This window comes from Massilia sp. IC2-477 (assembly GCF_020707265.1).
Lineage (GTDB): Bacteria > Pseudomonadota > Gammaproteobacteria > Burkholderiales > Burkholderiaceae_D > Telluria.
In genome coordinates this window covers 511,816-567,878 of the sequence record NZ_JAJFEQ010000003.1, presented here as the reverse complement: position 1 = coordinate 567,878, position 56,063 = coordinate 511,816, and the positions used below count along the sequence as shown (strand labels likewise).

At 67.0% G+C, this 56,063-nt stretch carries 53 protein-coding genes (2 of these 53 only partly in view); 31 read left to right on the top strand and 22 right to left on the bottom strand.

Annotated features, from left to right (window positions below; all coding sequences use genetic code 11):
• From LK542_RS08730 to hmgA, 5 genes are all read right to left on the bottom strand, one after another.
• Positions 1–1,914, bottom strand: partial view of a bifunctional diguanylate cyclase/phosphodiesterase gene (locus tag LK542_RS08730; protein WP_227803519.1) — the 5' portion only. It extends 390 nt beyond the left edge of the window; the window shows 1,914 of its 2,304 coding nt (coding positions 1–1,914); it begins with the start codon at positions 1,912–1,914; its stop codon lies beyond the left edge, outside the window.
• A gap of 111 nt (positions 1,915–2,025) precedes the next feature.
• Positions 2,026–2,727 (bottom strand): MBL fold metallo-hydrolase, encoded by a 702-nt coding sequence (locus tag LK542_RS08725; protein WP_227811593.1) that lies wholly within the window; start codon positions 2,725–2,727, stop codon positions 2,026–2,028.
• A gap of 74 nt (positions 2,728–2,801) precedes the next feature.
• Positions 2,802–3,608: a TlpA disulfide reductase family protein gene (locus LK542_RS08720; RefSeq protein WP_227811592.1), complete on the bottom strand. Its 807-nt coding sequence runs from the start codon at positions 3,606–3,608 to the stop codon at positions 2,802–2,804.
• A 13-nt stretch (positions 3,609–3,621) separates the two neighbouring features.
• Entirely contained in the window at positions 3,622–4,950 is a 1,329-nt protein-coding gene (locus LK542_RS08715; protein ID WP_374040129.1) for a hemolysin family protein, read from the bottom strand.
• A 129-nt stretch (positions 4,951–5,079) separates the two neighbouring features.
• Positions 5,080–6,387: a homogentisate 1,2-dioxygenase gene (gene hmgA, locus LK542_RS08710; protein ID WP_227811591.1), complete on the bottom strand. Its 1,308-nt coding sequence runs from the start codon at positions 6,385–6,387 to the stop codon at positions 5,080–5,082.
• A gap of 154 nt (positions 6,388–6,541) precedes the next feature.
• On the opposite strand from hmgA, the gene LK542_RS08705 reads away from it, so the two are divergent.
• The 5 genes from LK542_RS08705 to LK542_RS08685 all read left to right on the top strand — a co-directional run bounded on the left by LK542_RS08705 (position 6,542) and on the right by LK542_RS08685 (position 11,003).
• Positions 6,542–7,447: a LysR family transcriptional regulator gene (locus tag LK542_RS08705; protein ID WP_227811590.1), complete on the top strand. Its 906-nt coding sequence runs from the start codon at positions 6,542–6,544 to the stop codon at positions 7,445–7,447.
• Between the two features lie 69 nt (positions 7,448–7,516).
• Positions 7,517–8,599 (top strand): 4-hydroxyphenylpyruvate dioxygenase, encoded by a 1,083-nt coding sequence (hppD, locus tag LK542_RS08700; RefSeq protein ID WP_227811589.1) that lies wholly within the window; start codon positions 7,517–7,519, stop codon positions 8,597–8,599.
• A 220-nt stretch (positions 8,600–8,819) separates the two neighbouring features.
• Positions 8,820–9,167 (top strand): CidA/LrgA family protein, encoded by a 348-nt coding sequence (locus tag LK542_RS08695; RefSeq protein WP_227811588.1) that lies wholly within the window; start codon positions 8,820–8,822, stop codon positions 9,165–9,167.
• On the top strand, positions 9,160–9,897 hold the full coding sequence (locus LK542_RS08690) for an LrgB family protein (protein ID WP_227811587.1): 738 nt from the start codon (positions 9,160–9,162) through the stop codon (positions 9,895–9,897). The genes LK542_RS08695 and LK542_RS08690 overlap by 8 nt, the downstream gene beginning before the upstream one ends.
• 77 nt (positions 9,898–9,974) lie before the next feature.
• Complete coding sequence (locus LK542_RS08685; RefSeq protein ID WP_227811586.1) at positions 9,975–11,003, top strand: patatin-like phospholipase family protein; 1,029 nt, start codon at positions 9,975–9,977, stop codon at positions 11,001–11,003.
• A gap of 50 nt (positions 11,004–11,053) precedes the next feature.
• Here LK542_RS08685 and LK542_RS08680 read toward each other — a convergent pair whose 3' ends face one another.
• Positions 11,054–11,650 carry a hemerythrin domain-containing protein gene (locus LK542_RS08680; protein ID WP_227803528.1) on the bottom strand — a complete coding sequence of 199 codons (597 nt, stop codon included), beginning with the start codon at positions 11,648–11,650 and terminating at the stop codon, positions 11,054–11,056.
• Between the two features lie 352 nt (positions 11,651–12,002).
• Between LK542_RS08680 and LK542_RS08675 the strand changes: the two genes are divergently transcribed.
• From LK542_RS08675 to LK542_RS08660, 4 genes are all read left to right on the top strand, one after another.
• Positions 12,003–13,034 carry a manganese catalase family protein gene (locus tag LK542_RS08675; protein ID WP_227803529.1) on the top strand — a complete coding sequence of 344 codons (1,032 nt, stop codon included), beginning with the start codon at positions 12,003–12,005 and terminating at the stop codon, positions 13,032–13,034.
• 54 nt (positions 13,035–13,088) lie between these two features.
• Positions 13,089–14,012, top strand: a complete 924-nt coding sequence (locus LK542_RS08670) for a ZIP family metal transporter (protein WP_227803530.1) — start codon at positions 13,089–13,091, stop codon at positions 14,010–14,012.
• 71 nt (positions 14,013–14,083) lie between these two features.
• Positions 14,084–14,674 (top strand): TetR/AcrR family transcriptional regulator, encoded by a 591-nt coding sequence (locus LK542_RS08665; protein WP_227811585.1) that lies wholly within the window; start codon positions 14,084–14,086, stop codon positions 14,672–14,674.
• Between the two features lie 101 nt (positions 14,675–14,775).
• Positions 14,776–15,477 (top strand): SDR family oxidoreductase, encoded by a 702-nt coding sequence (locus tag LK542_RS08660; RefSeq protein WP_227811584.1) that lies wholly within the window; start codon positions 14,776–14,778, stop codon positions 15,475–15,477.
• A 61-nt stretch (positions 15,478–15,538) separates the two neighbouring features.
• Here the strand turns inward: LK542_RS08660 and LK542_RS08655 are convergent, their stop codons facing one another.
• The gene (locus tag LK542_RS08655) at positions 15,539–16,882 is read right to left on the bottom strand and encodes an MFS transporter (RefSeq protein ID WP_227803533.1); all 1,344 of its coding nucleotides are present in this window, start codon (positions 16,880–16,882) and stop codon (positions 15,539–15,541) included.
• 180 nt (positions 16,883–17,062) lie between these two features.
• On the opposite strand from LK542_RS08655, the gene cyoA reads away from it, so the two are divergent.
• The 9 genes from cyoA to LK542_RS08610 are packed head-to-tail and all read left to right on the top strand — an operon-like array spanning position 17,063 to position 24,890.
• Positions 17,063–18,103 (top strand): ubiquinol oxidase subunit II, encoded by a 1,041-nt coding sequence (gene cyoA, locus LK542_RS08650; protein WP_227803534.1) that lies wholly within the window; start codon positions 17,063–17,065, stop codon positions 18,101–18,103.
• Positions 18,104–18,105: 2 nt separating this feature from the next.
• Positions 18,106–20,109 carry a cytochrome o ubiquinol oxidase subunit I gene (gene cyoB / locus LK542_RS08645; RefSeq protein WP_227803535.1) on the top strand — a complete coding sequence of 668 codons (2,004 nt, stop codon included), beginning with the start codon at positions 18,106–18,108 and terminating at the stop codon, positions 20,107–20,109.
• Positions 20,102–20,740 carry a cytochrome o ubiquinol oxidase subunit III gene (cyoC, locus tag LK542_RS08640; protein WP_227803536.1) on the top strand — a complete coding sequence of 213 codons (639 nt, stop codon included), beginning with the start codon at positions 20,102–20,104 and terminating at the stop codon, positions 20,738–20,740. The genes cyoB and cyoC overlap by 8 nt, the downstream gene beginning before the upstream one ends.
• The gene (gene cyoD, locus LK542_RS08635; RefSeq protein WP_227811583.1) at positions 20,737–21,138 is read left to right on the top strand and encodes a cytochrome o ubiquinol oxidase subunit IV; all 402 of its coding nucleotides are present in this window, start codon (positions 20,737–20,739) and stop codon (positions 21,136–21,138) included. Before cyoC ends, cyoD begins: the two co-directional genes overlap by 4 nt.
• Positions 21,139–21,939: an SURF1 family protein gene (locus LK542_RS08630; protein WP_227803538.1), complete on the top strand. Its 801-nt coding sequence runs from the start codon at positions 21,139–21,141 to the stop codon at positions 21,937–21,939.
• Positions 21,940–21,953: 14 nt separating this feature from the next.
• Positions 21,954–23,306, top strand: coding sequence for an ATP-binding protein (locus LK542_RS08625; protein ID WP_229520951.1), 1,353 nt, complete (start codon positions 21,954–21,956; stop codon positions 23,304–23,306).
• Positions 23,290–23,832 carry a response regulator transcription factor gene (locus LK542_RS08620; protein ID WP_227803539.1) on the top strand — a complete coding sequence of 181 codons (543 nt, stop codon included), beginning with the start codon at positions 23,290–23,292 and terminating at the stop codon, positions 23,830–23,832. The genes LK542_RS08625 and LK542_RS08620 overlap by 17 nt, the downstream gene beginning before the upstream one ends.
• Before the next feature lie 6 nt (positions 23,833–23,838).
• Positions 23,839–24,228: a cytochrome c family protein gene (locus tag LK542_RS08615; protein ID WP_227811582.1), complete on the top strand. Its 390-nt coding sequence runs from the start codon at positions 23,839–23,841 to the stop codon at positions 24,226–24,228.
• Positions 24,229–24,236: 8 nt separating this feature from the next.
• Entirely contained in the window at positions 24,237–24,890 is a 654-nt protein-coding gene (locus LK542_RS08610; RefSeq protein WP_227811581.1) for an MOSC domain-containing protein, read from the top strand.
• A 1-nt stretch (position 24,891) separates the two neighbouring features.
• Here LK542_RS08610 and LK542_RS08605 read toward each other — a convergent pair whose 3' ends face one another.
• Positions 24,892–25,653, bottom strand: coding sequence for a ZIP family metal transporter (locus LK542_RS08605; protein ID WP_227811580.1), 762 nt, complete (start codon positions 25,651–25,653; stop codon positions 24,892–24,894).
• 88 nt (positions 25,654–25,741) lie between these two features.
• Here LK542_RS08605 and LK542_RS08600 point away from each other — a divergent pair, with 88 nt between their 5' ends.
• The 4 genes from LK542_RS08600 (at position 25,742) to LK542_RS08585 (ending at position 29,828) form a co-directional block, all read left to right on the top strand.
• Complete coding sequence (locus LK542_RS08600) at positions 25,742–26,179, top strand: acetyltransferase (protein ID WP_227811579.1); 438 nt, start codon at positions 25,742–25,744, stop codon at positions 26,177–26,179.
• Positions 26,180–26,375: 196 nt separating this feature from the next.
• Positions 26,376–27,437 carry a hypothetical protein gene (locus tag LK542_RS08595; RefSeq protein ID WP_227811578.1) on the top strand — a complete coding sequence of 354 codons (1,062 nt, stop codon included), beginning with the start codon at positions 26,376–26,378 and terminating at the stop codon, positions 27,435–27,437.
• Complete coding sequence (locus LK542_RS08590; protein ID WP_227811577.1) at positions 27,430–28,653, top strand: cation:proton antiporter; 1,224 nt, start codon at positions 27,430–27,432, stop codon at positions 28,651–28,653. The genes LK542_RS08595 and LK542_RS08590 overlap by 8 nt, the downstream gene beginning before the upstream one ends.
• A complete protein-coding gene (locus tag LK542_RS08585) occupies positions 28,650–29,828 on the top strand; it encodes a YbdK family carboxylate-amine ligase (protein ID WP_227811576.1) in 1,179 nt (392 codons plus the stop codon). Before LK542_RS08590 ends, LK542_RS08585 begins: the two co-directional genes overlap by 4 nt.
• Before the next feature lie 3 nt (positions 29,829–29,831).
• Here the strand turns inward: LK542_RS08585 and LK542_RS08580 are convergent, their stop codons facing one another.
• Entirely contained in the window at positions 29,832–30,341 is a 510-nt protein-coding gene (locus tag LK542_RS08580; RefSeq protein WP_227811575.1) for a MarR family winged helix-turn-helix transcriptional regulator, read from the bottom strand.
• A gap of 112 nt (positions 30,342–30,453) precedes the next feature.
• On the opposite strand from LK542_RS08580, the gene LK542_RS08575 reads away from it, so the two are divergent.
• Together LK542_RS08575 and LK542_RS08570 are read left to right on the top strand one after the other, a co-directional pair.
• Positions 30,454–33,267 (top strand): EAL domain-containing protein, encoded by a 2,814-nt coding sequence (locus LK542_RS08575; RefSeq protein ID WP_227811574.1) that lies wholly within the window; start codon positions 30,454–30,456, stop codon positions 33,265–33,267.
• A 112-nt stretch (positions 33,268–33,379) separates the two neighbouring features.
• On the top strand, positions 33,380–35,869 hold the full coding sequence (locus LK542_RS08570; protein ID WP_227811573.1) for a PBP1A family penicillin-binding protein: 2,490 nt from the start codon (positions 33,380–33,382) through the stop codon (positions 35,867–35,869).
• On the opposite strand, the gene LK542_RS08565 is transcribed toward LK542_RS08570, so the two are convergent.
• From LK542_RS08565 to LK542_RS08545, 5 genes are all read right to left on the bottom strand, one after another.
• Positions 35,866–36,387 (bottom strand): M23 family metallopeptidase, encoded by a 522-nt coding sequence (locus LK542_RS08565; RefSeq protein ID WP_227811572.1) that lies wholly within the window; start codon positions 36,385–36,387, stop codon positions 35,866–35,868. The genes LK542_RS08570 and LK542_RS08565 overlap by 4 nt on opposite strands.
• 83 nt (positions 36,388–36,470) lie before the next feature.
• Complete coding sequence (locus LK542_RS08560; protein ID WP_227811571.1) at positions 36,471–38,318, bottom strand: sensor histidine kinase; 1,848 nt, start codon at positions 38,316–38,318, stop codon at positions 36,471–36,473.
• 111 nt (positions 38,319–38,429) lie between these two features.
• The gene (locus LK542_RS08555; protein ID WP_227811570.1) at positions 38,430–39,269 is read right to left on the bottom strand and encodes an SDR family oxidoreductase; all 840 of its coding nucleotides are present in this window, start codon (positions 39,267–39,269) and stop codon (positions 38,430–38,432) included.
• A gap of 16 nt (positions 39,270–39,285) precedes the next feature.
• Positions 39,286–40,452: a mechanosensitive ion channel family protein gene (locus LK542_RS08550; RefSeq protein WP_227811569.1), complete on the bottom strand. Its 1,167-nt coding sequence runs from the start codon at positions 40,450–40,452 to the stop codon at positions 39,286–39,288.
• Positions 40,453–40,663: 211 nt separating this feature from the next.
• A complete protein-coding gene (locus tag LK542_RS08545) occupies positions 40,664–40,843 on the bottom strand; it encodes a DUF3606 domain-containing protein (protein ID WP_227803554.1) in 180 nt (59 codons plus the stop codon).
• Positions 40,844–41,029: 186 nt separating this feature from the next.
• Between LK542_RS08545 and LK542_RS08540 the strand changes: the two genes are divergently transcribed.
• The 3 genes from LK542_RS08540 (at position 41,030) to LK542_RS08530 (ending at position 44,006) form a co-directional block, all read left to right on the top strand.
• Entirely contained in the window at positions 41,030–41,353 is a 324-nt protein-coding gene (locus LK542_RS08540) for a thioredoxin family protein (protein WP_227803555.1), read from the top strand.
• Positions 41,350–42,639, top strand: a complete 1,290-nt coding sequence (locus tag LK542_RS08535; RefSeq protein WP_227811568.1) for an MFS transporter — start codon at positions 41,350–41,352, stop codon at positions 42,637–42,639. Before LK542_RS08540 ends, LK542_RS08535 begins: the two co-directional genes overlap by 4 nt.
• Before the next feature lie 65 nt (positions 42,640–42,704).
• On the top strand, positions 42,705–44,006 hold the full coding sequence (locus LK542_RS08530; protein WP_227811567.1) for an aspartyl/asparaginyl beta-hydroxylase domain-containing protein: 1,302 nt from the start codon (positions 42,705–42,707) through the stop codon (positions 44,004–44,006).
• A gap of 13 nt (positions 44,007–44,019) precedes the next feature.
• Here the strand turns inward: LK542_RS08530 and LK542_RS08525 are convergent, their stop codons facing one another.
• Together LK542_RS08525 and LK542_RS08520 are read right to left on the bottom strand one after the other, a co-directional pair.
• On the bottom strand, positions 44,020–44,826 hold the full coding sequence (locus tag LK542_RS08525) for a YdiY family protein (protein ID WP_227803558.1): 807 nt from the start codon (positions 44,824–44,826) through the stop codon (positions 44,020–44,022).
• Positions 44,827–44,977: 151 nt separating this feature from the next.
• Positions 44,978–46,270 carry an NCS2 family permease gene (locus LK542_RS08520; RefSeq protein ID WP_227811566.1) on the bottom strand — a complete coding sequence of 431 codons (1,293 nt, stop codon included), beginning with the start codon at positions 46,268–46,270 and terminating at the stop codon, positions 44,978–44,980.
• A 108-nt stretch (positions 46,271–46,378) separates the two neighbouring features.
• On the opposite strand from LK542_RS08520, the gene LK542_RS08515 reads away from it, so the two are divergent.
• The gene (locus LK542_RS08515; protein ID WP_227811565.1) at positions 46,379–47,587 is read left to right on the top strand and encodes a hypothetical protein; all 1,209 of its coding nucleotides are present in this window, start codon (positions 46,379–46,381) and stop codon (positions 47,585–47,587) included.
• A 451-nt stretch (positions 47,588–48,038) separates the two neighbouring features.
• A complete protein-coding gene (locus LK542_RS08510) occupies positions 48,039–49,226 on the top strand; it encodes a glycosyltransferase (protein WP_227811564.1) in 1,188 nt (395 codons plus the stop codon).
• A gap of 296 nt (positions 49,227–49,522) precedes the next feature.
• Here the strand turns inward: LK542_RS08510 and LK542_RS08505 are convergent, their stop codons facing one another.
• Both LK542_RS08505 and LK542_RS08500 read right to left on the bottom strand, forming a co-directional pair.
• Positions 49,523–49,900, bottom strand: coding sequence for a KGG domain-containing protein (locus tag LK542_RS08505; protein ID WP_267877538.1), 378 nt, complete (start codon positions 49,898–49,900; stop codon positions 49,523–49,525).
• Between the two features lie 174 nt (positions 49,901–50,074).
• Complete coding sequence (locus LK542_RS08500; RefSeq protein ID WP_227811563.1) at positions 50,075–51,154, bottom strand: mechanosensitive ion channel family protein; 1,080 nt, start codon at positions 51,152–51,154, stop codon at positions 50,075–50,077.
• A gap of 152 nt (positions 51,155–51,306) precedes the next feature.
• Between LK542_RS08500 and LK542_RS08495 the strand changes: the two genes are divergently transcribed.
• Positions 51,307–51,732, top strand: a complete 426-nt coding sequence (locus LK542_RS08495) for an NUDIX hydrolase (protein WP_227811562.1) — start codon at positions 51,307–51,309, stop codon at positions 51,730–51,732.
• 125 nt (positions 51,733–51,857) lie between these two features.
• On the opposite strand, the gene LK542_RS08490 is transcribed toward LK542_RS08495, so the two are convergent.
• A complete protein-coding gene (locus LK542_RS08490) occupies positions 51,858–54,179 on the bottom strand; it encodes an ATP-binding protein (protein WP_227811561.1) in 2,322 nt (773 codons plus the stop codon).
• 210 nt (positions 54,180–54,389) lie between these two features.
• On the opposite strand from LK542_RS08490, the gene LK542_RS08485 reads away from it, so the two are divergent.
• Positions 54,390–55,223: a phytanoyl-CoA dioxygenase family protein gene (locus LK542_RS08485; protein ID WP_227811560.1), complete on the top strand. Its 834-nt coding sequence runs from the start codon at positions 54,390–54,392 to the stop codon at positions 55,221–55,223.
• A gap of 34 nt (positions 55,224–55,257) precedes the next feature.
• Here LK542_RS08485 and LK542_RS08480 read toward each other — a convergent pair whose 3' ends face one another.
• From LK542_RS08480 to LK542_RS08470, 3 genes are all read right to left on the bottom strand, one after another.
• Complete coding sequence (locus LK542_RS08480) at positions 55,258–55,530, bottom strand: hypothetical protein (RefSeq protein WP_227811559.1); 273 nt, start codon at positions 55,528–55,530, stop codon at positions 55,258–55,260.
• A 65-nt stretch (positions 55,531–55,595) separates the two neighbouring features.
• Complete coding sequence (locus LK542_RS08475) at positions 55,596–55,865, bottom strand: DUF5985 family protein (RefSeq protein WP_227811558.1); 270 nt, start codon at positions 55,863–55,865, stop codon at positions 55,596–55,598.
• 4 nt (positions 55,866–55,869) lie between these two features.
• Positions 55,870–56,063, bottom strand: the 3' portion of a protein-coding gene (locus LK542_RS08470; protein WP_027864053.1) for a DUF5985 family protein. It continues 64 nt past the right edge of the window; only the last 194 of its 258 coding nucleotides appear in the window; its start codon lies off the right edge, out of view; it ends in the stop codon at positions 55,870–55,872.

Here is a 56,063-nt window from a genome sequence, read left to right as displayed (position 1 = left end):
GCCCTCGGTTACCTCGAAGATCAACTCGCTGGCCGGCGCGCCGGTGTCCAGAAGGACGGCGCGCACCTGATCGACGAAGTCCGGCTGGCGGAACTGCGCCGGGCTGACGTTGATCGACAACGGCAGCGGGTGGCCGCTTGCGGCCAGGCTCAGCCAGGCCTCGCATGCCTGGCGCAGCACCCAGTTCCCCAGCGGGACGATCAGGCCGGTCGATTCGGCGATCGGGATGAACACGTCGGGCGGCACCAGCATGCCGTCCGCACGGCGCCAGCGCATCAGCAGCTCGGCGCCCACCGGCCGCTGCTCGTGGTCGACCTGCAGCTGCAGGTGCATGGCCAGCTCGCCGTTCTCGAGCGCCATCCCGAGGTCGCGTTCCAGCGTCAGCTTGTGCTCGGCGTCGGCCAGCATGGTGGTCTCGAACAGCGCTACGCCGTTGCGTCCGGCTCCCTTGGCCTCGTACATGGCGGTGTCGGCTTCGCGCAGCAGGTCGTGGCTGCTGTGGCTCGGCCGCAGCGGCAGGGCCACGCCGATGCTGCCCGAGGAGCGGTAGACGTGTTCGCCGATCGTGACTTCCTCGCTGACCGCGGCCAGCACCTTGTGCGCGACCTTCATCGCGCTGGCGGTGGCAGTCTCGGTGTCGAATCCGAGGTCCTGCAGCAGGATGACGAATTCGTCGCCGCCCAGGCGCGCCACGGTGTCGCGCGAGCGCACCACCGACACCAGGCGTTCGGCCACGTGGCGCAGCAGGGCGTCGCCCGTGGCATGGCCGCGCGCGTCGTTGACGTATTTGAAGTTGTCGAGGTCGATGAACAGCAGGGCGCCCAGGCTGCCGCCGACGTTGCGGCTGGCGACCATGGCGTCGAGGCGCTCGGTGAGCAGGCGGCGGTTGGGCAGGCCGGTCAGCACGTCGTAGAAGGCCAGGTGGTGGATCGCCTTGGCCGAGTTGCGGCGCTCGGTGATGTCGCGTCCCACCACCACCCAGTGCGTATTGCGCCCGCCCTCGCTGGCGAAAGGCACCATCTCCATCTCGACCCAGAACGGGTCGCCGGCCTTGGTGTAGTTCACAAGCTCGGCCGACACCGGCTCGTTGCGGGCCACCGCGCGCAGGATGCGCGCCACTTCGTCGGGGTCGGTGTCGGGGCCGTGCAGCAGGCGCATGCTGTTGCCGATGATTTCCTCGCGCGCGTAGCCGGTGCGGCGCTCGAAGGCGTCGTTGGCGAAGATGATCGGCTGCTGGGCGCCGGGAGCGTCGACCGCGCGCGCGATCAGGACCATGTCGTTCAGGCGCGATACCGCGGCCGAGGTCAGGCGCAGCTCGGCGTTGAGCTCGTGCAGCTTGTCCTGCTTGGCTTCCAGCGACTCGGCAAAGCCCTGGACTTCGCCGAGCGTGCGGGTGAGGCCCTTGAGCAGGGTGCCGCAGGTGATGGTGATGACGGCGCCCACGCACAGGTAGTTGATGGTGACGGCGATCGAGGCGATGACCTCGCGGTTGTCGAGGCCGATCACGACCAGCCTGGCGTAGCCGCTCAGGCCCAGGCCGAGAATGGTCAGCGCGGTCAGGAACAGGATCGCCAGCGCCTGGCGGGTGCCGAGCAGGATCACCGCCATCACGGGCGGGCCGATCAGGTAGATCTGGCTTACCGAGCCGACCGTGAGCATCAGGCCGACGCCGACGACGAAGATCACACCGAGGAAGTTCAGCACCCTTGCGGTGTAGGAAATTTGTTCGAAGCGCCAGATCGCAAAGATCCAGGCCAGCGCCACCACGTCGAGGACGGCGACCGCCCAGAGGCCGTCGGCCATCGCGAACAACGCGCTGGGAATGGCCGTGAGCGTGCCGAGGACGAGCGAGGTCGTCGTCAGGGTCGAGAAGATCCGGCGTCGCCAGTCGGCGATATCATAGAACTGTTTCATGCAGCTGCCCGGGTACGCAGCCAGTGTTGCATGTGCGCACTATTTATTGTCTGAATGAAACATGATACCGGAACTTGGCCGCGCTGTCACCGAGCGCGCTAGAGGTGTTGCTCAAACGCTGTGCATGAGCCCCAGCTGGCGGTTGGCCGGCACCGCCACATCCATCAGTTTCGGGCGCGGCAGGTTCAGCGCGCCCATCAGGGCCACGAAGTCTGCACGCGAACGGTTCGCCAGGCGCGCGTTGTGGCGCTTTTCCCAGCCGATGGTCGACACCGACTGGCCCTTGTAGTCGTGGCCGGGCCAGACGCGGGTGGCGTCATCCAGCGTGAACAGCTTGCGGGCGACGCTGTCGTAGAGGGCATCCGCGCTGCCGCCCTGGAAGTCGGTGCGTCCGCAGCCGTCGACCAGCAGGGTGTCGCCAGTGAACAGGTTGCCGCGCCACAGGTAGCACATGCTGCCGGCGGTGTGGCCGGGCGTATGGATGACGGCGATGTGCTCGCGCAGGCCGAAGCCGATCACGTCGCCGTCCTGCAGCTGCACTTCCGCCGGCGGAATGCCGCAGCCGCTCGGCACGCAGGCCTTGGCCCCGGTCAGCGCGCGCAGCTTGCCGGCCGAGGTGACATGGTCGGCGTGGGCGTGGGTTTCCAGCACGTGGGTGAGCGTCAATCCGAGGCGCTCGACGTGGGCCAGGTCGCGCTGCCAGTGGCGGTCGACCGGGTCGATGATCACCGCGTCGCGGCTATCCGGGGCCGACAGGATATAGGTGTAGGTCGAAGATTCGGCGTCGAACAGCTGGATCGGGTTGACTTGCATGGGGCCTCCTGGGTGCGGTGCGTGTTGTACCACAGGATCGCCTGCGGGGGAAGCAGGCGGAGGGAAGACCGGCTTTAGCGGGCGATGGCTTGCAGCTTGTCGGCCAGCGTGGCCTCCGACAGCTCGCCCACGTGGCGGGAGCGCAGCACGCCTCGCGCATCGTAGAACAGGGTGGTGGGATAGCCCACCGACCCGGTGCGCGCAGCCAGCTGGCCGGCCGGATCGACCAGCACGTTCTGCAGCCGCAGTCCCTGCGCTGCCAGGAAGCCCTGGACCTTGGCCGCCGATTCGCCCTGGTTCACGAACACGACATCAACGTCGCTTCGGCTGGCCTGCATCGCCCCCAGCGCCGGCATCTCGCGTCGGCACGGCGGGCACCAGGTAGCCCACAGGTTCACCACCAGCGGCTTGCCCTGGTAGGACCGCAGCGCCAGCTCGCTGCCGTCCAGCCGGCGCACGCTCAGTTCGGGTAGGGGCGCCTGTGGCGGCGCGAAGGCTTGCAGCAGCAGGGTGCCGCCCAGCCAGAGCGCGACGCCGGCCAGGCTGGATGCCAGCAGCGGGCGGCGCAGGGGCGGGTGGCGGCGCGTGAGTTCGGCGCCCACCACGCAGGCCACCAGCAAGCCGGCCATGGCGTCCAGGCCGCCGTCGCGGATATCGAGCGCGCTCCAGGGACGGGCGGCGAACAGCTCATGGTGGCGCAGCACGAAGACCGCACGCGCGGCAAGGAAGCCGGCCAGCAGCATCTTCCACAGCAGCGGGCCGGCGTCCAGGCCGCGGCGGCGCTTGAACCAGTCGGCAAGCAGGGTGGCCAGCAGGATCGCGCCCAGCGCCACTAGGGTGGCGGTGGGCAGCACGACAGGGCCCAGCTTCAGGACGTCCATCGGATGGACGGGATCAGTCGCGGTCCGGCTCGGACTCCACCGGCACGTAGCGCGTCACCAGCACGCGGTCGATGCGGTTGCCGTCCATGTCCATGACTTCGAAGCGGAAGCCTTCCCAGTCAACCAGCTCGGCAGGTTTCGGGATGTAGCCCAGCTGGTAGAGCATGAAGCCGGCCAGCGTGTGGTAGGCGCCTTCGTCCTCGCCGGGGAAGGTGAGCTTGGTGTCGAGCAGGTCGCGGAAGCGGTCGAGCGAGACGCCGCCGTCCAGCAGCCAGCTGCCGTCCGGGCGCTGGATGGCGTCGACGTCATGCTCTTCGCCGGCCACCGTGACGTCGCCTACCAGGGCGCTCATCACGTCGCTCAGCGTGACCATGCCCTGGATGTCGCCGTACTCGTCGACGATCAGGGCCAGCTCGGCGCGGTTCTTCTTGAACATCTCGAGCAGGGCCATGGCACTTACGGTTTCCGGCACGTACAGCAGTTCCTGCACCGCCCCGTCGATATCGATGTTGTGGGCGGCGCCGCTGCGCACGGCCTGGGCGAACAGGTCGCGCGCCATCACGTAGCCGAGGATGTGCGAGCGGTCGCCGCGGCAGACCGGGAAGCGGCTGTAGGGATTGGCGGCGATGGTTTCCAGGTTGTGCTGGCGGTCTTCTTCCAGGTCGAGGATCACCAGGTCGACGCGCGGCGTCATCAGGGACTTCAGGTGCTGGTCGTCCAGGCGCAGGGCGCGCTGCACGATGTCGTATTCGGTCTTTTCGAAGACGCCGGTATCGGCGCCTTCCTTGATCATGCCGGCGATGTCTTCCTCGGTCGGCGCTTCTTCCTTGGCTTCGCGGATGCCGATCAGGCGCACGATGGCGTTGGTGGACACCGACAGGAACTTGACGAACGGCGCCATCAGCTTCGAGAGCAGGCGCAGCGGCTGGGAGATCAGCGTCGCCATCGTCTCCGGGAAGGCCATGGCGATGCGCTTGGGGACCAGCTCTCCGAAGATGATCGAAGCAATCGTGATGAAGACGACGACCAGGCCGAGCGCAGTTTCGCGCGCGTACGGACCGATCACCGCAACATCCTGCAGGTGAGGCGTCAGGTGGCTGACCAGGGAGGCTTCGCCGAACGCACCGTTGAAAATGCTGATCAGGGTGATCCCGACCTGCACGGTCGAGAGGAAGTTGCTGGGGTCGTCCGCCAGCTTGAGGGCGGCGGTGGCGCCGCGGCTGCCTTCTTCGGCGCGCCGTTCCAGGCGCATGCGCTTGGCCGAGACCAGTGCCAACTCGCTCATGGCGAACACTCCGTTCATCAGGATGAGGAAGGAGATGATCAATATGTCGGTCAGCACTGGCGCGGGGCCTTTCGTCGGACGATCCGGGCCGCGACCGGACGCGCCAAAGGCGGCGCGCCCCTCCATCATCGCATGCCGCGCCCCTAGCGCGCCACACGAATTGTCAGCCTGGCATCCTTGACGAGTTTACGGCGTCGTCCGGAAGTGCTTCCCGATGCCGGCCCAGCACTGCTGGTAATCGGCCTGCAGCTGGGGCGAAGACAGTGCGTACGGGGTCGGCACGATCACATGGCGGGTCTCGAACATGAAGGCCATGGTGTCCAGCACCTTGTGGGGTTTGCCGGTGTCGGCGCTGCTGGCCTTGTCGAAGGTGGCGGCGTCCGGACCGTGCCCGCTCATGCAGTTGTGCAGGCTGGCGCCGCCGGGCACGAAGCCCTCGGCCTTGGCGTCGTAGGCGCCGTGGATCAGGCCCATGAACTCGCTGGCGACGTTGCGGTGGAACCAGGGCGGGCGGAAGGTGTCCTCGCCGACCAGCCAGCGCGGCGGGAAGATCACGAAGTCGAGCGTGTCCACGCCCGGGGTATCGCTGGGCGCCTGCAGCACCAGGAAGATCGACGGGTCCGGGTGGTCGTAGCTGATCGAGCCGATGGTATTGAAGTGACGCAGGTCGTATTTATACGGCGCGTAGTTGCCGTGCCAGGCCACCACGTCGAGCGGGGAATGGCCGATCGAGGCCCGCCACAGGCCGCCGCAGAACTTGGCCACCAGCTCGAAGTCGCCTTCCACATCCTCGTAGCGCGCCACGGGGGTGAGAAAGTCGCGCGGGTTGGCCAGGCCGTTCGAGCCGATCGGGCCCATGTCGGGCAGCTGCAGCAGGGCGCCGAAGTTCTCGCAGATATAGCCGCGCGCCTGACCGTCCGGCAGGGCGACGGAAAAGCGCACGCCGCGCGGGATCACCGCGATCTCCTGCGGTTCCACCTCCACCAGGCCCAGTTCGGTGTGGATGGCCAGGCGGCCCTGCTGCGGCACCACCAGCAGCTCGCCGTCGGCGCTGTAGAAGTAGCGGCCCGACATGTCGCGGTTGGCCGCGTACAGGTGGATCGCGCAACCGGTCATCGACTCGGGCGAGCCGTTGCCCGCCATGGTCACCCAGCCGTCGATGAAGTCGGTCGGCGCGTCCGGCATGGGCAGGGGGCTCCAGCGCAGCTGGTTGGGGGGCGCCGGGGTGTCGAAGCGGCTGACGATGCGCCCTGCATCGAGCGGCGTAAACGTCCCGTGCACGGCGGCCGGTCGGATCCGGTACAGCCAGGAGCGGCGGTTGTGGCTGCGCGGCGCCGTGAAGGCGGTGCCGGAAATCTGCTCGGCGTACAGGCCATAGGCCACGCGCTGCGGCGAGTTGCGGTGCAGCGGCAGGGCGCCCGGCAGGACTTCGGTGGCGAACTCGTTGCCGAATCCGCTCATATAGCCGGATCTGGTGTCAACGTTGGGACTCATGCGTCTTCTCCTGGTGTGTATACACGGATGGGGATCGCCGCCACTGTAGAAGAATTCAGCATGTTTTACGAGATGAATAGAAAAATGTAGACTATTCATCATCTAAATACTGCTGTTCCTGTGCCCGAGCCGGGCCGACAATGCAGCCCACGCCATGATCGAACCGCACACCATCGACCTGAACCTGCTGTCGGTGTTCCAGGAAGTCTACCGGGAGCGCCAGATTTCCTCGGCCGCGCGCAAGCTTGGGCTGAGCCAGTCGGCGGTGAGCAATGCGCTGGCGCGGCTGCGCCGTGCGTTCGGCGACGAGCTGTTCGTGCGCACTGCCAGCGGCATGCAGCCGACGCCGTTGGCCAGCCAGATGGCCGAGCCGATCGGGGTGGCGATGGCCCAGGTGGCGCTGGCGCTGAACCAGCGCAGCCGTTTCGATCCGGCCACCAGTCATCGCCGCTTCGTGCTGGCGATGACGGACGTGGGCGAGATCTACTTCATGCCGGCGCTGATCGAGCGCTGCAGGGTGGTCGCGCCGCAGGTCGAGATCAGTTCGGTGCGCGCCGGCGCGCTCGAACTGAAGGAAGAGATGGAAGGCGGGCGGGTGGACCTTGCGGTGGGGCCTTTCGAGGATATCTCGGAAGCGCTGTACCAACGGCAGCTGTTCCGCCAGCCCTACGTGACGATGTTTCGCAAGGGCCATCCGCTGGGCAGGGGCGAGGTGACGCTGGCGCGCTTCGTGCAGGCCGAGCACATGCTGGTCGACTCGCACGAGAGTCCGTACGAGCGCATCAACGTGCTGCTGGCGCGCGCGGGGATCGGGCCGCAGGTGCGTTTCCGGGTGCCGCATTTCACCGCGGTGCCTTATATGGTGAGTAGCAGCGACCTGGTGGTCACGGTACCGCAGAAACTGGCCGAACGGGCCGCGCTGCCCTTCGGCCTGGAATGGATCGCGCCACCGCTGGACCTGCCGCCGCTGCAGACGAATGTGTTCTGGCACCGGCGCTACAACCAGGACCCGGGCAACCAATGGCTGCGCGGCCTGCTGGCGGAAGTATTCGCGGAGTAGTGCAAGATTTAGAGCGCCGCGCAGAGGAGACCTGCGCGGCCGATTGACCCACGACATAGAGGAAGAAAAATGGCAGACCTGTTTGACAATCCCATGGGCTTGAATGGCTTCGAGTTCGTCGAGTTCGCGTCGCCGACTCCGGGCTTGCTGGAAGACGTGTTTGGCAAGCTGGGCTTCACCAAGGTGGCGGTGCACCGCTCGAAGCAGGTTGCCCTGTACCGCCAGGGCGGCATCAACTTCATCATCAACGACGAGCCGAAGAGCTACGCCGCCTATTTCGCCGCCGAGCACGGCCCGTCCGCCTGCGGCATGGCCTTCCGCGTCAAGGATGCGCACAAGGCCTACGCCCGCGCGCTGGAACTGGGCGCCCAGGCGATCGAGATCCCGACCGGCCCGATGGAGTTGCGCCTGCCGGCCATCAAGGGCATCGGCGGCGCGCCGCTGTACCTGATCGACCGCTTCGAAGAAGGCAAGTCGATCTATGACATCGACTTCGAATGGATCGAGGGCGTGGACCGCAACCCGCCGGGCCACGGCCTGCAGATCATCGACCACCTGACCCACAACGTCTACCGCGGCCGCATGGCCTTCTGGGCCGGCTTCTACGAGAAGCTGTTCAACTTCCGCGAGATCCGCTATTTCGACATCAAGGGCGAGTACACCGGCCTGACTTCGAAAGCCATGACCGCGCCGGACGGCAAGATCCGCATCCCGCTGAACGAAGAGGGCAAGGCCGGCGGCGGCCAGATCGAGGAATTCCTCATGCAGTTCAACGGCGAGGGCATCCAGCACATCGCGCTGCTTACCGATGACCTGATCAAGACCGTCGACGGCCTGCGCGCCGCCGGCGTGCCGCTCATGACCGCTCCGCCGGAAACCTATTACGAGATGCTGGATGAACGCATCCCGGGCCACGGCGAAAACGCCGAGGAATTGAAGAAGCGCGGCCTGCTGCTCGACGGTAGCGTGACCGACGGCCGTCCACGCCTGCTGGTGCAGATCTTCGGCGTGGCGCAACTGGGACCGGTGTTCTTCGAGTTCATCCAGCGCAAGGGCGATGACGGCTTCGGTGAGGGCAACTTCAAGGCGCTGTTCGAGTCGATCGAGCGGGATCAGTTGAAGCGTGGGGCGATTGCGGGAGTCGAGGCGTAAGTCTCGGCTGTTCAGGCAAAAGTCAAATTGGGCCCCGGCCTGCGCCGGGGCGACGGTTTTCAGGCTGTCTTAGAAATCGAGCCTTAGCGGTCTTGCGAAGATCAACCAACGTCGTCCCGGCGCAGGCCGGGACCCAAGTTCCCCAGCGCACCACGAACGCCACGCCGCGCACACCGCCATGACCAATTTGCTATCCTGAGCGCTTTGCCCCCAAAGCCTCATGCTCGCCGCCTTCACCATCCTCCTGCTGTTCCAATGCCTCGGCGAAGGCATCGTTTTCCTCCTGAAGTTTCCGATCCCCGGCCCGGTCGCCGGCATGCTGCTCCTGATGGCGGCGCTGATTGCCTGGCCGCGCCTGGAAAAGCTGGTCGAAGAGGCCGCCAATACCCTGCTGTCGCACCTGTCATTGCTGTTCGTGCCGGCCGGCGTTGGCATCGTGGCCACCGCCGCCAGCGGCAGCGGCCACTGGCTCGCCATCCTCGCTTCGCTCGCCGGCAGCACCCTGCTGGCACTGGCCGTGACCGGCCTGCTGCTCAAGGGCATGGGGAGAAAGGACGGCGATGCTTGAGCTGCACGAATTGACCCGATTCTGGGTCTACCTGTCCGCTTCGCCCCTGCTGGGCCTGACCATGACCCTGTGCGCCTACCTGGCGGCGCACCGCATCACGCGCTTCTTCAAGGGGGCGCCGCTGGCCAACCCGGTCGCCATCTCGATCGCGCTGGTGGCGCTGGTGCTGTGGGTCTCCGGCATGTCCTACCAGCGTTATTTCGCCGGCGCCCAGTTCGTCCACTTCCTGCTCGGCCCGGCCACGGTAGCCCTCGCGTTGCCCCTGGTACGCCAGCTTCCGCGGCTGCGGCGCGCGTTCGTGCCGCTGGCGGCGGCCCTGCTGCTGGGCTGCGTCACGGCCATCGTCTCCAGCGTGGCGGTGGCGCTGCTGCTGGGCGCCACGCCCGAGCTGGCGGCCACCCTCGGGCCGAAGTCGGCCACCTCGCCGATCGCGATGGCGGTGTCGGAGCGCCTCGGCGGCATTCCGGCGCTCACCGCCGCGCTGGTGATCGGCACCGGCATCTTCGGCGCGATCGTCGGTCCCTGGCTGTTCGACCGCCTGCGCATCGCCTCACCGGCGGCGCGCGGCTTTGCGCTGGGCCTGGCCTCGCACGGGATCGGCACGGCGCGCGCCTTCCAGGGCGGCGCCGAGATGGGCGCCTTCGCCGGCCTGGCCATGGGCCTGAACGGCGCCATGACCGCGCTGCTCGCGCCGTGGCTCGTGCCGGTCGTCATGCGCTGGTTTGCCTAAGGGCACCGTCGCGCCCTCCATTTCTTGTGGTTGCTAGACTCGTAGAATTTGATTCACATACGGAGTCGAGCTTGACCATGACGAACAAGAAACTCAGCCTCGGCCTGCAGGGCGGGGGCACCTACGGCGCCTTCACCTGGGGCGTGCTGGACCGGCTGCTGCAGGAAGAACGCCTCGACATCAACGCGCTCAGCGGCACCAGCGCCGGCGCCATCAACGCGGCCGTGGTGGCCGACGGCTGGGCCCACGGCGGTGGGCGGGAAGGGGCGCGCGCCGCGCTCGCCCGCTTCTGGCGTGCCCTCGGACTCACCGCGTCCTTCAGTCCGCTGCAGCGCACCCCGATGGACCACCTGGCCGGCGGCTACACGATGAGCTTTTCGCCCTTCTACCAGTTGCTGGAAATGGCAGGTGCGCTGGCCGGACCGGTGCACGAGTTCCCGCTGACGGTGAACCCGCTGCGCAATTTTCTCACCGCCAACATCGATTTCGAGCGGGTTCGCGCCTGCGAGGAGCTGGCGATCTTCATCAATGCCACCAACCTGAACACCGGCACCGGCAAGGTCTGGGAGCGCGCCGAACTGGACGTGCAGAAAGTGATGGCGTCGGCCTGCCTGCCGACCGTGTTCGCATCGGTCGAGGTCGACGGCGAGCTGTACTGGGACGGCAGCTACACCGCCAACCCGCCGCTGGCGCCGCTGGTGGAATCGAACAACGCCCAGGACCTGCTGGTGGTGCAGATCAACCCGCCGGCACGCACCGAAACGCCGCGCAGCATGGCCGACATCAGCAACCGCGCCAACGAAGTGGCCTTCAATATCAGCTTCGTACGCGAGGTGAACACCTTGCTGCACAACCACGCCATCCAGAACGAAGAGGATGGCGAGGCCGTGACCTTCGCGCCGGTGCGCCTGCACCTGATCAGTGCAGTGGACATGCTGCGCGACCTGAGCGTTTCGAGCAAGTTCAACGCGGAGCCGGTGTTCCTGCAGATGCTGCACGACCGTGGCGTGGCGGCGGCCGATGCCTGGCTGGCCGCGCACCTGGATGAGATCGGCCAGCGCACGACCATGGATCCGACGCCGGTGTTCCGGGCCATGGCGGCGTAAACGAGAACCGGCCGCGATCGCGGCCGGCTCGATCCAGCTGTCGCAGGAACTCAGACCGGGTTCGACTTCCAGGTCTTCTTCGGACCGAAGGCCTTGACGGCGAACAGCGCGCTGGCCAGGCCCACCACCAGGGCGGCGCCGCTGCCGCCGAAGCCGACGGCGTGTTCCTTGGCCAGCTTGCCGGCCTTCGGGCCCACCAGCTGCATGCGGCGCTTGGTCATCTGCGCGCCCAGTTCGGACAGGGCATCGCGGCTCAGCTTGGCCTCGGCATGCGGGAGCAGGGTGGTTTCCTCGTCGGCCACGTGGTGCATCACGTCGCGCATCAGTTCCATCACCAGCTTGTCGTGGCGCGGGTCGGAACCGCTGGTGCGGCGCAGCTCGGCGATCAGGCGGCGCATCTCCATGTGCTCAGGCTCGGCCTTGTGCATGAAGGGCTCGCCGGAGTCGCGCTGGCGCATCACCGGGTAGAAGATTTCCTCTTCGAGGGTCGCGTGGATTTCCAGCGCGTCGCAGATGGTGTCGGCCAGCGCCTTCTTGACGCGCGGCGGCTTGTCCTTTTCGTACTGGTGGAAGGTCACCATCACGTGCGAGTGGTCGAAGCGGATCATGTTGGTGATCGTCGGGCTCAGCTTATTCAGGTTAAACATTGTGTACCCCCTTTGTGGTCATATAGCTAACATGGTAGTTCGGCGCGACTCGTCTTTACTGTAGGAGTGCGCGCCGCGCCCGTGTCGGCACGGATCGCATGGGGAGGCGGGCGCAGGCCCTCGGCCTGTCCGTACTGCGCTTAAATGCCCGATAAATACGCTTATTTATCAATTCCAACATTTCCATCAAGTTCATTAATTGTCGCCCTAGTCCTACAACTCGACGCGCGAACACCCGATCCCCACTGCCGTGTCATCCTGCCAAGATGAGATATACGGGCTGGCGGTCACGGCCACAGCTCCCGACGGTGTCGCTCCGGCGCACCAATACTCATCAACGGAGGGATTGTTCATGTTTGCACATAACAAACGCCTGCAATACACGGTCCGCGTCAGCGAGCCAAATCCGGCCTTGGCCAACCTCATGCTGGAGCAGTTCGGCGGCCCGCAGGGCGAGCTGGCCGCGGCCATGCGTTACTTCACCCAGGCCGTCGCCGAAGACGATCCGGGCCGCAAGGACATGCTCTACGACATCGCAACGGAAGAGCTGAGCCACCTGGAAATCATTGGCCACATCATCGCGATGCTGAACAAGGGCGCCAAGGGCCGCCTGGCCGAAGCCGTTGACAGCGAAGCCGACATGTACCGGGCCATTACCGGTCCCGGTAACGACAGCCACATCACCCAGGTGCTGTACGGCGCCGGCACCCCGCTGATCAACTCGGCCGGCGTGCCCTGGACCGCGGCCTACATCGATTCGATCACCGAACCGACTGCCGACCTGCGCTCGAACATCGCGGCCGAGGCGCGCGCCAAGATCGTCTACGAGCGCCTGATCGCACTGACCGACGACCCGGGCGTGAAGGAAGCGCTGGGCTTCCTCATGACGCGCGAAGTGGCACACCAGAAGTCCTTCGAAAAGGCGCTGTACGCCATCGAGCCGAACTTCCCGCCGGGCAAAATGCCGGCCGATCCGCGCTTTGCGAGCGTGTACTACAACATGTCGCAAGGTCCGGGCGAGATGCGCGGTCCTTGGAACCAGGGCGCCGACTGGGACTTCGTCACCGACCGCGAGAAGCAGCAGGCGGTGGACGGCGGCTCGGGCGAAGCCGAAGTGGCGCTGCCGAGCGGCGACATCGACATCCTCAAGCAGATGGCGATGCGCACCATGTCCGACCCGATGTCGACCCCGCGCACGGGTGCCGAACTCGGGATGAGCATGCAGTCCGATAGTGGTGCTACGATGGCTGGGTCCTCGGGCAATTCGATGGGCCAGGCCGTTACCGGCAACAAGGGCGGCCCGCTGGACGACACCGGCCTGACCCACCCGGTCGACAAGGGCGTGGCCAAGTCGATGAAGGCAATGAAGCCGACCAAGAAGTAAGCACGCGCCGCGCGGCCCACTCCCGGCGCCGCGCGGCATTTCTCCGGGTATTGCATGAATTTTCATATCGACAAAGCGCATGACAACCGGCTGCTCGCACTACGCACGCTGCTGCGGGCATTGACCATCCGCCGCGTGGTCGGCCTGCTCATCTGCAGCGTCGGCTGCATCCTCTTGCTGGGCAGCCTGGCCGAGCAGGTGATGAACGCCAACCCCCGGATGCATCGCGCGCTGCTGGGCGGCGCCACCGCCGCGGCCGCGACCGCGCTGGGCACCTTGCCGGTCTTGCTGGCACAGAATTTCTCGAAGCGTACCTACGACTGCTTCCTCGGTTTCGGCGCCGGCGTAATGCTGGGAGCGACCGCATTTTCCCTCGTGATTCCCGCCATTGCCGCCGCCAAGTCGGCCGGCTCGGGCAACTGGGAAGCCAGCCTGATGGCGGGCGCGGGCATCATGGCCGGCGCGGGCGCCATCCTGCTGCTCAGCCGCGCCGTGCACGTGGATGGCATTCTCGCCGGTGGCGACGCCGGCGTCTCGCTGCGCCGCGCCTGGCTGTTCGTCTGGGCCGTGGCCCTGCACAACCTGCCCGAAGGGCTGGCGATCGGGGTGGGCTACGCCGGCATCGACGTCGAGAAGGCGAATGCCCTGGCCACCGGCATCTCGATCCAGGACGTGCCTGAAGGCCTGGTGGTGGCGCTGGCCCTGCGCACCGTCGGCTACAGCCGCCTCACCGCGGTGGGCCTGGGCATTGCGTCCGGCCTGATCGAGCCGGTGGCGGCGGCCTTTGGTGTGGCCCTGATTGGCATCGCGGCGGGCATGCTGCCTTTCGCCCTGGCAGCGGCCGGCGGCGCCATGCTGTTCGTGATCGTCAACGATGTCATTCCCGAAATGCGTCAGAACGGGCACGGCACTTTCGCCAGCATCGTGATGGTGTTCGGCTTCATCCTGATGACGGTGCTCGACACGGCGCTGTCCTAACCGGCGGGCCTTGACAAATAATATGATGGGTATAATATGACACCCATCATATTTATTTGCGGACCTTTATCATGTCGGCCAAGTCGAGCAAGCGCGAACAGTCCCACCATCGCATCGTCGAAGCAGCCAGCCGTGCCGTGCGGCGCCATGGCTACGCCGGCGTCGGCGTCGCGGAGGTCATGAAAGAGGCTGGGCTGACCCATGGCGGCTTCTATGCGCACTTCGATTCGCGCGATGCGCTGCTGGTCGAGGCAATCGAGCATGCGGGCGCCATCAGCAGCGCGGTGCTGGACGAGCGCGTTGCCGAGCGCACCCGCGAAACCGGCAATCCGCTGCAGGCCCTGATCGAACTCTACCTGTCCGACGAGCACCTGGCGTATCCGGAACACGGCTGCGTGGTCGGGGCGCTGGCTGGCGAAATGCCGCGCCAGGAAGAGGCGGTGCGGCTGGCGTCGACCCAGCGCGTCGACCGGCTGGTGCGGCGCGTCGCCGCCGCCCTTCCCGAAAGCGCGGATCCCGCGCTGCCTGGCGTGATCGCGGGCGCCCTTGTCGGCAATCTGCAGCTGGCGCGCGTACACGGTGACAATGCCGAGGGCAGGGCGGCGCTGGCGAGCGCGCGCCAGTTGCTCGTTTCCCTGTTTGCCGCACCCCGCAAGGCCTGACCTACCCGCCGCCGGCACTGCCGGCTTTTTTTGATGCGTGAATATGACGACCATCATATGAGGTACATCATATTTTTCGCATGACTCCTGAAAGGAAAGCCATGAATATCCAGAATGCCACCGTACTCGTGACCGGCGCCAACCGCGGCCTGGGCGCAGAATTCGCCCGCCAGGCGCTCGCTCGCGGCGCCAGGAAGGTCTATGCCGCGGCCCGCGATCCGTCCACCGTCGGCCTTGCCGGCGTTGTCCCCGTCAAACTCGACGTGACCGACGCCGCTGCGGTCGCTGCGCTGGCGTCCGACCTCGGTGATGTCGATCTCGTCATCAACAATGCGGGCATTGCCGACATGAAGGGCGTCCTCGATCAGGATGCGGATGCCAGCCTGCGGCGCATGCTCGACACCAACGTGTTCGGCATCCTGAATGTATCGCGCGCCTTCGCTCCCGTGCTGGCGCGCAACGGCGGCGGCGCGTTCCTAAATGTGCTGTCGGTGGCCAGCTGGATCAGCACCCCGGTCCTGGCGGCGTACGCGGTCAGCAAGTCGGCCGCCTGGGGCCTGACCAATGGCTTGCGCAACGAACTGGCGGGCCAGGGAACCCAGGTGCTGGCCCTGCATGTCGGCTTCATCGATACCGACCTGACCAAGGGCCTCGAGGTACCCAAGCTCGGCGTTTCCACCGTGGTCGACAGCGGCTTTGCCGCGCTGGAGGAGGGGCGGGCCGAGGTCGCCGTCGACGAGTTGACCCAGGCCGTCAAGCGCGGCCTGTCTGCCGAGCCCGGCATCTACACGCTGCCGCGCTGAGTGCGCCGGCAATGAAAAACGGCCCCGGATGGGGCCGCTTTACCATGAGAACGCGTTTCGCTCAGTCGCGGATTTCCAGCGCCCGGTTCAGGCTCAGCGCCGCCAGCGAGCCGACTGCGCCCGACAGCAGGTAGAGGCTGACATAGCCGAGGCCGAAATTCGCCGACAGGCCGAGCGCGACCAGCGGGGCAAAGGCCGCGCCGACCAGCCAGGCCAGGTCCGAGGTCAGGGCCGCGCCGGTATAGCGGTACTGCTGCTTGAAGTTCGCGGTCACGGCGCCGGCGGCCTGGCCGTACGACAGGCCGAGCAGGACGAAGCCGACCAGGATGAAGATGTTCTGGCCGGTTTCGCCGCCATCCATCAGGGTCGGCACGAAGCCCGAGAACAGGGCGATCAGGGCGGCCAGGGTGCCGAGGGTGGTGCGGCGGCCGACCTTGTCGGCGATCAGGCCCGAAGCCAGCACCGCCAGCACCGCCAGCGCGGCGCCCCACATCTGGACGTGCAGGAACTCGTCCATCGGGCGGGTATCGTAGAGCTGGATCCAGGACAGCGGGAACACCGTCACCAGGTGGAACAGGGCGTAGCTGGCCAGCGCGGCCAGGGCACCGATCGCGATATTGCTGCCCTGCGACTTCACCAGCTCGCCGACCGGGGCCGGGTCGAGTTCGTGGGCGTCCAGCAGGCGCGAATATTCGCTGGTCGAGACCAGGCGCAGGCGCGCGAACAGGGCCACGATGTTGATGGCGAAGGCGCAGAAGAACGGGAAGCGCCAGCCCCAGACCAGGAAATCGTCCTGCGACAGGTTGCTCAGCAGGTAGGCGAACAGGCCGGCGGCGATCAGGAAGCCGATCGGCGCTGCCAGCTGGCCCAGCATCGCGTAAAAGCCGCGCTTGTGTTCCGGCGCCGACAGAGCCAGCAGCGAGGGCAGGCCGTCCCAGGAGCCGCCCTGGGCGATGCCCTGGCCGATGCGCATCAGCGACAGGATCACGATGGCCGCCATGCCGATCCGGTCATAGGACGGCAGGAAGGAAATCACGACGGTGCTGGTGCCCATCAGGAGCAGGGCGATGGTCAGCTTGATTTCGCGGCTGAAACGGGTTTGCAGCCACATGAAGATCACCGTGCCGATGGGGCGCACGATGAATGCGAACGAAAAAATGATAAACGAGTAGAGTGTCGCTTCCAGCCGGTCAGCCCACGGGAAAAAGATCGCCGGGAACACGAGCACGGAAGCAATGGCATAGACGAAGAATTCGAAATATTCCGAGGCGCGGCCAATGACCACGCCGACGGCTATTTCACCCGGGTGGATTTCGCCATCCCTGGCGTTGATGTTGCGGGCCCCGCTGGTCGGGTGGGTGATGGGAGCGCTACCTGCAGCGCCGTACGTCGTCGTGCTTTGCATATCTTCGTCTCCTGAGGTCAGCTGGCCTCGACAGCCTGAAATCGCGCCTCTGCTTGTTGTGATTGCGGCGATGCCGTAATTGCAATATAGCAAGGGTGGGACAAAGTGTCCAATGGTTGCCGTAGGCCGTTGGCGTTACAGTAGCATGTTCTTATTCCCATGTAACGTTAGATACCTAGCATGATTCCTAAAATTGTCCGCCGCGGACTCCCATTACTCCTGCTTGCACTGCTGTCCGGCTGCAACACGGTGGTGATGAATCCCACCGGCGATATTGCAAAGCAGCAGGCAGACCTGATCACGATCTCGGTCCTGCTCATGTTGATCATCATCGTCCCGGTGATGATCCTGACTGTCCTGTTCGCCTGGCGCTACCGCAAGAGCAACACCAGCGCCAAATACGAACCCGACTGGGACCACTCGACCAAGCTCGAACTCGTGATCTGGGGCGCGCCGCTCCTGATCATCATCGTGCTGGGCCTGATCACCTGGGTCTCGACCCACAAGCTGGACCCGTACCGTCCGCTCGACCGCATCGACGAGCACCGTCCGATCCCGGCATCGACCAAGCCGCTCGAGGTGCAGGTCGTGGCGCTCGACTGGAAGTGGCTGTTCATCTATCCGGAGCAGGGCATCGCTTCGGTCAACGAACTGGTCACCCCGGTGGACGTGCCGATCCGCTTCAAGATCACCTCGTCGACCGTGATGAACACCTTCTACATCCCGACGCTGGCCGGCATGATCTACGCGATGCCGGGCATGGAGACGACCCTGAACGCCGTGCTGAACAAGCCGGGCGACTACAAGGGCCTGTCCGCCAACTTCAGCGGCGAAGGCTTCTCGCACATGCACTTCGCCTACAAGGGCGTGAGCACGGGCGAGTTCGACGCCTGGGTGCAGCAGATGAAGAGCAATCCTGAACAGCTGAACCGTGCCGGTTACCTGACCCTGGAAAAGCCGTCCGTGCGTGAGCCGGTGCGCCATTACGGCCAGGTGGAAACCGCGCTGTTCAACCGTGTCCTGAACCGCTGCGTGGCCGAAGGCAGCGTCTGCATGAACCAGCAGATGGCGGACGACCACAAGCGCAACCAGATCGCCGCGGCGGCCAAGCGCCTGCCGAAGCAGGGCAGCGATGCCCAACTGGCGGAACTGGAAATGTGTGTGACGCCTGCAGCCGGTGGTCCGGTTCCGGGCACCAATAACAATCCTGTGAAGAAGTAACCATGCAAGACTCTCTCGACTTGACGAAGCTTATCTTCGGTCGGCTCAGCTGGGACGCGATTCCGTTCCACGAGCCGATCCTGATCGCAACCTTCGCCGGCGTGATCGTCGGTGGCCTGGGCCTGGCGGCCCTGATCACCTACTTCCGCCAGTGGGGCAACTTGTGGAACAACTGGTTCACCAGTATCGACCACAAGAAAATCGGCATCATGTACATGATCCTCGGCCTCATCATGTTCCTGCGCGGCTTCGCCGACGCCCTCATGATGCGTGCGCAGCAGGCGTTCGCCTTCGGCTCCAACCACGGCTTCCTGCCGCCGGACCACTACGACCAGATCTTCACCGCCCACGGCGTGATCATGATCTTCTTCGTGGCGATGCCGTTCGTGACGGGCCTGATGAACTATGTCGTGCCGCTGCAGATCGGCGCGCGCGACGTGGCATTCCCGTTCCTGAACAACTTCTCGTTCTGGATGACCACCATGGGCGCCGTGCTGGTCATGGCCTCGCTGTTCGTGGGTGAATTCGCACGCACCGGCTGGCTGGCCTATCCGCCGCTGTCGGGCATCCTGGCAAGTCCTGGGGTGGGCGTCGACTACTACATCTGGTCATTGCAGATCGCGGGCGTCGGTACGCTGCTCTCGGGCGTCAACCTGATCGTCACCATCGTCAAGATGCGCGCACCGGGCATGGGCCTGATGAAGATGCCTGTCTTCGTCTGGACCTCGCTGTGCACCAACATCCTGATCGTGATCACCTTCCCGATCCTGACCGCCGTGCTGGCCATGCTGGGCATGGACCGCCTGTTCGACACCGCGTTCTTCACGAACGACCGTGGCGGCAACGCGATGATGTACGTGAACCTGATCTGGATCTGGGGCCACCCTGAGGTCTACATCCTGATCCTGCCGGCCTTCGGCATCTTCTCGGAAGTCGTCTCGACCTTCTGCGGCAAGCGCCTGTTCGGCTATACCTCCATGGTCTACGCGACCTGCGTGATCATGGTGCTGTCCTACCTGGTGTGGCTGCACCACTTCTTCACCATGGGCAGCGGCGCGAGCGTCAACTCGTTCTTCGGCATCACCACGATGATCATCTCGATCCCGACGGGCGCGAAGATCTTCAACTGGCTGTTCACGATGTACCGCGGCCGTATCCGCTTTGAACTGCCGATGATGTGGACCGTGTCCTTCATGCTGACCTTCGTCATCGGCGGCATGACCGGCGTGATGCTGGCGATCCCGGCGGCCGACTTCGTGCTGCACAACTCGCTGTTCCTGATCGCCCACTTCCATAACGTGATCATCGGCGGCGTCGTGTTCGGCATTTTCGCCGGCTTCAACTACTGGGCGCCGAAGATGACCGGCGTGAAGCTGAACCAGTTCTGGGGCAAGGTCTCCTTCTGGCTGTGGTCGATCGGCTTCTGGTTCGCCTTCCTGCCGCCCTACATCCTGGGCTTCATGGGCGTGACCCGTCGTACCAGCCACTTCGAAGACCCGGAACTTCAGCCGCTGTTCCAGATCTCGCTGTTCGGTACCCTGATGATCGCTGGCGGCATCGCTGCGCTGATCCTGCAGATCTTCTTCACCTGGAAAGACCGCGCCAAGCTGCGCGATGTCACCGGTGACCCGTGGGATGGCCGTACCCTGGAGTGGGCGACCTCGTCGCCACCGCCGGACTACAACTTCGCCTTCACCCCGGTGGTGCACGACAACGACACCTTCGCCGACATGAAGAAGAACGGCTACCAGCGTCCGCTGAAAGACTATGTGGCGATCCACATGCCCAAGAATACCTGGGCTGGTTTCGGCATCTCGGCACTGTCGGCCGTGGTCGGCTTCGGCATCATCTGGCACATGTGGCTGCTCGTCGCCGTGTCCTTTGTTGCCATGATGGCCGCGATCATCATCCACACGTTCAACTACAAGCGCGATTACTACATTCCGGCGGAAGAAGTTGCCCGCACTGAAGAAGCGCACACTATGCTGCTGAAGAGCCATGTCTGAAATTAAAGCTACTATTCCCGGCGGCCTGACCGCCGACGAGGTGACCGCGCGCTACCTGGTGCGCGAGCACCATCCGGAACAGGGCACCCTGCTCGGTTTCTGGATTTACCTGATGAGCGACTGCCTCATCTTCGCGTCCCTGTTCGCCACCTATGCGGTGCTGGGCCGTAACTACGCCGGCGGTCCGACCGGCGCCGAGCTGTTCGACCTGACGCTGATCGCCATTAACACCGGCTTCCTGCTGCTGTCGTCGATCACCTTCGGCTTCGCGATGGTGTCGGCCCAGGCCAAGAAGCTGGGCGCGACCCTGCTGTGGATGGGCGTCACCGGCCTGCTGGGCGCGGCCTTCCTGTCGCTCGAGATCTACGAGTTCCTGCACCTGATCCATGAAGGCGCGGGTCCGAGCCGCAGCGGCTTCCTGACCGCGTTCTTCTCGCTGGTCGGTACCCACGGCCTGCACGTGCTGTTCGGCGCAATCTGGCTGATCACCCTGATGGTGCAGCTGTCGAAACACGGCCTGACCACCGAGAACTTCCGTCGCCTGCAGTGCCTGTCGCTGTTCTGGCACTTCCTGGACGTCGTCTGGATCGGCGTGTTCACCTTTGTCTACCTGATGGGAGTGCTGCCATGAGCGATCACATCCACCACCACGAGCACGACCACGACGGTCACACCAGCTTCGTCACGCATTACAGCATCAAGGATTACGCCATCGGCTTCGTGCTGTCGCTGATCCTGACCGCGATCCCGTTCTGGCTCGTCATGGGCAACGTGCTGCCACCGGAAACGACGAAGTACGTGATCATGGGCTTCGCCGCCGTGCAGTTCGTCGTGCAGATGATCTACTTCCTGCACATGAACTCGAAGTCGGAAGGCGGCTGGAACATGATGGCGCTGATCCTGACCGTCGTCCTGCTGGTCATCGTGCTGGCCGGCTCGATCTGGGTCATGCACCACATGAACGCCAACATGATGCCGGCCATGGGTGGCGCAAGCGACACCACCCACGGCATGCACGACATGCAGTAAATGCAGGACCGCGGCCAGCAGGCAGGACCCGCCGCCCATCCCCCGCGCAGCCTGCTTGCGCGGCGGGTGCTGGCGGTGGTGGCCCTGCTGCTGGTCGTATTGTTCCTGGGTCTGGGAACCTGGCAGGTCGTTCGCCTGCAATGGAAGCTGGACCTGATCGCACGCGTCGACGCACGCGTGCATGCGAACCCGGTCGCGCCGCCTCCCGCTGCGCGCTGGGCGCAAGTCTCCAGAGAATCCGACGAATACCGGCGCGTACGTCTTGCCGGGCACTACCTCTACGAATTCACCACCCCCGTGCAGGCCGTCTCCGAGCTTGGCGCGGGCTTCTGGCTGCTCACGCCGCTGTGTACGGCGGAGGGCCACATCGTCTTCATCAATCGCGGTTTCATTCCGGCGACCGGGAACAAGCCGGGGCGTTACCCCGGCAAGCAGGCCGGCGCCGACCCCTGCGCCGGCGCGGGCGAGCGCGTCGACGTCACCGGCCTGCTGCGCATCAGCGAGCCGAAGGGCGGCTTCCTGCGCGATAACGACCCGGTAACGAACCGCTGGTTTTCACGCGACGTCGCCGCACTGGCGGCAGCGCGCCGGCTGACCAACGTTGCTCCGTACTTCATCGACGCCGGCAAGAACCAGGACCCGGCCGACGCACCCGAGCGCGCCGTTGGTGGCCTGACCGTCATCTCCTTCCAGAACAATCATCTGGTCTATGCCCTGACCTGGTACGCGCTGGCCCTGATGGTCGGCGCCGCCTGGTGGTGGGTCAGCCGTCATGGCGGTAAAATCCGCGACGACGACTGACAACATCGACCCGCATGATCCAGAACCCCCTCGATTTCTTCGCCAAGGCCGGGCGCAGCTCGCCGCAGGCGGCCGCCGCCAACGTCGAATTCGCCGCGGGCCACAAGAACATGCTGCAGCTGATCGAGCTGCGCTGGATCGCCGTGATCGGACAGATCACGACCATCGCCTCGGCCATCCTGATCTTTAACATCCAGCTGCCGCTGGTGCACATGCTGCAGGTGCTGGCCTGCCTGATCGCCTTCAACGTCGCCAGCCACCTGCGTTGGCACGAGCGGCGGCCGGTCTCCAACAGCGAAATGTTCATGGCCCTGCTGGTGGACGTCGCCAGCCTGACCGTGCTGCTCTACCTCTCGGGCGGTATCAACAATCCCTTCTCGTTCCTCTACCTGCTGCAAGTGATCCTGTCGGCCGTGCTGTTGGAGGCGCTGTGGACCTGGACCATCGTCCTGATCACGATCGCCTGCCTGGCCGGCCTGGCGATGTACGCCCAGCCGCTCGCGCTGCCTTTCGACCATGCGCGCGGGATCTCGAGCCTGTACATCCAGGGGCTGCTGGTCTGCTTCGCGCTCAATGCGGCGCTGCTGGTCATGTTCATCTCGCGCATCTCGGATACGCTGCGCCAGAAAGCGGCGCAGCTGGCCTCACTGCGCCAGCATGCGGTGGAAGAGGAGCACATCGTGCGCATGGGCCTGCTGGCCTCGGGCGCCGCCCACGAGCTGGGCACGCCGCTGGCCACGGTCTCCGTGATCCTCGGCGACTGGAAGCGCATGCCGCAGTTCCGCGACGACCCTAGCCTGCTGGAAGAGATCACCGAGATGCAGACCCAGCTCCAGCGCTGCAAGACCATCGTCAGCGGCATCCTGCTGTCGGCCGGCGAAGCGCGCGGCGAATCGGCGGTGCGCACCACCGTGCGCGCCTTCTTGGACGGCGTAGTCAAAGGCTGGCGTGCGAGCCGGCAAGTGGCCGCCTTCCAGTACAATAACCGTATCGCGCACGACTTGCCGGTGGCCTCCGATTCGGCGCTCAAGCAGACCATCGACAACCTGCTCGACAATGCGCTCGAGGCCTCGCCCGACTGGGTTGGCCTGGATGCCTGGATCGAGGACGGCACCCTGTACGTCGCCGTGGTCGACCGCGGCCCCGGCTTTGCGCCAGGCATGCTGGGCCAGATCGGCAAGCCCTACCAGTCCACCAAGATCAAGCCGGGACGGGGCCTGGGGCTGTTCCTGGCGGTGAACGTGGTGCGCAAGCTGGGCGGCTCGGTAAACGCGGTCAACCGGGAGGAGGGCGGCGCACAGGTGACATTGAGCCTGCCGCTGTCGAGCATCGAACTGGAAGAGGAACGCATTGACGGAAAACATTGAGCGCCTGCTGCTGATCATCGAAGACGACGAGGCGTTCGCGCGCACCCTGAGCCGTTCCTTCGAACGGCGCGGCTACCGGGTCCTGGTCGCACACGGACAGGACGAAGCGGCTGCGCTGCTGGCCGATCATCACCCCGGCTACGCCGTGGTCGACCTGAAACTCAAGGGGAATTCCTCGGGCCTGGCCTGCGTGCAGCTGCTGCACGAGCACGATCCGGACATGCTGATCGTCGTGCTGACCGGCTTCGCCAGTATTGCCACCGCGGTGGAAGCGATCAAGCTGGGCGCGGTCCAGTACCTGGCCAAGCCCTCGAATACCGACGACATCGAGGCCGCCTTCGGCCACGTGGCCGGCAACACCGAGGTAGACATCACCAACCGCTCGACCTCGATCAAGACCCTGGAGTGGGAACGCATCCACGCGGTGCTGGCCGAGACCGACTTCAACATCTCGGAAGCGGCGCGCCGCCTCGGGCTGCACCGGCGCACGCTGGCACGCAAGCTGGAAAAGCAGCGGGTCAAGTAGGGCGGCATGCGCAGCCTTGTCCTCGCCATCCTCCTGCTGGGCACGGCAAGCACCGCCCACGCAGCCGATCCGCTCGCAGCCGGCCGCAGCGCCTTCAAACGCTGCGCCAATTGCCACCAGGTGGGCCCGAACGCACAGAGCAATTTCGGGCCTCAGCTCAACGGCATCCTCGGCCGCCGCGCCGGCAGCCTGCCCGACTATGCCTATTCGCCGGCAATGAAGAAGGCCGGCTTCGCCTGGGACGAGCGGCGCCTGGCGGCCTTCATCCGCGATCCGGACGCCGTCGTTCCCGGCACCCGCATGCGCTTCTGGGGCTTCCTGAGCGAGCGCCAGGTGGGCGACATCGTCGTCTACCTGCGCTCCTTCCCGCCGGCCGTGGCGCCGGCAAAGCGCTGACCCAAGCGATGACGAAGGTCGTCGCGCTGTCGCTGCGCCCGCCGGGTTCTCCCGCGCCGATCCCGCAGGATGCCCTGCAGGCCCTGGCGGGAGAAGGTTTGGCGGGCGACCGCCACGCCGACCCGCGCTCGCCGCGCCAGGTGCTGATTGCCGGCGCCACCGCCTACGAAGAGCTGGGATTGCCCCCGTTCGCGCTGCGCGAAAACCTGCTGCTCGGGCTCGACACGCAGGAACTCCAATCCGGCATGCTGCTGCGCGTCGGCGCCGATGCCATCCTGCGCCTGAGTTTCCAGTGCGAGGCCTGCGGCGCACTCGATGTCCAACGACCGGGCCTGGCGCGCACGATCCGTGGACGGCGTGGCGTGCTGGCGCGCGTAGTGCAGGGCGGCCCGATCCGGGTCGGCGACCCGGTCACGCTGCTGGACCAGCGCTTGCCGGCGCTGCCGGAGGACTGGCGCGAGCGGGTCGTGCAGGTGCTGGCCAGCCTGCCGCCCGGCATGGTGGTCGAGTATGCCGACCTGGCGCGCTTCGCCGGCATCCAGTCGAGTTACTGCCGCGCCTTTCCGCGCCTGCTCGCCAGCCGCGGCCTGCCGGGCAGGGCGGTGCCGGCGCGCTCGAACCCGGCCGCGCCGCGCTGGGACGGCGCCGGGCTGTTCGACTAGTTCAGCCGCCCAGCTTGCTCAAGGCAAAAGCGGCCAGGAAGCCGGCCACCGTGATCAGGCCGGCAAAATCATGGGTTTGCTCGAAGGCTTCGGGAATCATGGTATCGACCAGCATCGCCAGCACGGCGCCGGCTGCCACCGCCGTGGTGGCGGCCACGATCTGCGGCGAAAAATCGCGAAACACGGCATAGCCGACCAGGGCCGCGACACCGGAAGCGAGCGCGATGCCGCCCCAGATACCGAAAATGTAGCCGCGCGAACGGCCGGCCTGCTTCATGCCGGCGGCACTCGACAGGCCTTCCGGAATGTTCGACAGGAAGATGGCCGCCACCGCCACCACGCTGACGCCGCGCCCGCCCAGCATCGACAGGCCGATCACGATCGACTCCGGGATGCCGTCGAGCAGGGCGCCGACCGCGATCGCCATGCCGCTGCCGCCATTGTCGGCGGCCGTCGGCTGCTTCGCGGAGCGCTTGCGGTGGCGCGCCCCGCGGTGCGACAGCCACCAGTTCGCGGCCGTGTAGACGGCGGCGCCGCCCAGGAAGCCTGCCGCGGTGGAGGCGAAGCCACCGGTATGGAAGGCGTGCTCCATCAGTTCGAAGGACAGGGCGGAAATCAGGACGCCGCTGCCGAATGCCATGATGGCCGCAATCAGTCTTTGCGGCACCTTCACCGCGTAGCCGACCGCCGCGCCGAGCAGCAGGGCGCCGCCCGCCAGCAAGCCCCACAGGCCCGCCTGCAGCCACAGGGGCAAGCCGTCCATGCGTTCTCCTTTATCGTCTATTGCCTTCATGATAGGGTCAGAAGCGATGCGATGGGGCACAATTGCGCTTTTGTACATCCGAGCGCATATGGACACCATTCGCCTTTCCACTCCTGACGATAGCGTCGCACTTGCCGCGATCTGGCGCGCCAGCGTGCGCGCCACCCACGATTTTCTCTCCGACAGCGATTTCCGGGAGATTGACACCCTGGTCTCCGAACACTACCTGCCTGCCACCCCGGTCTGGGTCGCGCTCGACGCCCAGGGCCAACCCAGCGGATTCATGGGCCTGACCGGGGCCCACGTGGACGCGCTCTTCATCGACCCGGCCTGTCGAGGGCAGGGCGTCGGCCGTCGACTGCTCGCGCATGCGATGGCGCTGCACGGGCGCCTGACGGTGGACGTCAACGAGCAGAACGCACAGGCAGTCGGTTTCTACCGGCACATGGGATTCACAATCACCGGCCGCTCGCCGACGGACGATGCGGGCCGTCCATATCCGCTGCTGCACATGCGCCAGGAGTGAAACCGATAAATACATTCGGACAAATAGGGTTGCATCCAATACATTTTTAGTCCATCATAGCCGCGTGGTGTCGAGCTCGACAGTCGGCGCCCGATCAGCGATGAGGCGGTTGAATCCGTTTCTTTTTGTCCCCCGCAGCCTGCCGGGGGACTTTTTTCGGCGCCGCGGTCTAGCCTGCCGGCCCACCGGAGGAACCTTGAACCAGCTCTTCCCGCCAACAATTACCGTGTCCCGTATCGTCCTGGGCGCTGCCATCGCGCTTGCCGCGACCGCGCGACCAGCCTGCGCCGCCGGCAAGCCGGCAACGCCAGCGCTTCCCGCCGTGGCCGACTTCGAACGGCTCAGCGGCTCACGCGCGGGCGCTTGCCAGGCACCGCTCGATGCCCCGCTCGCCGCGCTCGGCGCGCCGACCCTGCGCCAGTGCGCCTGGAGCCAGCACGTCGACATGCTGTACTGGGAGGACATCCCGGACGCCCCGAATACCTGCCTGAGCACCGCCGCCATCGCCTGGCACCGCCTCGGCGCCGGCGCCCACGCCGTGCTGCGGCCCTGGAGCGGCGGCTGGAGCGGGCAGTCGCTGCAGGTCCAGTACAACGGCGTGGAGCAGGCCGGCATGGTGTGGCGACAGGCGGATGGCCAGTGGTCCGCCGTGCTGTGGCGCTGGCGTCCCTCGGACCGGCTGCCGACCCGCCAGTGGCAGCTCGGGCACTGGAAGGAGGTGCTTGCCGCCGTGCGCGCGATCGACGCCGCCAACCCGGCGCCCGACCGTACCCCCTTGATGACGGCCTGGCTGGACGCCACCAACGGCAAGCCGCGCGCCTTCGACGGCGACAGCTGGCGCTGGGTCAGCGAGGGCGCCTGCCTGGGCCTGCGCAGCGCCGGCCTCGGACAGGCCCAGCTGCACCTGCCGTATTCGCGCGACGATGCGCGCCTGGAGCAGCGCAGCGCGATGCAGGTGCTGCTGGCGCGGCGCTTCCCGGCCGCCGAGTGGCTGCGTCCCTTCACCCTGGTCGAGCCAGCCATCTCGGGCGACCGCACCGGGGCCAAGTTCCTCGCCGTGTGGAAGGAGGGCAGCCTGATGCAGGGGCAGCTGTGGATCCCGCTGAAGGGAGAAGGCGGCATCGTGCGCGCCCGTGTGGCGAGCGACTTGCCGCCGCTTGACGCCGTCCGGTCGCAGGAACTAAGCAGGGCGCGCGCCACCCTGATCGAACGCGAGCTCGGCCGGCTGGCCCATGCCTGGGAGGCACGCCATGAATGAAGACTTGAGCACGCCCCTGTGGCTGCTGTCGCCGCTCGCGGTGCTCGGAGCCGGCCTGATGCTGGCCCTGGTGCTCGGCATGCTGCTGCAGCGCGTCAAGGTGCCCAAGCTGTACGGCGCCGTGATCGCCGGGCTGCTGCTGGGGGCCACCGGCGGCAACCTGATCGACCGTGCGCTGCTGGCGCAGTTCCAGGAACTGCTGAATGCCGCCTCGGCCCTGGTGCTGTTCGAGGTCGGCCGCAAGATGGACCTGGCCTGGCTGCTGCGCAGCGGACGCCAGGGTGCCAGCCTGCTGCTGGCGACGCTGGCGCGGCTGGTAGCGGTGGCGCTCACCCTTGGCCTGCTCGGCCTGCCCTGGGGTGCGGCCATCTTCATCGCTTCGATCCTGATCGCGGTGAACCCGGTGATCGTCAACTCCATGGTGGCCGATGAGAACGCCAGCGGCACCAGCACCTTCGCCACCGCCAACATGGTGGGCCTGAGCAGCCTGGTCGCCCTCCTGATGCTGGCGGTGACGCTGGCCTGGACCCGCAGCCATGGCGTCGACGCGGTCGGCGGTTTCGGGGAGGAGCTGTTGCGCCAGGGCGGCAAGCTGGTGCTGGGCGCGGCGATCGCGCTGCTGTCCTATGGCCTGTATGCGCTGGCCACTCGGCTGTGCAAGGTGCCGGCGCGGATGCGGCCCGGCATGCTGCTGGCGGCCCTGCTCATCGACCTGGGCCTGTGCTCGATCTCGGCCGCCAGCGCGCTGCTGTCGCTTCTGCTGATGGGCCTCTTGCTGCGCAACGCCGAGCGGCGCGACAACGTATTCCAGGCCCAGCTCGCAACCGCCCAGGACATCGGCTACGTGCTGCTGTTCCTGATGTCGGCGGCGCTGGTCGACCTGCAGCAGCTGGCCAGCGGCACGACGCTGCTGGCAGCCCTTGCGGTGTTCGCCGTGCGCATCCTCGCGACCCGCGCGGCCCTGGTCCCGGCCACGGCCTGGGACCGGAACAAGAAGCATGCGATGGCCCTGAGCATGTGCTCGCTGGTGAGCTATGGCGGGCTGGTGGTCGACACCACGCTCAACGCCTACACGGGCCTGGACACCACGTCGACGGAGCTGATGGGCGCGCTGCTGGCGCTGAACGTGCTGCTCGCCCCGGGCCTGACCTGGCTCGGGCTGCGCATGGCCGGCGAAACCTACCAGCGCGTGAACCCGGAAGGAGGACGAGAATGAGCACGAACCTGATGAACGATGCAGCCCAGGCGCTGGCGGTCTCCGGCAAGGGGCCGGCCTTCCTGCCCGACTTCAAGCCCTCGACCGTGGGCACCATGGGCATCGAGCTGGAACTGATGGTGCTTGACCGCCTGAGCTTCGACCTGTTCCCGGCCGCGCCGGACATCCTGCGCGTGCTCGACAAGCACGACAAGCCCTGGGTGCACACGCCCGAGATCACGACCTCGATGCTGGAGGTGGCGACCTCGATCCTGAGCTCCTATGGGGAGGCCGCCGAGCAGCTCGAGCACATCCGCGCCACGGTCCAGCGCGCCGCCTTCGAGGTCGGAGCGTCCGTCTCCGGCGGCGGAGCGCACCCGTTCCAGCGCTGGAACGAGCAGCGCATCTACCCCAAGGAGCGCTACTTCGAGTCCGAGCGCAAGTACGGCTACCTGGCCAAGCTGTTCACGGTGTTCGGCATGCACGTGCACATCGGCGCCGGCAGCGCCGACGAGGCGGTGCGCCTGTGCGCCTGGCTGACCCAGCGCGCGCCGCTGTTCATCGCGCTCTCAAGCAACTCGGTGTGCTGGCAGGGTGAAGTGTCGGGCTTTTGCAGCTCGCGCAGCAACGTCGTCGGCGCCTTTCCGATGAGCGGCATCCAGCCGCACGATTTCCGCAGCTGGCAGGATTTCCGCGACTATTTCGCGCGCCTGGCCGGTTTCGGCATCGTCAACAGCATCAAGGACTTCTATTGGGACGTGCGGCCCAAGCCCGAGTACGGCACCATCGAGCTGCGCGTGCTGGACACCCCGCTCAAGCCCGTCCATGCGGCCGCGCTGGCCTGCTATGCGCGCGAGCTGTGCCTCGAGTTCGCCGACCAGCCCGGCGCCTGGCCCGCCAACGGCAGCCGCGAGCTGTACACCTGGAACCGCTTCAACGCCGCGCGCGACGGCGTCGACGCGGGCTGGATCGACCCCGAAACGGGTATTGCGCGCCCGGTGGCGGAGGTCATCCGTAGCGACCTGGAACGCCTTGGCCAGCGCTCGCGCGACCCGGGTTTCGCCAAGGCGAGGGAGCACATCGAAGACCTGATGCGCGACGGTGGCCAGGCCGGGCTGCTGCGGCGCCACCTCGCGTCCGGCGGCGGCATGAACGACCTGGCGCGCTTTGCCAGCGAAATTTTCGAGGCGCCCTGACGTTTAAAGCTGGGACAGCGGGACCTTGCCGGCCTCGTCGTCGGCGCCGAGCTCGGCGATCAGGAGATCGAGGTTGCGTTCCAGCTGGCCCAGGGTCGCGCCATCCAGGCTGGCGAGGGCGTCCGGCAGCACGCCGGCGAAGGGCATGGGGGCGCGCTGCAACACTTCCTGTCCGGGCGGGAGCACGTGCAGCGCGACCGTGCGGCGGTCGGCGCCTTCGCGGCTGCCGCTGACGTAGCCGCGCTCGACGAGGCCGCGCACCAGGTTGCTGGCGGTCGACTGGTGGATGTCGAGTTCGCGCGCGAGGCCGGTGGCGCCGATGCCGGGGTACTGCTGGATCACCGACAGCGCCCATAATTGCGCGCCGCCGACGCCCGCTTCGCGCTCGACCTGGCGGAAGTGGGTCTTGACGGCGTTGAACACGATACGGAACTGGCGCAGGACGCGCATTGGCTGGGCATCCAGCGCGGATGGCGGCTGGGCTGGCGAAGCGGGGACGGGATTTTCGGGCATGGCGCGATCATAGCGGAAATCCGCTTTGCCGGCAGCCGGGGTACTGCCGGGCCCGGCCTTTGCGCACCCGTAACGTGGCGCGGCCCCAAGCGCCTTGGGCTAGGATAGGGAAATGAATCGGCTGTTCGCCCATCCGCTGTTCCGGCGGCGGCGCATCGTGTCGCGCGCCGCCCTGGCGACCTCCCTGGCCGGCTTCGCGCTGACGGCCGCGCTGTTCGGCGTGGCGCGCGAGCTGGAGGCGGAGAGTGCGCGCGTCGATTTCGAGCGCCGCGCCGCGGTGCGCACGGCGGCCGTCACGCGCGCCTTCGGCGAAGCCGTGCACGATCTGCGCGCGCTGAACCTGCTGTTCGTGGCCGGCAAGGGCGAGGTCTCGCGCGACGCCTTCGATGCGTTTGCCCAACCGCTCGCCGCCGGTAACGGCTACCTGGTCGCGCTCGAGTACCAGCGCTTTGTCGACGGCGCCGCACGCGCTGCCTTCGAGGCCGAACGGGCGCGCTTCTGGCCCGGCTTCGCCATCCGCGAGCGCACTGCCGACGGGCGCCTGGTGGTGGCGCCGCCGCGCCAGCGCTATCTCGTCAACGATTACGTGGTCCCGATCGCGTCCAATGGCAGCGTGTTCGGCTACGACCTCTGGTCCAGCCTTGAGGAACGCGCCTACAGCCAGCGCGCCATCGATGCCGGGACGCCGACCGCCAGCCCGCTGCTGCGCCTGGTACAGGGCGACGGCGCGCTGCGCGGCATGCTGGTGGTGATGCCGGTATACCGCCCCGGCGCCGACCTGTCGAGCGTGGCGGCGCGGCGCGCGGCGGTGCTCGGCCAGGCCGCCGTGGTGATCGACACCGGGCTGCTGGTGGGCGGCAGCCTGCATGCCGCGCACCTGCTGGCGGTGGACGACTTTGCGCTGACGCTGTACGGTCGGAGCAGCGCCGGCGAGCGCGTCGCGGTGTTCCACCATCCTGGGGCGCCGCCCGCGCAGTCCGGCCTCGAGCGCTGGCTCGGCGAAGGGCCGGACGCCATCACGACCCGCTTCGACGTCGCCGGATCGCAGTGGGAAATGCGCGCGGTCCGCCTGGCGCGCGGACTCGACAGCCAGGTCGGCTCGCTGTCGATCCTCGGCTACGGCTGCGTATTGAGCCTGGCGGTCGCCTTCCTGGTGCAGCAGCGCAGCGCGCGCACGCGGCGCATCGAGTCGCTGGTCGAGCGCCGCACGGCCGACCTGGCCCTGACCGCCGGGGCGCTGCGCCTGCACCAGCGCGCCATCGAATCGGCCGCCAATCCGATCCTCATGGTCAGCGCGACCCGCCCGGGCTATCCGATCGAGTACGCCAACCCGGCCTGCGAGCGCACTCTCGGCTATGGCCCCGGCGAACTGGCCGGCAAGCCGCTCGCCGCCCTGGCGCGCGCCGACAGCGAGGAGCCCGGGCTGGAAGAGCTGCGCCAGGCGCTCTACGAATGCCGCAAGGCCCATGCGCTGGTGCGCCAGGCCACCCGCGACGGCCGCGAGCTGGTCAGCGAGGTGTATATCGCGCCGGTCAACAACGCCCAGGGGGCGACCGAGCATTTCGTGGTGACCACCTACGACGTCACCGTCGCCAAGCGCTACGAGGCCGAACTGGCGCACCGGGCGCGCTACGACAGCCTGACCGGCCTGGCCAACGGGGCGCTGCTGCTCGACCGCATCGAGCGCGCCCTGGCGACCGCCGGCAACGCCCCGGTCTGGCTGGTCGCACTCGACATCGACCACTTCAAGCTGGTCAACGACACGCTCGGCCGCCGCATCGGCGACGAGGCCTTGCGCGCGATCGCGGCCCGCGTGGCCGCGTCGATCCGCCAGGCCGACACGGCGGCGCGCACCGGCGGCGACAACTTCATGCTGGTCCTGGTCGGCTATGCCGACGAACGCCAGGCAGCGGCGCGGGTGCAGGCCGTGCGCGACGCCATCGGCGAACCCTTGCAGATCGAGGAGCACACCCTGGTGTTCGGTTCCAGCGCCGGGGTGGCCGGCTACCCGGCCGACGGCCGCGATCCGGAAACCCTGGTCAAGCACGCCGAGCTGGCGATGTACCGCACCAAACAGCTTGGCCGCAATGCCGTGCACTTCTACGCGCCGCACATGAATGCGCACGCCAGCGACCGCCTGGCCCTGGAAGGCGCCCTGCGCGGGGCCTTGCGCGAGGACCAGTTCGAGCTGTATTTCCAGCCCCAGGTCGACCTCGGCAGCGGCAGGGTGGTGGGCACCGAGGCCCTGATCCGCTGGCGCCACCCGCACTTCGGCACCGTCCGGCCGGAGCGCTTCATCGCGCTGGCCGAGGAGACCGGGCTGATCGTGCCGATCGGCGCCTGGGTGCTGCACACCGCCTGCCGCCAGAACGTCCGCTGGCAGCGCGCGGGCCTCGGGCCGCTGCGCATCGGCGTGAACCTGTCGGCGCGCCAGTTCGCCGAACCCGACCTGGTGCAGACCGTGCGCAGCGTACTCGACGAGACCGGCCTGCAGGCCGATTCGCTCGAGATCGAGCTCACCGAGAGCATGATGATGGCCGATGTCGAATCGGCCATCGAGACCATGCACTGCCTGAAGGCGATGGGGGTCAAGCTCTCGATCGACGATTTCGGCACCGGCTACTCGAGCCTGGCCTACCTGAAGCGCTTCCCGGTCGACGTGCTGAAGATCGACCGCTCCTTCGTGCACGACAGCGTGCTCAGCCGCGACGGGGCGGCCATGGTGGACGCCATCATTTCGCTGGCGCACGGGCTGCGCATGCAGGTGATCGCCGAGGGCGTCGAAACCCTGGAGCAACTCGACTACCTGCGCGGCTGCGGCTGCGACGAAGTCCAGGGCCACATCTACGCGCGCCCGGAGCCGGTGCAGATGGTCGAGCCGCTGTTGCGCCAGGGCAGGGTGGAGCCCAGCCCGGTCCAGGCTTGAGCACGCCGCGCAAGCCGGACCGTGGTGGCGGCGCCGGTCAGCTATACTTGCTCCAAAGTCAAGGCGCACACGCAAGGGCGCCGCACACGCATTCGCAGCAAGGATTTCTATAGTGGACCAGGAAGAAAAGACCGATACCCAGCCGCGCCCGGAGGGAAGCGCCCAGGATGCTTCGCGCCGCGCCGCGCTCGGACAGCACGGCCGGCGCCTGTTCGAAGGCGCCCGCGGCCGCGCCCAGGCCGGGTATTCGATGGCGCAGGCGCGCCTGCGCGACCGGTCGCGCGCCGAACAGGTCCTGCTCATCGGCCTGTGGACGGCGGCGGCCGGCCTGATGGCCTTCTTCCTCTATCTGGTGCTGCTGATTCCGCTCACCCCCGGCATCGACGACCTGCGCCAGGCCAGCACGGCGCGCCCCAGCGTCATCCTGTCCGCCGATGGCAAGGAACTCGGCACCTTCGAAAAGGGCCTGCAGGAGCGGGTCAAGCTGTCGCAGATCTCGCCGCACGTGATCAAGGCCCTGATCTCGACCGAAGACCACCGCTTCTATGACCACCACGGGGTCGACTTCCGGCGCGTGGCCGGCGCCCTGGTGGCGACGCTGAAGGGCGACGCCCAGGGCGGCTCGACCATCACCCAGCAGCTGGCGCGCAATATGTTCCCCGAAGAGATCGGCCGTGCGCGCAGCCTGAACCGCAAGATGAAGGAACTGATCACCGCGATCAAGATCGAGAACACCTACAGCAAGACCGAGATCCTGGAAGCCTACCTGAACACGGTGCCTTTCCTCTACAACGCCTACGGCATCGAGATGGCGGCGCGCACCTATTTCGGCAAGCCGGCCGCGCGCCTGGACGTGCTGGAAGCGGCCACCCTGGTAGGCATGCTCAAGGGCACCCACTACTACAACCCGGTCGCCAATCCCGAGCGCTCGAAGGCGCGCCGCAACGTGGTCCTGTCCCAGATGGCCAGACACGGCGCCTTCAGCGAAGAGCGCTACCGCCAGCTGGCCAAGCGCCCGCTGCGGGTGCGCTTTGCGCGCCTGAACGACCGCAGCGGCAAGGACGACCACTTCACCGCCTACGTGCGCAAATGGCTGCTCGACTGGGCCGAGGAGAACGACTACGACCTGCAGCTCGACGGCCTGGTGGTGCACACCACGCTCGACATGGAACTGCAGGCGGCGGCGGTGAAGGCGGTGGAACGCCAGTCCAACACGCTGCAGGCGATCGCCGACGTCGAATGGGCCTACCAGGGCATGCCGCGCTCGACATCGAGCGGCATGTACACCTCCATGCGCGACGAGGTCGATCCCTTTGCGTATTACTGGAGCTCGCACGCGCGCGAACTGGACGCCTTTGTGCGCGAAAGCGCCGAATACCGGCGCGCCGTGGAAGACGGCGAAGCCCCGGCCGAGGCCCTCAAGCGCTTCAAGGGCGACCGCAGCTTCATGCGCGAGCTGAAAGCGGCCAAGTCGCGCCTGGAAGCGGGCTTCGTGGCGATGGATCCGCACACCGGCGAGGTACGCGCCTGGGTCGGCAGCCGCAGCTTCGAGCGCGACCAGTTCGACCACGTGGCCCAGGCCCTGCGCCAGCCCGGCTCGACCTTCAAGCCGATCGTCTACGCCGCCGCGCTGGAAGCGGGCATTCCGCCCGAACAGACCTACCGCGACGTGGTACAGGACATCCGGGTCGGCGGCACCGTCTGGCGTCCGACCGACATGTCGGGCTCGAGCGGCGGCATGATGAGCATGCGCGACGGCCTGGTGTATTCCAAGAACACCATCACCGCCCAGGTGATGCAGCAGGTCGGCGTGGACCCGATCGTGCGCCTGGCCCAGGGCATGGGCATCCGCCAGAGCAAGCTGTCGGCCGTGCCTTCGCTGGCCCTGGGCACCAGCCCGGTGACCCTGCTGGAAATGGTCAGCACCTACAGCACCATCGCGGCCCAGGGCGACTACCGCAAGCCGGTATTCGTGCGCCGGATCACCGACCGCGAGGGCAAGACCATCGCCGATTTCGCGCCGGAGGCGCCGCAGCGCGCGCTGTCGCAGGATGCCGCGACCACCCTGATCGACATGCTGCGCGGGGTGGTCAACCGCGGCACCGGCGGCGGGGTGCGCTACCGCTTCGGCATCTACGGCGACGTGGCCGGCAAGACCGGCACCACCCAGAACAATACCGACGGCTGGTTCATCCTGATGCACCCGAACCTGGTGGCGGGCGCCTGGGTCGGCTTCAACGACAACCGCGTCAGCATGCGCAGCAGCTACTGGGGGCAGGGCGGCCATAATGCGCTGCTGCTGGTGGGCGACTTCATGAAGTCGGCCTTCGAAACGGGCAGGCTGGACCCGAACGCGCTGCTTCCGGGCGGCCGTCCGCCGCCGCCGCGCCGTGTCGAGGAGCCGGAAGAATATATCGAGGAAGGCCCGGGCGAACTCGAGATCGAAGGCATGTCGCCCGAGTCCGAAGTGCCCGACCCGGCCCCGATCGAGGACGAGCCGGCCCCAAGCGAGCCGCCGCCGGCGCCGGTCCAGACCGCGCCGCCTCCTTCATTGCCTGAGGTGCCGCCGCCTCCGCCGACTAATGGCGAGGAAGTGTTCTAAGGCGCGTCCTTGAGCAAGGGGTAGGGATTGACCGCGCCGTCCATGCCGTACACGCCATAGTGCAGGTGCGGCGGCGTGGTCCTGGCATTGCCGGTATTGCCGACATAGCCCAGCACCCGTCCCTGTTCCACCCGCATGCCCGGCGCCACGTCGGAGTAACGGTCGAGGTGGGCGTAATAGTGGCGTTGCCCGCCGGGCCCCAGCACCCATACCACCTGGCCGCCGAGGCGGTTCGTTCCCACCCGCAGCACGATGCCTTCGGTGGCGGCCTGCACCGCGGTGCCGCGCTTCGCAAAGATGTCGATCCCTTCGTGACGGCGCCCCTCGCTGCGGCTCGCATGCCAGGTGTCGCGCAGCTGCCTGGGACGCACGCCGGAGACCGGCATGGCCAGCACGCTGGGCGCCGGCATCGCGGTGAGACGCATCGCATACACGGCGTGGCGCAGCCAGGGACCGAGCAGGCCCCAGGCGGCGAGGAGTATGACGGCCAGCAATAGACTGCGCAGGAGGCTTCGCATGGTGCCTGATCCCTATGTGGCAGGAATACCGGACAGATATGGGCGGGTACACGGATTCCCAGCCCGCGCGCTTGGCGTGCGCTTCAGGCCGGGTCGAGCGTCGGCTGGGCAGTGACGGGATGGGGACCGCCGGCGCCCGCTGCCTCGCGCAGCGGGAACACCACGGTGAAGGTACAGCCCTTGCCGTGGCCGGCGCTGTGGACGGCTACCTTGCCGCCGTGCAGCGCGCTGAGTTCCTTGACAAGGGCCAGGCCGAGGCCGAGACCGCCCTGGGCGCGGTCGATGCTGGTCGGGCCCTGCACCAGCACGTCGAAGATCACCGGCAACAGTTCGGGCGCCAGGCCGACGCCGGTGTCGCTGACTTCCACCATGACCTGCCTGCCGTCCACGACGCTGCAGCGCACCGCGATGCTGCCGCCGGCCGGGGTGTACTTGATGGCGTTGTGCAGCAGGTTGTCGACGATCTGTTCGAGGCGGGTGCGGTCGCCGTCGACCCAGCTCGGGGCTAGCGCGACTTCCCACTGGTGGTTGCCGGCGTCGACCAGGCGCTTGGCTTCGACGCAGGCGCGCAGCACCTCGGCCAGGTCGACCGGGGCGCGCTGCAGCACGATCTTGCCGGACAGGATGCGCTGGACGTCGAGCAGGTCGTCCACGATGCGGGTCAGGTGGCGCATCTGGCGCCGGCTGATCTCGCGCGCATTGGCGGCCAGTTCCGGCTTGACGTTCGGCATCTCCAGCACGCTCATGGCGCCGGAGATCGCGGCCAGCGGATTGCGCAGCTCGTGGCCCAGCATGGCCAGGAAATTGTCCTTGGCCCGGCTCTGGGCTTCGGCGCTGCGCCGGGCGCGCTGCTCGCTCAGCAGGAGCTGTTCGCGCTCGTGCTGCAGGGCCTGGCGCGCCGTGCTCTCGCGCACCAGGGCTTCGCTGGTAAAGTGCAGGCCGTCGAGCAGGGCGTCGACTTCGTCGACCTTGGTCGGACGCGGCCGCGCGATGGCGCCGCGCGCCAGCGAATTGGCGACGCTGCCGGCCTGCTGCAGGGCGGCCGAGAGCTTGTTGCCGAAGAAGGTGGCGATCAGGACCGCCATGCCCATCAGGAGGACCAGGGCCACGGTGGCATAGGTGGCGGCGGTACGAGCGGCCGCTTCGATGTCGGCCACCGGCACGCCGATCACGACGGTCCAGCCGCTCACCGCCGCGCGCGTGTACACGCCGTAGACCTCGGTACCTTCGTGGGTGGTGTGGCGCAGCACGCCGCTGCCGGCATGCAGGGCCGCGGTGCGCATGTCAGGATGCATGGGCTTGCCGGCCGCCTGGGCGCCATGGTTGCGTGCGATGGCAATGCCCTTGGCGTCGAAGACGCCGACCAGCCAGCGCGGGTCGAGCGCGTTGCTGGCGAACACGCGCTCGAAGTAGCGGGCGTCGAAGATCTGGCTTACCACGTGGCGCGTACCTGCGCCGGGGGCGGACGGCATGTCGACCGACACCACGCCGCGCTGCGAAGTGGAGCCGACGAAGTAGTTGGTGACGCGGGGCTTCCCGTCGCCGAGCACCTGGTCCACGAAGCCGAGGTTAGAGCCTTTCAGCGGCGTGCCGAAGGGGCGCAAGGTATTGAAGATGACCTGTTTGTTTTCGTCGACCAGCGTGGTCCAGGACAGCGCTTCGCCTTCGTTCAGGCGGGTCGCCAGCCGGTACACGCGCGGATAATTTTGTTCAGACAGCGCTTCGGAATTGGCGATGACGCGCAGCAGCGCTTCCTTGACGGCGATCTCGCGGTCGACCAGCAGGGCAGTGGCGCGGGCCGTTTCCTGCACCCGGTGGATGCGCGACTCGCGCTCCCAGTCGAGCAGCATGGACACGCCGATCCAGAACGCGAGCGCCACCGGAACCAGGATGGCGGCCGCCATCAGAAACAGGTAGGTGCGGGTTTTCATGCGGGCATTGGATCGGCAAACTCAAGGGCCGCCATTGTGAAATGGCAATGGGGGCAAGCTTATCAGAAGCGCCACCCCTGCGCTTGGCTTTCTTCATCCACGCCCGCGGAACTACAGGATCGGCGTGCCTCCGGTAACGGCGATGCGCGCACCCGAGATGTAGCTGGCCTGGTTCGAAGCCAGCAGCACGTAGACCGGGGCCACTTCCGCTGGCTGGCCGGGCCGCTTCATCGGCACCTGCTGGCCGAAGCTTTCCACCTGGTCGGGCGGCATGGTAGACGGGATCAGGGGCGTCCAGATCGGCCCTGGCGCCACGGAATTGACGCGGATACCTTTCTCCGCCAGCAGCTGGGCCAGGCCGGCGGTGAAGTTGGCGATCGCGCCCTTGGTGGTGGCGTAGGCCAGCAGGGTCGGCTTCGGGTTGTCCGAATTGATCGAGGTGGTGTTGATAATCGACGAACCCGACGGCATGTGCCGCACCGCCGCCTTGCAGATGTGGAACATGGCCGTGATGTTCACCTTGAAGGTGTAGTCCCATTCCTCGTCCGGGATTTCCTCGATCGAGTCGTGGGTCATCTGGAACGCCGCATTGTTGACCAGCACGTCGATGCGGCCGAATTCCTGCACCGCGCGGTCCACGATGGCGCGGCAGTGGGCGGCGTCGGCCAGGTCGCCCGGCACCAGCACCGCCTTGCGTCCCGCTTCCTCGACCAGGCGCGCGGTCTCCTTTGCATCCTCGTGCTCGTTGAGATAGGCGATCAGGACGTCCGCGCCTTCGCGCGCAAAGGCGAGAGCGACGGCACGACCGATGCCGCTGTCGCCGCCCGTGATGACCGTTGCCTTGTCCTTCAGCTTGCCCGAGCCGACATAGCTGGTTTCACCATGGTCGGCCTTCGGGTTCAGCTGCGATTCAAGACCCGGCGGTTGCTGTTGCTGCTTCGGCTGGTTCATCGTGTTTCCTTCCGTGTCAGTGTTTCACGTAGCGTGGCTGGGTGTCGCCGCGCGCGTCTTCGTTCGCGGCCGACTCGGTGCTGCGCACCCCGCGCCCGTCCGGCGCTTCCTGCAGCAGCACGTGCTGGGCGCGCGGCGCCGTCGAGATGCCGAGCTCCTCGAACATCTGCATGGCGTCGAGGTTGATCGCCTGCTGGGTGTCCATGTACAGGTTGTAGTCGACGTCGAGCATGGTGTAGACAATCTCGTACTCGATCCAGTTCTGGTCCACCGTCTTGAGGTGGGCGCGGTCGAAGCGCACCTTGTCACGCTTGCCGATGATCTCGCCCAGCAGTTGCGGCACGCGCGCGGCCAGCTCGCGCGGGGTGGTCGGGCTGGCGCGCAGTGTGAACTGGATCCGACGCGTCGTCATGCGGCGGTAGTTGTAGACGGTTTGGCGCAACAGTTCCGCATTCGCGATGATGATCTGTTCGCCGCCCAGGGCGCGCACGCGAGTCGTCTTCAGGCCTACGTGCTCGACCGTGCCTGAAAAGTCGTCGACCGTGATCGAGTCGCCCACCTCGAAGGGCTTGTCGACCGCGATCGACATCGAGGCGAACAGGTCGCCCAGGATGTTTTGCACCGCCAGCGCGATCGCCACGCCGCCGATGCCGAGGCTGGCGATGAAGGTGGTGACATTGATGCCGAGGTTGGACAACATGGCCAGCACGAACACCACCCAGACCGTGGTCTGCAGCAGCCAGATCACGACCGTATGCGCGACGGTGACCTGATGGTCGACGCCGCCCGGCTTGCGGCCGTGGGTGAGGAAATAGCGGCGCGAGCCGATTTTCACGGCGCGGTGCATGAACATGGCGATCTGGATGCCGAGCGTGAAGAACCACAAGTGGCTCAGGCGCGTATTCCAGGGTTCGGGCAGGTCCAGCACCGACAGGCCGATCAGGATGGCAGTGGCGATGATGGCCAGGGTGCCGGTGCGCGCCAGGGTCTTGCTCAGGATCTGGGCCAGGGTGCCGTGCCGGCGGTCTTCGCTCAGGCGTCCCAGGCGCCGCCGGAACAGGATCAGGCCGCCGTGCATGAGCGCATAGCTGGCCAGGGCCGCGCCGAGCGCGAACAAGGCGTTCGCCAGCGTGATGTCGAGCGAGGCGAAGAAATTGTGGATGTTTGCGTAGAAATTATTCAAACCGGACTCCTGTAACGGGCCGGCGCCGGCCGCGCGTGCCGGAAAAGACGGGTGGGGCATGCGGCAGGCGGCGCACGGGTGCAGCCGCACCGGTGGCGGTGCTGCAATGAGCGGACCTGGGTTGAGCGGGTTCGCGGAAAGACGGGCGAAGCGGGTGCTGCGGACCGGGACCTGCAGTGCAGGCCCCGGCGCGGGCCATGCGGCCCGTGGATCAGTGACGCTTCAGGTGCTCGCGCACGGCTTCGGCGCTCGGGCCGACCTGCTTGACGGCGCGTTCCAGCTCTTCCTTGCTCACGCCCAGGGCTTCGGTCCAGTGGCGCACTTCCCATTCCTCGTTGACATTGATGCGGGCACGGTCTTGCGAGCCACGGTTTTGCAGGTTGTCAGACATGATTGTCTCCTTGTTCACATTTACCTGAGGCCAGAGTGCCAGCCCCGACCGATGTGTTCCGTACGGTGTTTCACGTAAGAGGCGCTTATCGACCAGGAATCGACCCGCAGGGCCGTGCCAGTGGCAACTTTTTGAGGTACGCTTGCAATATCAACACCATACCGGCAACAAGAGGAGGAGACCCGCATGTCCGCACCCTATGAAACCGCCCAGCCCGAGCGCAGCGCCGTCGACGCCATGCCGGGCACCGTGATGCTCGATTTCGGCGCCAACTGGTGCGGCTACTGCCGCGCCGCCGAGCCCCTGATCGACGAGGCCGTGTCCGGCAACGGGGCAGTGCGCCACCTGAAGGTGGAAGACGGCCCGGGCCGGCCGCTCGGACGCTCCTTCCGCATCAAGCTGTGGCCGACCGTGGTCGTGCTGAAGGACGGCCAGGAAGTGGCGCGCGTGGTGCGCCCGGTGTCGAGCGACGAAGTGCGCGTGGCGCTGGCCCAGGCCGGTGCAGCATGACCGGTCCAGCAAGCCACGTACCCGCCAACAAGCCGCGCACCGTCCTGTTCGCGAGCCTGATCGGCACCACCATCGAGTTCTACGACTTTTATATCTATGCCACCGCCGCGGTGCTGGTGTTTCCGCGGCTGTTCTTCCCGGCCGCCGACCCGGCCGCCGCCACGCTGCAGTCGCTGGCCACCTTTGCCATCGCCTTCTTCGCGCGCCCGGTGGGCTCGGCCGTGTTCGGCCACTTCGGCGACCGCATCGGCCGCAAAGCCACCCTGGTGGCAGCCCTGCTCACCATGGGCATCTCCACCGTCCTGATCGGCCTGCTGCCGACCTACGCCTCGATCGGCACCCTGGCGCCGCTGCTGCTGGCCCTGTGCCGCTTCGGCCAGGGCCTGGGCCTGGGCGGCGAGTGGGGCGGGGCGGTGCTGCTGGCGACCGAGAACGCGCCGCCGGGCAAGCGTGCCTGGTACGGCATGTTCCCGCAGCTGGGCGCCCCGATCGGCTTCTTCCTGTCGGGCGGCACCTTCCTGCTGCTGGGCCAGCTGATGCCGGATGAGGATTTCTTCAGCTACGGCTGGCGCATTCCCTTCCTCGCCAGCGCGCTGCTGGTGCTGGTGGGCCTCTACGTGCGCCTGAAAATCACCGAAACGCCGGACTTCCAGAAGGTGCTGGACCGCGGCCACCGGGTCAAGGTGCCGGTCCTGGCGGTGCTGCGCGAGCACCGGCGCGCCCTGGTGCTGGGCACCATCATTGCGCTGGCCACCTTCGTGGTGTTCTACCTGATGACGGTGTTCGCGCTGAGCTGGGGCACGACCAAGCTCGGTTTCTCGCGCCAGCAGTTCCTGACCCTGCAGCTGGTCGCCGTCGTGTTCTTCGGCCTGACCATCCCGCCCTCGGCCCTGCTGGCCGACCGCCACGGGCGGCGCACGGCGATGATCTTGGTCAGCGGCGCGATCGCCCTGTTCGGGCTGCTGTTCGGGCCGCTCTTCGGCGCCGGCACCCTGGTGGCGGTGGGCAGCTTCATGGTGCTCGGCATGTGCCTGGTCGGCTTCACCTATGGCCCGCTGGGCACCCTGCTGGCCGAGCTATTCCCGGCCGAGGTCCGCTATACGGGGGCGTCGCTGACCTTCAATTTCGCCGGGATCTTGGGCGCGTCGCTGGCCCCGTATATCGCGATGTGGCTGGCCACCAACCATGGCCTGCCCTGGGTCGGCTACTACCTGACGGCGGCTGCGCTGCTCAGCCTGCTGGCCTTGCTGGCGGTCGGCAGCAAACCAACGCGCGCAGAGGTGTAAATACTGCTTGCGGGAATGCATATGCTTGTACCAAAATGCTTCGATACATATGCATTTGGGAAATCATGCAGCAGGCAGACCTCCAGCAGATCGCAGCGCTCGAACGCGAAGCGCAGCAGGCTTCCTCCCGGGGCGACGCGCGCCGCGCCGGCCAGTTATGGCAAAGCATCCTGGTGCGCGCCCCCGACCACCCGCGCGCGCTGCGCTCGCTTTCGCACCTGGCTTTCCAGGGTGGCGACCTGGCGCAGGCCCGCAAGCTGCTCGATCGTCTGGTCACGGTGGACGGACGCGAGGTGCAGCAGTGGCTGAACCTGTCCGTGGTCTGCCTGGCGATGGGCGACGAAGCTGCGGAAGAAGCGGCGATCCGCGGCGCCCTGACGGTCGACCCGTATGACCTGGTGGCCCTGGTGCTGCGCAGCCGCCTGTGCATCCGCCAGGGGCGGCGCCAGGAAGCGGCCGGCGCCTGCGCCGCGGTGGCGGCGGTGGCGCCGCCCCTGCACACGATCGCGCCCGACCTGCAGCCGGCGGTGCGCGAAGCGCTCGACTGGCATGAGGCCTACCAGCGTGAGTTCGGCGCCTTCCTCGACGATTACCTGACACCGTTCTACCGCGAACTCGGCGGCGAGCACGGCAGCCGCGAACTGCGCCGTTTCCGCGAATCGGTGGACGTGATGACCGGCCGCAAGCGCCGCTACGATCCCCAGCCGCAGCTGTTCCACTACCTGGGCCTGGCGCCCGCGGCCTTCTTCGAGCGCGAAGACTTTCCCTGGCTGGACGAGTTCGAGGCAGCGACCGGCGCGATCCGCGACGAGCTGCTGGGCGTGATGACCGGGCAGGATGGCTTCACGCCCTATATCAACTATTCGGATGACCAGCCGCTGGCCCAATGGGCCCAGCTGAACCGCAACCTGGACTGGAGCGCCTTCCGCCTGATCGACAACGGCGCGCCGGTGGAGGAGAACGCAGCGCGCTGCCCGCGCACGATGGATCTCTTGGCGCGCGCGCCCCAGCCCGACCAGCCCGGCCGCACCCCGAGCGCGATGTTCTCGATCCTGAAGCCGCGCACCCGGATTCCGCCGCATACGGGCGTGAGCAACGTGCGCCTGGTGACGCACCTGCCGCTGGTGGTGCCGCCGGGATGCGGGTTCCGGGTCGGGAACGAAGTGCGCGAATGGGAAGTGGGGAAGGCCTGGGTGTTCGACGACACGATCGAACACGAAGCCTGGAACGACAGCGGGGAACTGCGCGCGGTGCTGATCTTCGATATCTGGCACCCGCACTTGTCCGCCGCCGAGCGGGCGATGATCACGGCCATGGCGGCCGGGATCAATGCCTTCACGAAGACCGGCGGCGGCTACGGCCTGTGAGCGCGGCGCGGGCTCAGAACGAATAGACCATCGTCAGCGAGGTCTGGGTATCCGTGTTCTTCTTGCCGGGCGTGACGCTGGTGTCGTTGCGGGCGCTGAAGCCGGCCTTCATCTGCATCGTCGAATTGATCTTGGTGCTGAGCGAGGCCTCGGCGACCGAGCGGGTATTCGAGGTGCCTTTCTCGACGCTGACGGTCTGAGCAAAGAATGCCGAAGGGCTGACGCGCCAGCGGAACTGGGCCGCGCCGCGCACCGTCAGGCCGCTTTCTTCTTCACCGGTGGCGCGCTCGCCCGCGAAATAGCCCGGGCCGATCTCGACGTCGAGGGTCTGGGTGCCGTTGTTGAGCCACTGCGATCCATGACCGACCGCGAAGGAGGAATAGCGGGTGTAGGCGCCGAAGCGGTCGATGACGTGCGAGCCGATCACGAAGGCGCGTCGGCCTTCGCCCAGCAGCTTGAGCGAGGCCTTGGCCGAGGCGGCGAAGCGCTCGGCTGATTTACTGCGCTCGATGTTGCCCTCGTCGTCCTCGTATTCGTCTTCCTTGAAGAAGCCGCTCACGATGAATTCGTGGCTCCAGTGCGCCGTCTCATGGCGGGCGTCGATCTTGCCCGTGACCGAGGTGCCGGTGGTGTTGCCCGAGGTCGTGATGGCGCCCAGTTCCGCCGAGGTGAACCAGGCGCCTTCGGCAAGCTGGGGCCGGCTCACGGAAAGTGGTGCATGCACGTCGCCGACGGGCGGCATATCGATCTCGGCCAGGGCCAGGCCGGGGAAGCTCAGACTGAGGGGCGCGCAGAGTGCCAGGAAGCGGAGAGGTTTCATAAGCATCGTGTTGCCGACAAGATGCGCGACATTGTAACGCAAAGACGGCAGGAAACGATGCTTTCCGACACATTTATCGTAGGGTGGGCGGCTTTGCCGCCCACGCGGCGAGCTGCTGCCTGTCACGGCGTGGGCGGGGAACCCGCCCACCCTACGTGCCGATATAGACGATCTTGAATGTGAACAGCGCGGCAATCACCCACACCACCGGCGCCACCTCGCGCGCGCGGCCGGTGAGCAGCTTGAGCACGGCGTAGCTGATGAAGCCGAAAGCGATGCCTTCCGCGATCGAGAAGGTGAAGGGCATCACCAGGGCCGTCACGGCGGCCGGGATGCTCTCCGTCGAATCGCCCCATTCGACTTCGCCCAGGTCGGACAGCATCAGGCAGGCCACGAACAGTAGCGCTGGCGCGGTGGCATAGGCCGGGACCACGCCGGCCAGCGGCGCGATGAACAGGCAGGCCAGGAACAGCACCGCCACCGTCAGCGCGGTGAGGCCGGTGCGCCCGCCCGCCTGCACCCCGGAAGCGCTCTCCAGGTAGGCGGTGGTGCTCGAGGTGCCCAGCACGCTGCCGGCCACGATGGCGCCGCTGTCGGCCAGCAGGGCCTTGTTGAGGCGATCCATCTTGCCCTCGACCAGCAGGCCGGCGCGGCGCGCCACGCCCATCAGGGTGCCGGTGGCGTCGAACAGCTCGACCAGGAAGAACACCAGCACCACGTTCAGGATGCCGACTGATAACGCACCCTGGATGTCGAGCTGCAGCAGGGTGGGGGAGATCGAGGGCGGGGCCGAGAACACGCCCTTGTAGGTATTCCCGCCGAAGAAGAAGGACAGCACTGTCACCAGCACGATCCCGATCAGGATCGCGCCCTTTACCCGCAGGCGGTCGAGCGCGACGATGGCGAAGAAGCCGACGATGGCCATGACCGCTTCCGGCTTGTGCAGGTCGCCCGCCTTGACCAGGGTCGGTTCGCTGGCCACCACGATGCCGGCGTTCTTCAGCGCGATCAGGGCCAGGAACATCCCTAAGCCGACCGTGATCGCGACCCGCATCGATTTCGGGATGCCGTTGACGACCATGCCGCGCAGGCCGAGCAGGGAGACCAGGATGAACAGGCAGCCCGAGATGAACACCGCGCCCAGCGCCGCCGGCCAGGCCACGCCCATGCCCAGCACCACCGCATAGGCGAAGTAGGCGTTCAGGCCCATCCCGGGCGCCATCGCGATCGGGTAGTTGGCGTACAGGCCCATCACCGCGGTGCCGAGGGCGGCCACCAGGCAGGTGGCGACGAACACCGACTCCTTGGGCATGCCCGCATCCCCCAGGATCGAGGGATTGACAAAGATGATGTACACCATCGTCAGGAAGGTGGTCAGGCCGGCCAGCAGTTCGGTGCGCACGTCCGTGCCGCTTTGGGTGAGCTTGAAGAATCGGTCGAGCATCGGGGGCTCCCAGGTTGTCTTGGCTGAAGCATAACACTGGGAACAGGGTGCGCGCGCCCCCATGACAATGCGCTAACATGGCATCTCCAACATCACAGAAACACGTTCATGCCCAAGAATAAGCGCCCGCTGCCCCGTACCTCGAACAACCCGCGCGAGCCGGACACTGCACACCTGGCCCAGGAACTGGCCGACCTGGCCCTGGCCATTGCCGAGCGCGAGGAAGCGCCCGGCTTTGGCAGTGCCGACGAACGCGAGGAAGAACTACTGGTCTCCGTGCGCAAGCTGCTGCGCAAGAAGCGCGACGAAGCGCTGTACGAGGCGATCGAGCTGGCGCGCTACACCGATCCGGAAGCCTGCCGCCTGCTGCGCGGGCGCATCGAGGAAGAAGCCGCCAACCTGCGCCTGCGCCGCGACGACGGCAGCGAATACGAGATCGACGCCTTCCTGATCCCGCTGTTCGTGCGCAGCCCGGGCGGCCTGCAGGAGGGGCAGGGCTTCCAGGACGGCGAGGCCTTCGAGCTGCTCGCCAACAGCTTCCATCCGGCCGGGCTGGAGAGCGCCGGCGGCAAGCTGGTGCTGCTGCAGCACGCCTACGACCTGGCCGAGATCGACCACATCTCGTACTCGACCCTGCAGGAGATGCTGCGCGAAGCGGCGGCTTCGCTGCTAGAGAAGAAACTGCAGCCGGCGCCGACCATCGAAGCCAGCATCCGCGGCTGGACCGGCGAACGCTTCGCGCCCGACGAGTCGGCGCTGGAACTGCGCTTCCTGCTGGGCTTCTCGCTCAAGCGCACGGACGACCCCTTCTATGCGGTGCCGGGCGACGAAGCCGGCGCCGATGCCTGGTACGCCGCACGCGAGGAGCGCTACCGTGCCTGGACCCGGGGCGCGGCGCCCCTGGTGCGCCGCCTGCTGGCTGCCGACCCGGATGCGATCCACGTCGACTTCCTGTACCAGGACCTGTTCTATGGCGCCAAGGAGCAGGGGGTGAGCGAGCTGACAACGCTGGGCATCCTGTCGGACGTGGCGCGGACCCTGAGCGAGAAGGACCTGGCGCCGGACCGCGTGCACGCCGCGGTGGCGCCGCTCGACGGCGGCGAGCACATCACCCTGCGCATCAACCTCTACGCGCTCGACGGCGGCAGCCCCTGGGGCAGTGTCGACAGTCCGGTCGACCTCGCCGCCGACCTCGGGGCCGAGATCGACAACCTGTGCGACGCGCTGCTCTCGCTCGGCCTGGAAGGGGTATCGATCGCCGAGGGCTTCAGCGAGGACGGCCACCCGGAAGGCGCCGAACCCTACCAGCCGGAGTAGGGCGGGGCGGATGGGTTGGGTATGGGCCGCTTTCCTACTACCTCGACAGTAGCCGCGGGGCCGCGGGCCGCCCTGTCCGGCGCACGCTTCCCAGAATGAGAACCGCGCATTGCGTGGATTGCCTCGGGTCGTTTCCGGGGCATTTTCATGCTCGAGGACGGTAAAAAACGCGTTGACTTTTCGTAGTGGTTCTTCTTGTATGGATGTAGGAAGCGCCCTACACAAGTTCACCCGACCGTCAGCGCTCCTCTATGAGAGCGCCGTGTAACATCTGGTTGCAATATTTCCCATTGAAAATGTTGCAATGCATAAATGAAAATATTGGGAAATTTGCATGTTACGATTCGGGGGTCCGGTGCGCTGATACGCGTTTCCGGGGACTGGCACTGAGAGAAAAACCTGCCAGGCTTTGCCAACAACTATAGCGCCCCGAAGGCGAAAGGAATTGAATATGCCGACCTTGATCGTGTTTTGCCACCTCCGTTGGGACTTCGTTTTCCAGCGCCCACAGCACCTGATGACCCGTCTGGCGGAACACTACGATATCCTGTTTGTCGAGGAACCGGTGTACAGCGAAGGAGAGGCATACCTGAAGAAGACGGCGGTGGCGCCGAACATCACGGTGTGCCGTCCGCATACCGCGATCCATGCGCCAGGCTTCCATGACGACCAGCTCCCGACCCTGCAAACCCTGCTGGCCGACCTGGTGCCCGGCGGCGAACAGCCGATCGTCTGGTTCTACACCCCGATGGCCCTGCCGCTGCTGCAAGGCCTGAACCCGTCCAAGATCGTGTACGACTGCATGGACGAACTGGCGATGTTCAAGAACGCACCGAAGCAGCTGCTGCAACGCGAAAGCGCGCTGCTGAACATGGCCGACGTGGTCTTTACCGGCGGCCCGAGCCTGTACCAATCCAAGCGCGACCGCCACGCCAACGCCCACTGCTTCTCGAGCAGCGTCGACGCCAAGCACTTCCGCCAGGCTCAGGACCGCGATATCTCGCATCCGGACCAGGAACACATCCCCCATCCACGCCTGGGCTTCTACGGCGTGATCGACGAGCGCCTCGACGTCGAGCTGGTCTCGAAGATGGCCGACGCCCATCCTGAATGGCAGATCGTGATGGTCGGCCCGGTCGTGAAGATCGACCCGGCCTCGCTGCCGAAGCAGCCGAACGTGCACTACATGGGCCAGCGCGGCTACGACCAGCTGCCGCAGTTCCTGGCCGGCTGGGATGTCTGCCTGCTGCCGTTCGCCATGAACGACTCGACCAAGTTCATCTCGCCGACCAAGGTGCTGGAGTATATGGCAGCCGAACTGCCGGCTGTCTCGACCCCGATCACCGACGTCAAGGTCCCGTACGGCGACGTGGTGGCCGTGGCCGCGACCGCGGAAGAATTCATCGCCGCCTGCGAACGCCAGCTCGCGCTCACCGAAACCGAGCGCCAGGCGATGGCCAAGCGCATGCGCGAAGTGGTCGCCGGCACCTCCTGGGACCTGACCGCGTCCCGTATGCACGAGCTGATCGAACAGGCCGTCCCGGGCCGCCACGCGCGCCTGCCGGCCGCCCCGGACGCCGCCCGCGCGGACGTGCTGCCGGTGAAATCGGCCAAGGTGCCGGTCGCGAAGACGGCCTGACAGGGTAAGCGGCCAGCGCGCGGGTGACCGGGCGCTGGCTGGCGACGGCGCGGCGGCGGTTCCCTCGGGGGCCGCCGCCGTGTTCTTTTCTGCTCCATCTTGTCGTAGGGTGGTCGGCTATGCCGACCGCGCGTCCAAAACAAGCCAGCATCACGGCTGCTCATACCCTTGCTGCACGCGCGGTCGGCAAGCGTGATCTGGTCCACTGGACCAGATCACCCCTACAAAAACAACCGGCGGAGCATCCTGGGATGCTCCGCAGGCCTTGATGGTGCTGCGACGTTCAGGCGATCCGCTTAGCGGTTGCCGCCACGTCCGCCGCCGTTGCCGCCGCCATTGCCACGATTGCCGCTCTGCTGGTTGCCGTCATTCTTGTGGCTCATGCGGCCGGCCTCGCGCGCTTCTTCCGAAGTGAACTCGTGGGCATTGCCCGATGCGTGGGCGGCGCGGCCGCCCTGCGAAGCGATTTCGCGCTGGCGCTGCGGGTCCATCGAGGCGAAGCCGCGGTTGCTGGAGCCGCCGCTTTGCGAGTTGCCGCCGCTGCCGCTCTGTGCGCTGCCACGGTTGCCGCCGCCGGATGCGCGGCCGCCCTGCGAGGCGACTTCACGCTGCTCCTGCTTGTCCATGGAGGCGAAGCCGCGCTTGCTGTTGTTTCCCTGGTTGTTCGATGCCATGATTGATCTCCTTTATCGATGACAGGGTTGGTAGGTAGCCCTTCCTCCTGCGCCCCGCGTCCTGCGTGGCGTGTTCCGGAAGAGGTGAGACCATCATAGGCCAGCGGTCTCGGCCGGGGTATAGGACTGTCCGGCCCGGCGCTGTAGGACCGCTCCGGCGCATACGAACGGGGCCTAATGCTTTGTCAGAACGCCAGCGGCATCGGCCGGCGGCCAGCCTCCGGCCGGGTCGCGGTGGTCGGCCACGCGCACCACCGACAGCGGGTGCGCGAACTGGATGCCCTCGCGCTGGAAGGCGCGGTAGATGTGCAGCAGGATGTCCTGCTGGGCGTCCATGTGCAGGATGTAGTCCGGGCTCTTGAAGTGGTAGACCACCTCGAAGTCGAGCGACCAGTCGCCGTAGCGGAAGAAGTGGGCGCGCTCGAAGTTGACGTCGCTGCGCGCCGCGACGATGTCTCGGATCATGGCCGGGATCGCCGTCACCTGGGCTTCGCTGGTGCCGTAGGCCACGCGCAGCACAAAGGCGACGCGGCGCGATTCCATGCGCTTGTGGTTGTGGATCCGGCTCCTGAGCAGCTCCCCGTTGGAGAACACGATCTGCTCGCCGCCCAGGCCGCGCAGGCGCGTGGTCTTCAGGCCGATGTATTCGACCGCGCCAAGGGCATCGCCGACGATGATGAAGTCGCCGACTTCGAAGGGCTTGTCGAGCATGATCGATAGCGAGGCGAACAGGTCGCCGAGAATGTTCTGGGTGGCCAGGGCCACCGCGATGCCGCCGATGCCCAGGCTCGCCACCAGGGTGGTGATGTTGAAGCCGAAGTTATCCAGCATCATGAGGAAGGCCACGGTCCACACCACCAGGCGCAGCATGAAGAACAGGATCGTGCTGGAAGCCTTGCGCGCGCCGTCGCCCGGCGTGGCAAGCAGCTGGCTGCGCCAGCCGCGCAGTGCGGTGTCGCCCCAGATGCCCAGCTGCAGGACCAGTCCGGCCACCGCGATGCGCGACACCACCAGGCGCCAGCTTTCCGGCATCACCAGGAAAATGCTGCCGAGGTAGATGCCGATCGCCAGTTGCGGCGTGATGAAGGTGCGGCGCAGCATCTTGACTACCAGGTCGTCGACCCGGGTGACGGTGCGCTGCGACAGGTCGCCCAGGCGGCGCAGGACGATCATGCGCAAGAAGAACATCGCCGCGGTCGCGCCGATGCAGACGCCGAGGGCCAGCGCCCAGTTTTCCAGATCATTATTGTGCAACAAGAATTCCATCCGCTACCCCATCTGCATGACAGCCAAAAGGGGACAGTGTGCGGTCCGGGCGGCTTGCGGCGCGCACAATTGACAGTGCCCGTGGCCGGCCGATACAGTAAGTCCACCACATTACCCAAGCTGCCCGCGGGCGGCATCGCATGGCCAAACATACCGTCTCCTGCGGCACCCTGATCGTCAACCCGCGGCGCGAGCTGCTGCTGTGCCACGTGACCCACACACCGAAATGGGATATCCCGAAGGGCATGCGCGACCCTGGCGAGACCGAGCTGGAAGCGGCGATGCGGGAACTGCGCGAAGAAACCGGCCTGCTGTTCGAGGCTGCGGCCTTTCGCGAGCTCGGCCCCTTCGCTTACCGCCGCGACAAGCGCCTGCACCTGTTCATGATCGAATCCGGGCCCGGCCTCGACAGCCTTGCGCACCTGCACTGCAGCACGAGTTTCCCGCACCACGTGACGGGCGTGCCGACGCCCGAGATGGACGGCTACCGCTGGGCGAGGCGCGACGAAGTGGGCGGCCTGTGCTGGCCGCGCATGGGCGAAGTGCTGCTGTCGATCGACTGGTGAAACATCGCCGTACGTAGGGTGGGCGGATCTTCCGCCCACGCGGTCAAGCAGCAAAGTCCTCTACCGCGTGGGCGGAGAATCCGCCCACCCTACATCAAGGCAGGTGCCCGAATCTCAGCCCAATCTCAGGCCAGCACTTCCTCGATCGCCGCCGTGGTGGCGGGCTTGGTGAGATGGTGGTCAAAGCCGGCGCGGGCGGTGCGCTCGCGGTCGGCCGCGCCGCCCCAGCCGGTCAGCGCGACCAGGCGCACCCCGGCGTAGGCCGGCTCGCTCCGGATCGCGCCGGCCACGTCGTAACCGGACATCCCCGGCATGCCGAGGTCGAGGAACACGACTTCGGGCTGGAACCCGGCCATCATGCGCAGCGCCTGGTGGCCGTCGTTGGCGACCAGGGCCTGGTGCCCGAGCTGGCCGAGCACGGCCGCCAGGGTCTCGGCGGCGTCGCGGTTGTCGTCGACCACCAGCACACGCCGCACGGGGCGCTCGCCGGCAGCGCCGGGCGCCGGGCCGGATGCAAGGGGAGGCTCCTCCGGCGCGGCCGCCAGCGGCAGGCGCACCGTGAACACGCTGCCGGCATTGGTGCCGGCGCTGGCCGCGTGCACGCTGCCGCCGTGCAGCTCGACCAGGCTGCGCACCAGCGACAGCCCGATTCCGAGCCCGCCGGCGGCGTGACGGCGGCCTTCGCCGATCTGGGTGAACATGGTGAATACGTCTTCCAGGCGCGCCGGATCGATGCCGATGCCGTTGTCCGACACCGCGATCACCGCATCAACGCCGTCGCGCTCGGCCGCCAAGACGATGCTGCCGCCGCGCGGCGTGTAGCGGGCCGCGTTGTTGAGCAGGTTCGACACCACCTGGGTCAGGCGGGTGGCGTCGGCGTCCACCACCAGCGCCTCATGAGGCATGCGCAGGTCGATGTGGTGGCGCGCCGCCTCGATCAGCGGCATGCTGGTCTCGACCGCCGCCGACAGCACGCCGGCCAGGTCGATGCGCTCGCGCTTGAGCGCGATCTGGCCGCGCGTGATGCGGGCCACGTCGAGCAGGTCGTCGACCAGGTGGACCAGCTGGCCGAGCTGGCGGTCCATGATCTCGTGGATGCGCGCCACCGCGGCCGGGTCGGCCCTGGGGCCGCCTTCGCTGCGGATGAACTGCAGGCCGCTGCGCAGCGGGGCCAGTGGATTGCGCAGCTCGTGGGCGAGGGTGGCCAGGAACTCGGTCTTGATCCGGTTCGCTTCCTCCAGGTCGGCCGCCATCTTGCGCAGCGCTTCCTCGCCCTTGCGGCGCTCGGTGATGTCGTTGAAGACCACGGCCACGCGGTGCTGCTCGGGCGGGCCGATGCGGCCGGCGTACACGTCGAACCAGCGACCCAGCTCGCGTGCCTCGTTCATGTAGCGCACCGGTTCGCCGGTGGCGACCACGCGGCCGTACAGGTCGAACCAGTGGCGCTCCAGGCGCGGCGCCAGCTGGCGCACGGTGCGGCCGACCGCGCCGACCAGGCCGGTATGCTTCTCGAAGGCCGGATTGGTCTCCAGGAAGCGGTAGTCGCAGGGCTGTCCGGCACTGTCGTACAGCATCTCGATCACGCACACGCCCTCGTCGATCGAGTCGAACAGGGTGCGGTAGCGTTCTTCGCTCAGGCGCAGCTGCTGTTCGGCTTCGAACTGGCGCGAGGCGTCGATCACCACGCCGCGCATGCGCCCCGCGCCGCCGACGGGGCCGCGTACCACGTTGCCGCGTGCGATCACCCAGCGCCAGCCGCCCTCTGCGCGCACCCGGAAGGTGGCGTCGTAGGGCGCACCGCGCGCCACCGCGTCCGCCAGCAGGGCCTCTACCCGCGCCAGGTCGTCGCGGTGGATCGCCTCGAAGAAGCGCGTGGCCGGTGCGCCTTCGCGCAGCGCCTCGGGTACGCCGAACAGCTCGGCCATGCGGGTGTCGCCGATGACGAGGTCGGCCTCCATGTCCCAGGTCCAGATCGCCAGCTCGGCCGCCGCGATGATGGATTCCAGGCGGGCCCGCGCGTCAATCAGGGCCGCCTCGGCGCGGCGCCGCTCGGCCGTCGCCACGAAGGCGTCGATGTAGAAGCGCAGCTTGGCGCGCAGGATGACGGGGGACAGCGGTTCGGTCAGCACCGCGACGGCGCCGGCCTCGTACAGGGATTCGACCGGGAAGGCGGTGTCGCCTGGTACGCCGATCGCCACCAGCGGTGTATGGGCCGAGCGCCGCGTGGCGCGCACCTGGCGCACGGTGGCGGCCTGCGCCGCGGCGTCGCCGGCATAGCCGACCAGCACCAGGGCGAAGTCCTGGCGCGCTAGCCGCGCCAGCCCCTCGGCCGGCGAACGGGCATGCTCGATCGTTTCGCCGAGTTCGCTCGCGACGCGCTCCAGCACCTGGTCCGGGAGCGGGCGTTCGCAAATGAACAGCACGCTGGCGTGGCCAGGCGCCGTCAAGGGTGTCCCCAGCGGTGGGTTGATCGTCGCATGCGTGCTTCTCCTCGGTCTGGGCGTCAATCTACGGTCCCGATGCCTTCCTGTCAACGCCCGCAGGATGCGTAGCGCCGCGCTCGCGCCGCGCCTTGGCAATTGCCAGTAGTATTTGCGCTCTCAGGGCAGCACGCCGGCCAGGCGCGCGGCCACAGGCCAGACAGAGGAGGAAAAAACATGGACAGCGGAGCAGCCGCACAATACGACGTGGCCGACATCATGCGCGGCATCTATGGGGACGGGATCATCGCCTGCCGCGGCGCCTTCAGCCGCGAGCTGATCGGCGAACTGCGCGCCGACATCGACCGCCTGTTCGAGGAAGCGCTGGGGCGCGAGGGCGGGGCGCTCAACCGCGGCCCGAACCGCTACTACGTCGAGGTGCATCCGGAGCGCCTGCGCTCCTTCGTGACGATCGCCGCCCACCCCTGGATCCACGCGGTGTGCAGCGCGGTGCTGGGGCCGGAGTGGCGTATCGTCGAAGTCGGCTTCGACGTGCCGGGCCCGGGCGCCATGCACCAGCCCTGGCACCGCGATTTCGCCTCGCCGCCGGAAACCGTGCAGGGCCGGCGCCTCAGTTCGCTCGCCTTCAATCTCACCACGGTCGACGTGACCGAGGACATGGGACCGTTCGAGATCGCGCCCGGCACCCAGTGGGACCTGTACCAGGGCGACCCGATGTTCCCGGACAAGTCCCTGTACCCGCGCTACGAGGCGCTGGCCCAGCGCAAGCTGCCGAAGGTAGGCGACATCTCGGCGCGCTCCGCGCTGACCATCCACCGCGGCACCGCCAACCGTTCGAACCTGTCGCGCCCGGTGCTGGTGGTGGGCGCCGACGCGCCGGACGCCACCAACGCCATCAAGCACGACCTGCAGATGTCGCGCGCCTATTACGACAGCCTGCCGGACGGGGTGCGCCGCCACCTGAACTGCCGCGTGGTCGACCAGCTCGAGCCGATCTACCAGGCGCATACGATCGAGGGCCTGAAGATGGGCGTGACGATGGGGGGCTGAAGCGGGGACGGGCCGCCCGCGGCGGCCCAGGAGATTACGCTTTGTCCGGCACGCCCTGCGAGGGCACCGGGGTCTTGAGCGCGTCCGGCACGGCGTCGGCGATGCCGTTCTCGGGCAGTTGGCCGACGTGGCGCGCTTCGTCGGAATGCTGGTCGAGGCTCACTTCTTCGGCTACGTCGAAGCGGCCGTCCTCGGCGCCTTCTTCACCGGGAAGCAGGTTCTCGGAACGCTGGTCCTGGCCGCCGCCGGCGATCGGGTTGTCGTTTGGCTTGGCCGGGTTCTGTCCTGGCTGGGTGGGTGGGGCCATGCTGTCCTCCTGTTGACGGTTTATCATGGCCCATTATCGCGCCGCCCTCCGGCGGCGGGCGCACGCTAGTCGCGCCGGTCCTTGGGCGGCAGGTTCTTCTCCACGATCGCCCACACGATCAGCCCGTAGGCCAGCACCCGGATCAGGTAGTGCGCGGGCGAATCCTCGCCCGCCTCGTTCAGTACCGCCGAATACACGCGGTGCAGGCCTTCGATGAAGAAGGACAGGGCGAAATACAGGAAGAAGCGGTCGCCGGTATTGCGCCAGAAGCGCAGGAAGAACAGGGCGATGGTGAGCGAAGCCATCGAGATCGCGCCATACATCATCTGGATCATCGCTTCACTCCTTCTCGTAGATCAGGCCGTAGAGCAGCAGCAGGCAGGCGACCAAGGCGCTGATCACCCGCAGCGGCATGAAATCGACATTCGGGAACACGATCTTGTCGAAAATCAGGAACAGATTGTTGAACGTCATCACTGCAAAGCACAGCCCGCTCCAGAACAGGAGGCGGTAGCGCGTCCGCCGGTAGCTGG

Coding starts and splice junctions, on each gene's coding strand:
- LK542_RS08725 (WP_227811593.1), bottom strand. CDS start 2,727: ATGCAAGTCAACCCGATCCAGCTGTTCGACGCCGAATCTTCGACCTAC.
- LK542_RS08720 (WP_227811592.1), bottom strand. CDS start 3,608: ATGGACGTCCTGAAGCTGGGCCCTGTCGTGCTGCCCACCGCCACCCTA.
- hmgA (WP_227811591.1), bottom strand. CDS start 6,387: ATGAGTCCCAACGTTGACACCAGATCCGGCTATATGAGCGGATTCGGC.
- LK542_RS08705 (WP_227811590.1), top strand. CDS start 6,542: ATGATCGAACCGCACACCATCGACCTGAACCTGCTGTCGGTGTTCCAG.
- hppD (WP_227811589.1), top strand. CDS start 7,517: ATGGCAGACCTGTTTGACAATCCCATGGGCTTGAATGGCTTCGAGTTC.
- LK542_RS08695 (WP_227811588.1), top strand. CDS start 8,820: ATGCTCGCCGCCTTCACCATCCTCCTGCTGTTCCAATGCCTCGGCGAA.
- LK542_RS08690 (WP_227811587.1), top strand. CDS start 9,160: ATGCTTGAGCTGCACGAATTGACCCGATTCTGGGTCTACCTGTCCGCT.
- LK542_RS08685 (WP_227811586.1), top strand. CDS start 9,975: ATGACGAACAAGAAACTCAGCCTCGGCCTGCAGGGCGGGGGCACCTAC.
- LK542_RS08680 (WP_227803528.1), bottom strand. CDS start 11,650: ATGTTTAACCTGAATAAGCTGAGCCCGACGATCACCAACATGATCCGC.
- LK542_RS08675 (WP_227803529.1), top strand. CDS start 12,003: ATGTTTGCACATAACAAACGCCTGCAATACACGGTCCGCGTCAGCGAG.
- LK542_RS08670 (WP_227803530.1), top strand. CDS start 13,089: ATGAATTTTCATATCGACAAAGCGCATGACAACCGGCTGCTCGCACTA.
- LK542_RS08665 (WP_227811585.1), top strand. CDS start 14,084: ATGTCGGCCAAGTCGAGCAAGCGCGAACAGTCCCACCATCGCATCGTC.
- LK542_RS08660 (WP_227811584.1), top strand. CDS start 14,776: ATGAATATCCAGAATGCCACCGTACTCGTGACCGGCGCCAACCGCGGC.
- LK542_RS08655 (WP_227803533.1), bottom strand. CDS start 16,882: ATGCAAAGCACGACGACGTACGGCGCTGCAGGTAGCGCTCCCATCACC.
- cyoA (WP_227803534.1), top strand. CDS start 17,063: ATGATTCCTAAAATTGTCCGCCGCGGACTCCCATTACTCCTGCTTGCA.
- cyoB (WP_227803535.1), top strand. CDS start 18,106: ATGCAAGACTCTCTCGACTTGACGAAGCTTATCTTCGGTCGGCTCAGC.
- cyoC (WP_227803536.1), top strand. CDS start 20,102: ATGTCTGAAATTAAAGCTACTATTCCCGGCGGCCTGACCGCCGACGAG.
- cyoD (WP_227811583.1), top strand. CDS start 20,737: ATGAGCGATCACATCCACCACCACGAGCACGACCACGACGGTCACACC.
- LK542_RS08630 (WP_227803538.1), top strand. CDS start 21,139: ATGCAGGACCGCGGCCAGCAGGCAGGACCCGCCGCCCATCCCCCGCGC.
- LK542_RS08625 (WP_229520951.1), top strand. CDS start 21,954: ATGATCCAGAACCCCCTCGATTTCTTCGCCAAGGCCGGGCGCAGCTCG.
- LK542_RS08615 (WP_227811582.1), top strand. CDS start 23,839: ATGCGCAGCCTTGTCCTCGCCATCCTCCTGCTGGGCACGGCAAGCACC.
- LK542_RS08610 (WP_227811581.1), top strand. CDS start 24,237: ATGACGAAGGTCGTCGCGCTGTCGCTGCGCCCGCCGGGTTCTCCCGCG.
- LK542_RS08605 (WP_227811580.1), bottom strand. CDS start 25,653: ATGGACGGCTTGCCCCTGTGGCTGCAGGCGGGCCTGTGGGGCTTGCTG.
- LK542_RS08600 (WP_227811579.1), top strand. CDS start 25,742: ATGGACACCATTCGCCTTTCCACTCCTGACGATAGCGTCGCACTTGCC.
- LK542_RS08590 (WP_227811577.1), top strand. CDS start 27,430: ATGAATGAAGACTTGAGCACGCCCCTGTGGCTGCTGTCGCCGCTCGCG.
- LK542_RS08585 (WP_227811576.1), top strand. CDS start 28,650: ATGAGCACGAACCTGATGAACGATGCAGCCCAGGCGCTGGCGGTCTCC.
- LK542_RS08580 (WP_227811575.1), bottom strand. CDS start 30,341: ATGCCCGAAAATCCCGTCCCCGCTTCGCCAGCCCAGCCGCCATCCGCG.
- LK542_RS08575 (WP_227811574.1), top strand. CDS start 30,454: ATGAATCGGCTGTTCGCCCATCCGCTGTTCCGGCGGCGGCGCATCGTG.
- LK542_RS08565 (WP_227811572.1), bottom strand. CDS start 36,387: ATGCGAAGCCTCCTGCGCAGTCTATTGCTGGCCGTCATACTCCTCGCC.
- LK542_RS08560 (WP_227811571.1), bottom strand. CDS start 38,318: ATGAAAACCCGCACCTACCTGTTTCTGATGGCGGCCGCCATCCTGGTT.
- LK542_RS08555 (WP_227811570.1), bottom strand. CDS start 39,269: ATGAACCAGCCGAAGCAGCAACAGCAACCGCCGGGTCTTGAATCGCAG.
- LK542_RS08545 (WP_227803554.1), bottom strand. CDS start 40,843: ATGTCTGACAACCTGCAAAACCGTGGCTCGCAAGACCGTGCCCGCATC.
- LK542_RS08540 (WP_227803555.1), top strand. CDS start 41,030: ATGTCCGCACCCTATGAAACCGCCCAGCCCGAGCGCAGCGCCGTCGAC.
- LK542_RS08535 (WP_227811568.1), top strand. CDS start 41,350: ATGACCGGTCCAGCAAGCCACGTACCCGCCAACAAGCCGCGCACCGTC.
- LK542_RS08530 (WP_227811567.1), top strand. CDS start 42,705: ATGCAGCAGGCAGACCTCCAGCAGATCGCAGCGCTCGAACGCGAAGCG.
- LK542_RS08525 (WP_227803558.1), bottom strand. CDS start 44,826: ATGAAACCTCTCCGCTTCCTGGCACTCTGCGCGCCCCTCAGTCTGAGC.
- LK542_RS08520 (WP_227811566.1), bottom strand. CDS start 46,270: ATGCTCGACCGATTCTTCAAGCTCACCCAAAGCGGCACGGACGTGCGC.
- LK542_RS08515 (WP_227811565.1), top strand. CDS start 46,379: ATGCCCAAGAATAAGCGCCCGCTGCCCCGTACCTCGAACAACCCGCGC.
- LK542_RS08510 (WP_227811564.1), top strand. CDS start 48,039: ATGCCGACCTTGATCGTGTTTTGCCACCTCCGTTGGGACTTCGTTTTC.
- LK542_RS08505 (WP_267877538.1), bottom strand. CDS start 49,900: ATGGCATCGAACAACCAGGGAAACAACAGCAAGCGCGGCTTCGCCTCC.
- LK542_RS08495 (WP_227811562.1), top strand. CDS start 51,307: ATGGCCAAACATACCGTCTCCTGCGGCACCCTGATCGTCAACCCGCGG.
- LK542_RS08485 (WP_227811560.1), top strand. CDS start 54,390: ATGGACAGCGGAGCAGCCGCACAATACGACGTGGCCGACATCATGCGC.
- LK542_RS08480 (WP_227811559.1), bottom strand. CDS start 55,530: ATGGCCCCACCCACCCAGCCAGGACAGAACCCGGCCAAGCCAAACGAC.
- LK542_RS08475 (WP_227811558.1), bottom strand. CDS start 55,865: ATGATCCAGATGATGTATGGCGCGATCTCGATGGCTTCGCTCACCATC.